The organism is Hymenobacter puniceus, assembly GCF_014333525.1.
GTDB lineage: Bacteria > Bacteroidota > Bacteroidia > Cytophagales > Hymenobacteraceae > Hymenobacter.
In genome coordinates this window covers 1-57,459 of record NZ_JACSCX010000008.1, presented here as the reverse complement: position 1 = coordinate 57,459, position 57,459 = coordinate 1, and the positions used below count along the sequence as shown (strand labels likewise).

The following is a 57,459-nucleotide window of genomic DNA, read 5'->3' as shown; positions in this document are numbered from 1 at the left end:
GGAATACGATAGGTGAAGCCTATCCAGCAAAATCTCCTTATGTAATCAATTCAGAGCAGTTTGGGTGGGGATACATCATTGGGACCAGCGGTCCAGCCAGTGATGTTAAAACCTCGCCAACTGCTGGTAAGATAAAACAGTATGAATACGATTCGTCCCCTGAAGATTTTAAGGAAGGCATAGGGAAAGGAGAATATTTGCTACCAAAATCCCTTTATTTAGACCAACTAGAAAGAAGACTAAAGTCACGTAAATGAAGTAGTTAGGATTTCGATAGAGGTGTCGATGATTTTTACCTTTCACCGACGTTGTCAGTTACGCCATCACCGGCCGCTCCACGGCCAACTTCACCTGCCTGTTTTGGTGCAACGTCACTGGCACGCTTATCGACCGGCTGACTTACACCCAAAGCAAATCCGAGCCACACTTCCGCACTACCCAGGCCAGCAGTTCCGGCACGCCAAGCCCTAGTGAAAGCAAGAGTGAGCTTCCCAATCTCAGGCCGGTGTTCTGAACCACGGTCTTGATGCCAGAGCAATCGACGCAGCCTTGACCAGCAGAAACAACCTGCTCTGCCTGCGGCGAGCCCTAAACCGCAGCGGCCAACTGGGACTGCCAGGACTGACCAAACGCATCCGTACCCCCACCGCAACCACGCCCACTGGGCAGGTGCGCCGGAAGGGTGTCAGGGAGTAGACTAATGTTATTTCAAGTACCTGAAAGACCCCGAAGCAGTGTTGCTTCGGGCCTTTCTGTGTGGTGCATTTCTGCCGATTTCGGGGTATCTCGTTGCAGCGTCGCGCCGCTTTCTGCTAACTCCACTTTACACCTGGATAGTGAATACGCTTTGCGACGGGTAAGCGTAACCACTAGAAGTATTGCGACAGATGCGTGCTAAAAATGAAAATCAGCCTCTCAAGATTACAAATTATCAATAATCATAACATTGTTATTCAGTGAATTAACAAATAATATCAATGTGAACAATCCCTGTCAAAAATGAGAAAGAGAATGGCCGTTTCGACATAGACCTTTGGCACGCTAACTCCTTATCAGGCACGCTATGAAAACGGCAAAGGCAAGCTTCTGCAAGAGCTGCTTTTGCCGTTTGAAGCAGTCTGGGGAACCTTGGTTTTTGTGATCGAGCTAGTGGCGCTTCCTGTAGTCTTTTTTTGCAATCCCACCCATTCTCATTTCTCTATGATTCATTTTTTACCGTCTGCTCGCTTGCACGGGGCGGCTGCTGCGCTGTTGCTGGTGCCCGTGTCGGGCGTAGCGTTGGCAGCTAGTCCGGCCCCGGCCGCCAGCCTAACCTCGGCCACCGTGCAGGCCGACATCACCGTGAAAGGCCGCGTCGTGGATGACAAAGGCAGTGCCCTTCCCGGCGTGACCGTAGTAGTGAAGGGCACCACCATCGGGACCTCCACCAGCCCCGACGGTACGTTTGCGCTGAGTATCCCGGCCACGGTGGCCAACCCGATGTTGAGCATTAGTTACATCGGTTTTGCGGCGCAGGAAGTGGCTGTGGATGGCCGCACCGACATCAGCGTGACGCTGCGTGAGGATGCGCAGAGGCTCAACGAAGTGGTGGTGATTGCCTACGGCGAACAGTCGCAGAAAACGTTGACTTCGGCCGTGACGCAGATTGACGGCGAGGCCATTGGCCGGCAAACCGTGGCTACCCCGGGCGAAGCCTTGGCGGCGCTGGCGCCGGGCGTGGCCGTGCAGTCGGACCAGGGCGGGGCGCCGGGCGCGCCGCCAACCATTGTTATCCGGGGCGGCACCTCGCTGGGCACTTCCTCCGACCCGCTGTACGTGGTGGACGGCTACCCATTACAGGATGCGGCGCAGTTCAACCTCATCAATCCCAACGACATCGAGGCCATTTCGGTGCTGAAGGATGCGGCTTCTACGGCCATCTACGGCTCGCGGGCGGCCAACGGCGTAGTGATTGTGACCACCAAGCGCGGCAAATCGGGCCAGACGCGGTTCACCCTGTCGAGCTACACGGGCATTCAGCGCATCGCCAAAAAGCTGGACGTGCTGGGCCGCGACGAATACATCGACTGGCAAAAAGACCGGGTGCGGCAGCAAAACTTCAACCCCGTCACGGGCGGGTTTGGCACGGGGGCGAACCCGCTGCCGCCCGTGTTCCTGAACGACCCCGGCAGTCTGCCCGATACCGACTGGCAGGACGAGATTTACCGCGATGCCGTGATTCGCAGCGTGCAGCTGTCGGCCTCGGGCGGCACGGAAAAAGCTCGATTCAATGTTTCCGGGGCGTATTTTAAGCAGGATGGTGTCCTGCTGGGCTCGTCCTTCGACCGATTTAACCTGCGCTTCAACCTGGACGCCAACCTCACCTCTAAGCTGAAAATCGGGGTGTCGGTGGCGCCGTCGTTGGGCATTCAGGACCGGCAGGCGGCCAACGGGGCCTACAACCAATCGGGCGGGCCGGCCAACAATGGCACCCGGGCCGTGCCCAATGCCACGTCGCTGGCCCTGCTGCAGTCGCCCGCGCTGCCCGTGTTCATCGCCAACGGCGACTATGGCACGCCGGTCAACCAGGTCATCGGCGCTAACAACACCGCGTTCTACACGGCCAACGTCTTCAACCCCCGCCAAACGGTGGACCTGAACCAGAACACTTTCACCAGCTACCGGGTGTTTGCCAACACATTCCTGGAATATTCGCCGCTGCCAGGGCTGCGGCTGAAAACGGCTGGCGGCGGCACGCTCACCACCGACAACCAATCGGCCTACATTCCGGCCACCCTGGCCTCGGAAGCGGCCCGCGGCGCCAACCTTTCCACTCCGGTGCTGGCCTCGGTGTTTGCCCGCGAAAGCTCGAACCAGGCGGTTGACTTTCTGTGGGAAAACACGGCCACCTACACCAAGCAGGTGGGCGACCACAATTTTGGGCTGCTGGGGCTGTTTTCGTTGCAGAAATTTCAGGCCCGCAACACGGCCACCACGGCCCGGCCGGGCACTATTTCCACCGACCTGCTCGAAAACCCGCTGGCCTCGCCTGACCGCATTGGCGAACTGAGCTACGACCAAAACGCCTTTCTGAGCTACGGCGGACGCTTGACCTACGATTTCCGCAAGAAGTATCTGCTGTCGGCGGCGCTGCGCACCGATGCCTCGTCGCGCTTTGGGCCGAACAACCGCTACGCCGTGTTCCCGTCGGCTTCGCTAGGCTGGCGGGTGAGTGAGGAAGACTTCTGGCAGGGCATCAAGCCGGTAATGAACGAGCTGAAGTTCCGCGCCAGCATCGGCCAGACCGGCAATGCCAACATCGGCTCCTTTAATTACTTAAACAGCGAGGGCAACAGCAACTACAGCTTCGGCGGGGCGCGGGTGTACGGCTACAGCCAGCGCGGCCTGGGCAACCCCGACCTGACCTGGGAGAAAAACCAGCAGACCGATTTGGGCATCGACGCCGGATTTTTTGGCGACAAAATCACCCTGGTGCTGGACTATTACAACCGCGAAACCACCGGCATGCTGCTGAACCAGAGCCTGCCCGGCGCGTTCGGCTTTGCCACTTCCTACCGCACCAACATCGGCGGGCTGCGCAACCGCGGCCTGGAGCTGGCCCTGGGCACCACGGTCAACCTGGGGCCGGTGCGCTGGAACGTGAACGGCAACATCTCGGGCAACCGCACCAAGGTGCTCGATTTGGGTGGGGTGACCTCGCTGCCGGCCCAGGCGTCGGTGTTTGGCTGGAACAACTCGTACCAGCTGATAGTGGGTGAGCCGCTGGGCGACATGTACGGCTTCGAAGTGCAAGGCGTGTTTAAGAACCAGGCCGACCTCGACACCAACGCCCAGACGGGCAACAAGAGCGACCGCATCGGCAACTGGATTATCAAGGACCAGAACGGCGACGGCAAGATTGACGAGGGCGACCGGACCAAAATCGGCCAGGGCGTGCCCGATTTCCTGTACGGTTTGAATCAAACCTTCACCTACAAGGCGTTTGATTTGAGCCTGAGCCTGCAGGGCGTGCAGGGCCGCGACGTGATTATGGGCAACATCCGCCAGTTTTATACGCTGGCCGCCAACGGCACCAACATTACCCGCGACTTCTACAAAAACACCTGGAGCCCCGACGCTCCCGACGTGGAAACGACCTGGCCCCGCATCTCGGCCGGCGGCTTCAACCCCGGCAACCAGCTGACGGACCGGCAGGTGTACGACGGCTCGTTTCTACGGGTGCGCAACCTGACCTTCGGCTACACCCTGCCGGCCCCGCTGCTCAAACGCGTGAAGCTGCAGACCCTGCGCCTGTACCTGACCGGCCAGAACCTGTTCACCTTCACCCGCTACCCCGGCTACGACCCCGAAACAAGCATCAACGGCGGCTCGCTCATCACGCCCGGCCTCGACCAAAGCAGCTACCCCGGTATCCGGGTGTTCACGGGTGGCCTCACGGTTGGTTTTTAATCTGTTGACTTTTGAATATCATGAAACCAACTACGCTCATCCTCCGTGCTTTGCTGTTGTCCGGCCTCACGGTGAGCAGCTACGGCTGCAAAGATTTTGTGGAGCTCACGCCCCAGGATATTATTCCCGTGAGCGGCTTTTATAAGACCGAGGCCGACATTCAGGGCGCGCTCACGGGTACTTACGGCTCGATGCGGGCCGTGTACAACGGCTACTTCCAGTTCACCGAGCTGCCCTCCGACAACACCCGCACCATCAACTCCAGCGAGGTGGGCTTTGGGCAGTTCGACAAGCTGAACTGGCTGGTGAACAACGGCAACATCGCCGGGGCCTGGAACCAGCACTACACCGTCATCGCCGGGGCCAACGTGACGCTGTTCCATGCCGACAAGGTGCCGTATGCCAACCCCGCCACCCGCCCCCAAATTGAGGGCCAGGCCAAGTTTCTGCGCGCTTTGATGTACTTCAATATGGTGCGCTTCTTCGGCGACGTACCGCTGGTGCTCACCGAAATCAAGAGCCAGGCCGAAGCGTTGGCCCTGGTGCGCACGCCCGCCGCCGAGGTGTACGCCCAAATTGAAAAGGATTTGACTGAGGCGGAAGCCGCCCTCCCCGCTTCCTACCCCCCCGCCAACGTGGGCCGCGCCACCAGCGGCGCCGCTAAGGCCCTGCTGGGCAAGGTGTATTTGCAGCAGAAAAAATGGGCTTTAGCCGAAGCTAAGCTCGCCGAAGTGGTGGCCCTCACGCAGTACCAGCTGCTGCCCGACGTGAACAACGTGTTTGGCGTGGGCAAGGATAATAATGCCGAAATCGTCTTCGCCTGCCAGTACTTCAGCTCCGGCAACGGCGAGGGCAACAACTTTGCCTACAACTTCGCCCCAGTGAATGCCAACGTGACCACCGTGGCCGGTGCCAGCACCAACCTCGGTACCAAGGACCTCAACGACGCCTTCGAGGCCGGCGACCAGCGCAAAGCCGCTTTCCTCATCGCCTTCGGCACCGGCAACGCCACCGACTACTACGCCAAGAAGTTCGTGTACAACGTGCTGGCCCCGAACGAGGGCGACAACGACTGGCCCATCATCCGCTTCGCCGACGTGCTGCTGATGTACGCCGAGGCGCTGAACAACAACGGCAAAACCGCCCTAGCCATCCCGCAAATCAACCGCGTGCGCACCCGCGCCGGCCTGGCCGCCAAGCCCCTGACGCTCAACACTGCCGACACGCAACTGGCCATCGAGCAGGAGCGCCGGGTGGAACTGTGTTTCGAAGGCCACCGCTGGCACGACCTTATCCGTTGGAACAAAGCCATCAGCACCATGCAGGCCTTCAAAGCCAAGTACACTACCCTCGACGCCGCCAATGCCAACCTGGCGCCGGATGCCAATAAGGTGCTGTTTCCCATTCCGCAGGTCGAAATCCTGCTCAATAGCAAGCTGGTTCAGAATCCGGGGTATTAGGACGGGACTGAATTGCAAACGAGCTAGGGAGGTTACCGTAACGGATTCGGTGGCCTCCCCAGCTCGTTTCGCAAGTGTAGGTATCCTGAAATCGACGCTTCAACCGCATGCCGAGCGCCGCCCACGTTCAGCAAGAGGCGTGGGTAAAGCCGAACTGTCGACACGCCAACCATTGCCCACTGTAGCCTCTCGCGTAGCCGAAAACGTTCACCCACCGTCAAGCGCGTCCTTCCTGCTTCCCGTTACCCGGTTTTATTGGTCGTCTTGGCAATTCGGGCGAGCCGCCGTTTGCAGTTCCCATCGGGAGAGCAGCACAATCACGGTTAGCTCCAGCCCGAAATACAGCCAGCCCAAGGCCTTTACCTTCTGGTAATGGAACAGGAGCAAAGCCACAGTCATGACACCGTACAGCAGGTTCGCCAGCGCAATGGCTTGCAAAAAAGGTCGCCAGTTGGCGGGCTTACTCCAGAAGCACCCCAGCGAATAGGACGCAAACACGGCCGCCAGCAAAGCGAGTAAATGAAGTGTCTGCACCGGCAAGCCCACGCTGCGCTCGAATACCGGCAAGATAAAGCCCAACGCGATGGCCGAGAGCAAGGCTCCCAGGCTGTCCAAGAGAAAGACTCGCCGGGGGCGCATCTGCCCCCAAACGGCGTGTGTTGCCCTCATCCGTATCGTTTAGCTGAAGGCTATGGCTGCATCCCTCGCGTGAAGGGTCACCTTTTCGATGGCCGGGCTTTTGCCTGCCCTCCACAAGAACTAACATTTTTTGCGTAATCCCGGCCTTGGTTAAAAGTTTGGTACAAAGGTTAAACAGGCAGCCGCTCTCCTGCTTAGGCCACCGGTTTACTGGACGACTTGCGGGCCAGCACTAGCTTCGTTTACAATGCCCTAGGGGCGCGGGGAAGAGCGTCCTAACTGTGACTGCTGCTTCTGCAGGGAATACTGATAGGCCACCCCGCTGAGAACGGCCCCGAGCAAGTAGACCCAGATAGTTCGGTCGTCAAACCGGGTCCCTGTCAACCCGATGCCAAAACCGCGGGAGTATGCTGCTGGCAGCGCGCCTAGGACCGCGACCGTCGTTAGGACGGCTACCAGGGCACGCGCGGCGTAGGTAGTCGCGTGTTGGGGCTTAACAAGCTTCTCACTGGTGATAATCAAGAGCGTGAAAAGCAGAATAAGCGAAATCTTCACCACGGGTCCGACCTCGTCGGCCACTTCCCAGGTGGTGCGGAAAAAGTTGACCAGCACCTGCGGGCTGTACGGTTTAAAGTGCAGGGGGCTGGCCAGGACGAGGAGCGCACTCGTCCCAAACACCAGCACTACCCAAGCGACCAACAGCGCTTTCAATTTAATCCCAATTGGTTCTGTGGGCTGTTCTTCCATGCCAGTCAAAAAAGCTTGAAACTGCGATTGATAACCATTGCGGGCTGACGTAAGAGCCATATTACGAAGTAAATATACGGATGCTGAAATACCCCGCCTCCGCGCCGAAATTCGACCAACTGGCCACAGTGTTGTTTGTCGTTTTTATCACCAGTGCTCCCCGTCTACTCTGCAGTAAGTTTCCGTGCTGAAGGCGAAATTGCTGAACGTGCCGAATAGGGCAACAAGGTGGGGCCATCCCCCTTACTAAGTGGTCCCACTTTTTGGCCTCGTTTTCACCTCCCCAACTGTCACTGATTGGTGGGGGCCAGCAAGGTGCACCTTATTGACCCCATCGCCGCGCAGTAGTGAGCGTGAAGGCCTTTTCGTAGCAGCGGGGGGATAAAATTACTCTAAGCCCCCGGCCCCGGTGGTTGGGGTACGTAGAGGGCGGTAGCCGTTGGGTTGTACTTCGACACTGCGCGGGAAGGTGTATTTACCTAATCGGTTGAGGTGTTCGAAGCGGGCCGGCGAGAGGTGGACCAGGTCTTCGTCGCGCACCTCCACACCTTCGGCGCGCAACGTTTCGATGACTTGTTGCAGGTAGACCGTGTTCCAGAGCACGACCAGGTTGGTCACTAAGTTTAATGCCCCGACTACTTCTTGCTGGGCTTCTTCCTGCTTGCGCCGAATCATTCCGTCGCCGCCGAACCAGAGAAATACGCGCAAAGCGTGCAGACGCTCACCCTTGTTGAGCTGGACGTGAATCTTACGGCGTAGCGGCCGGCTAAGTAGGTAGCGCAGGATGAAGTTCGTTTTGATGAGCCGCCCGTACTGCTGCAACACGTAGGTCAGCCCGTGCTGGCGCGGGTAGGCCTGGAGTTTGCTGATGAAGAGCGACGCCGTGACGTAGCCCAGCTTGAAGGAGCCGGCTACCCGCAGCAGGTCGTCCAGCCGCGCTTCGATGTAGCCGGGTTGGATGTGGCCGGTGAAGTGCAGGCCCGGATAGGTCAATTCCCGGCCCCGGATGCGGCATAATTTCTGGTCCCCAATGTCGCGCAGCCGGGGCGAATACTGCAAACCGAGTAAATCGAACAGGCCAAAGATGAGGTCGGTGTAGCCGTGCGTGTCGGTGGCGTGCTCGACGATGACCAACTCCGTTTCGTTGCCCAGAATCTCATCCAGAAGGGCTTGACGCGGAGAACCTGGCCAAAGTGAGAAAGGCGCTGGAAAAAGGCCTGTCCGTGGCCGAAACCGTGGAACTAACCGGCATCAGCCTCTCCAGCGTCAAACGCTACCGCAAGCACTTGCAGGCCGCGCTCCCCGAACGGAGAACCGGATAGACAGCTGGCGCGAGCGGTTCCTTCAAGACGCTTTCCACTCGTTCACTTGGGGTAGTGGGGCCCAATGCGTCGGTACTTCCAGGGTGGAAAGCACAGGAAATCGGGAGGTCGCTCCCCCCAGCAACAGGACCGATTGGCCATATACTACGTGCGCAATGCGGTGATATCGAATGGCATAGGCGCACATCACGCACGGCTCGTGCGTGGTATAGAGCCGACAATCCGAAAGGTCCGCGCGGCCCAGATGCTGCCGGGCATCCTGGAGCGCCAGCAACTCGGCGTGCGCCGTCACGCGCCGCTCGGAATGGGTGGCTTCCTGACCCTGTCCGACAATCTGCCCCTGGCACACCACCACCGCTCCCACGGCCGGATTGCCAGCGGCGGCAGCAAGCTCCGCTAACCGGTAGCAAGCTGCCATGTACTTGCCGTCTGGAATACGCATCATAAGGCGTGATGAAAACGATGAGCAAACTGACTTTTCAATAGCTCTGGCACCAGCGGCATCGACAGTAGCAACCGGATAGCTGCCAGGTCCTGTGTCACGCCATAGTAGAGGTCGGCGACCTCCTGGATGCTGAGCGCATACGCGGAACGCTGCACCAAGTGAATAGGGTCGCCGGCCTGGAGTGTTCCCTCGCGCAGCACCTGAAAGTAGATGCCACTGCGGCCGGCCGCGGCGAAGCGCGCGACCATACCCGCGTCGTTGAACCGTATTCCGAGCTTGAAGCAGGGCATTCGGGGCTGCACGGCCCGGAGTACGGCGCTGCCGATGGCGAATTCGTCGCCCAGGCAAACGTCGCGTTCCAGTAAGCCGGTCGTCGTCAGGTTTTCGCCAAACACGCCGGCCCCCGACGGCATCGCCCCGACCAGTTGCTCGGCCCAATACGAATAGTGTTCGGCGGCATAGGCGTACACGGCTTTGTCGGGGCCGCCGTGCACGCGCAGGTCGGCCTGCCCGTCGCCGGCCAGCCCTACGGGCCCCACCGCCACGGGCTCGGCAACCGGCGCTTTAAAAACGCCCGTACTTACCCAGCGCCCCTGCCAGGCTACGGTACGCGGCTGGCCCACTTGGACGGAAAGAAGCTGCTTCATCGGGAGAGGTTCGCTAACGAGAGTTCCATGTAGGTGTCGGCGCGCGCATAGGGGTACAGCGGCAACTCGATTTCCTCGAAGCCCAGCTTGCGGTACAGGGCGTAGGCGGCCGGCAGCGCCTTTTGCGTGAAGAGCTTGACCCGTTCGGCGCGGTGGGCACGCGCCATGCGCAACGCGTGCCGGGCCAGCAACTCCCCGATTCCCTGTCCGCGCACAGCCGCCGCTACGGCCATCTTGGTGAGTTCAAACGTAGTGGCATTCACCCGCCGCAGGCCGCAGGTTCCTACCGGCTCCTCGTGTAGCAGGGCCATGAAAATCAGGCCGCCCGTGTCCAGCAGCAGGCGCTGCGGGTCCGTCAGCACGGCCACGTCCTGGGGCTCCAGGGCGTAATGCTCGGTAATCCAGGCTTCGTTCAGGGCCTGAAACGCAGGTTGAAAGCGGGGCTCGTAGGCCACGATACGCACAGTATCTTCCATTGCTATTTTCGGTTAAGCAAGTACACGCCCAGCAACAGCAGCAGCAGCCCCAGACCCCGACCAGGTGTCAGGGCGCGCCCCGGCACCCCCAGCCAGTGGAAGTGGTCGACCAAGAGCGCCAGTAGCAACTGCCCCGCGACGACCCCACTGAACACGCTGGCCGCCCCTAAGCGCGGCACGGCCACGGCCGTGGCGGTCACGAAAAAAGCCCCCAGCAGTCCGCCCGCGTACAGGTGCGGCGGCACCGCCCGCAGCTGCGCCCACGGCGGCAGCGCCTGCCCCGAAGCCAGCAGCACCCCGCCCGCTGTCAGCGTGCCCACCAGAAACGAGATAAACACGGCCCCGAACGGGCTATGCACCGCCGCCCGAAGCTGGCCATTAATAGCGGCCTGGGTGGCCATGGCGGCGCCGGCCAGCAACGGCAGTAGCGGCAAGAGTGCCCGCATCATGGCTGGGGCAGGTAGCGGGCCAGAAAATTGTCGATGCGACGGTGATGTCCTCGTGGAATTCTTCCAGCACGAAGTGCCCACCGGGGTAGAAATGATACTCAATGATGGGCAGGTCCTGCGCGTAGGCCAAAGCCCCTTCCTTGGTGAAAAACTGGTCGTTTTCACCCCATACCACGAGCGTCGGCGGCTGCACCTGCCGGAACATCTGATGCCAGGCCGGGTACTGGGGTGGGTTGTTGCGGTAGTCGTACTGGAGCTGAAACTGCGCTTCCTTGTTGCCCGGCCGGTCCAGCAGCACTTGGTCCAGCGTGTAGGTATCGGGGCTGATGCGCGTGGGGTCGGAGGTGCCGTCTTCGTACTGAAACCGGGTAACAGGCAACTCAAACAGCTCCATCACCTTTTGCTTCTTCGCCGGGCTGCGGTCGGTCCAGATAGCAATAATGGGGTCGAAGATAGGCCCGATGCCCACCGGATAGGCATTGGCGTTCTGCACGATAAGACACTGCAACAGCGCCGGCCGGCGCGTGACCAGGCGCAAGCCCACCGGCGCACCGTAATCCTGCACGTAGAGCGAAAACCGGGTCAGGCCCAGCGCGTCCACGAAGCCTTCCAGCACGTCGGAGAGTCGGTCGAAGGTATAGGCAAAATCTGCCGGGGCCGGGAAGCTGCTGTGGCCAAAGCCCGGGTAGTCGGGCGCGACGACGCGGTAGCGGTCCGCGAGGCCGGCCAGCAGGTGCCGGTACATAAACGAGGAGGTCGGGAAGCCATGCAGCAACAGTACTACCGGTGCATCGGCCGGCCCGGCTTCGCGGTAAAAGATGTCGAGGCCCTCGACTTGGACGGTGCGGTAATAAACCGGATGGAGTGTGCTCATGGGAAAAAGGAATTGGAAATGAAAAGTAGACAAGTCTGTCTATTGACAGGCAAAAAAATTAGCTAAGCAGCTTGGCTACTGTCTGCTTAGCTAGTTGAATGGGCCACACGTGCTGCTGCACCTGGCTTTCGGTAATGGCTCCCTCAAACAAGAGGTACACCGTATCGCCCAAGGCCTCGGGGTCTGGGGCTGGCTGAGCCACCTCCGCCACCAAGCTCCGCAGCAGGGTGCGCAGCGCCTGTTTATGGCGCCGGGCTTCGGCCGTGATGGTGGTCTGACTGGCGGGCACTTCGGCCAGGATATTTAAAAAGCTGCACCCGCGAAAATGGTCACGAACTGAATGCTCGACCAGGAAGTCAAAGCAGGCCAGCACTCGTGGCGTCTGCGTGGCGTTTAAGTACGCGGTGAGGGCCGCGAACCACTGCTGATTTTTGGTTCGCAGGTACTCCACGCACAACTCGTCCTTCGAAGCGAAGTGCTGGTAGAGGCTACCCTTGGCAATGCGCGCTTCGGCAATAATCTGGTTGATGCCCGTCAGGCCGTAGCCCTGCTCGTAGAATAAGCGGGAGGCCGTGGCAACTAGCCGTTGGCGCACATCGAGTTGGTCAGGCATGGGCCAAAGGTACAAAGCGGAATACAATTAGACAAGTCTGTCTAATTGTGCCGTGCCATGTCTCGACAGCTTCTCGTTCTTTACCAAGTTCTGAACCGGTCGATGCCAAGCGCACACTAATCCCCTGCTAGCATTGGATAGGTATTAACGATGCTTCATTCCAGGCTTAGAGTAATTTTATCCCCCCGCTGCTACGAAAAGGCCGTGAACCAAGCAGCGCCTGATGGTCGGCTCGTTTAACCTTTGTACCAAACTTTTAACCAAGGCCAATCCCGACCCACCGGGCGCGCCCACCATCCTCAAAGCCGAGCTCAAAGCAACCGCGAGGTGGACTAACCCCACTTCTGGCGCGCGTCTCTGACGCGGCCGTTGCCCGCTGTCCGAACGGCGCGCACCGGGCGTCCGGAGACTCCCCGCCAGTGGGCAGCGCGCCGCAGACGCGCGCCAGCACCGGGCAACAGCTGCTGCGGAACAGCAATTACTTCACTTGCTACAGCAGCGCCACGAACTGGTCGTAATTCTGGTAGCGCCAGAGGGCTTCGAGCAGGTAATAGTCGGCGTACACCAGCGGCACGTCCACTTCCGAGTTGGCGGGCTTGTAGCCAGTGGCGTGCTTGAGCAGGAAGAAGTTGTTGGTGCCGGCCGTGGCCAGGTACTGCGGCGTGCAGAGGCTGCTGAGCAGGCCGGTGGCGCCCTGGTAATACTTTTTGGGGCTCTTGGCGTATTTGCTGAGCTCCAGCAGGCCTGAGGCCGCGATGGCCGCCGCCGACGCGTCGCGCGGGGCGTTGGGAATGTCGGGCGCGTTGAAATCCCAGTAGGGAATGTGGTCCGGAATGCGGTTGGTTTGCTTGAGAAAGTAGTCGGCCGCGTGCTGGGCGGCCGCCAGGTAGCGCGGGTCGCGGGTGTGGCGGTAGAGCATGGCGTAGCCATAGATGGCCCAAGCCTGCCCGCGGGCCCAGCAAGACTGGTCGGCAAAGCCCTGGTGGGTCATCGCCTGGCGCAGCTGGCCGGTAGCGGGATTGAAATCGAGGACGTGAAACGTGCTGTAGTCTTTGCGGAAACGGTTTTTCAGGTCGGTATCGGCGTGGGTTTTGGCGATGTGGGCGAAGGTGGTGTCGCCGCTGAGCTTGCTGGCCGAAAACAGCAGGTCCAGGTTCATCAGATTATCCACGATGACCGGATAGGTGAACGGCGCAAAGTCCCACGACCGGATGGCCCCCACTTTTGGGCTGAAGCGGCGCGAGAGCGTAGTCGCGCCCTGCAGCACTACTTCGCGGTACTTCGGCGTCTGCGTCTGGGCGTAGCCCTGGCCGAACGAGTTGTTCAGGATAAAGCCGAGGTCGTGGTTGTCGGTGGTGTATTTCTCGGCTTCCAGGGTTTCGGTGCGGGCGGCGGCGCGGCGGCGCCAGCTGTCCTTGCCCGTGAAGCGGGATAGCTGCCAAAGGTTGCCGGCAAAGAAGCCGCTGGTCCAGTTGCGGGAGTTGGTGAGCTGCAGCGAGCCGTCGGGCTGGGTGCTGCGCGGCTGCCGGGTGCTGTCGGGGTACTGCCGCAGCAAGGCGGCGTACTGCGCTTCGGCCAGCGCCACCACTTGGCCCACGGGGATGGTGGGGGACTTTTGGGCCGCCGCGGGGCCCGCCAGCGCGAGCAGCAGCAGCAGCGTCGGACGCGTTGCGTTCATGGCAAAGGGATTTCAGGAAAGGTTAGCAAGGGATAGCAGCACAGTGGGCCATGTGGGCTTTCGGTGCATGTTTTAGCTCGGCGGCCCCGGGGCACCATCGTCCCACCGCGATACTCCCAGGGCCGCTTCGCTACAAGGTCCAGGGGCGCCGAACGTTGTCCGGGTAGAGGGCAAAGACCTTGTCGGCGGCCAAATCGGGGTAGTGCTGGCCAGCCTTGTCGTAGAGCAGCAACGCGGTGTGGTTGCTGATGGGCACCACGTCGGTGCGCTCCATCTGCTTCTCTTTCAGTAAGTAGGGTTTCAACCAGGCCACGCCGGCGTGCAGGCTGCGGCCGTCGGGCAGGGCGTAGTTCCAGAGGTCGACGTTGACCTTCTCGGCCAGGCGGGCCAGGCGCACCCAACCCAGCATGTTCATGGTCACGTAGTTCCAGGGGCGGGTGCGGGCCAGCTCGAGGGGCTGCGCGCCGTCGGGTTGCAGCTGGGTGGCAAGGCGGGCTTTGGTTTGGGTTTCTAGCACCTTGCGGGCCAGGGCTTCGTCGCCGGTGAAGAGGGCAAAATCCACCACCTGCGCGTCGTAAAAAGTGCCGTGGTTGTTGTCGACTTTTCCTTCGGCCACGCCCAGCGGGCTCGTCAGGGCCCAGTTGGTGAACTGCCGGAACCAGTCCTGCAGCCCGCTCACCAGCTTCGTATCAATGCTTTTGCTGCTGCCCATCAGTGCTAGCGCGTCGGGGATTTCCACCAGGTTGCGGGTTTCAATCATGCCGTAGCAGCGGCCCGTATTGAGGCCCGGAATAGCCTGCGCGAAGTTCAGATTAGGGTTCATCTGCGTGGCCGGGTCCAGGAAAAACCCGCGCAGCTGCTGGGCGGCTTTGGAGGCATATTCCTCCTTGCCGGTGAAGTAGTAGGCCACGCCCAGCTTTTTCACGTCGCTGATGAGGTCCACTAGGTTGTCCTCGTCGGTGAAGGCGGCGGCCTCGGGGTTGCGCAGCCCGTCGCGGTTTATGTATGGCTTGCCGTCGGGCTTGGCCGGGTCGGGCCAGCTGTAGGGCGCTTGCGACATATAGTCGTGCTTGTCGCCGGTGGGCGGCGTCTGGCTTTTGCGCACGATGGTGTACGGGCCGTGCGCCAGCGCTTTCTGGGCGTCGGCCACGGCGGCCTGCACCTGCCTGGTTTCAGCCGGGCTGCCTTTTTGGTAGGCCGCTTTGTAAGCCGCCAACTGGGTGCCATCGAGGAGAATAAACGCTGGGCGGCCGCCTTTCTGCGCCTGGGCCGTACCCTCAACCACACCAATTAGCAGGATAATTACCCAGCACCGAACCAGAAACTTGCACATCATAATAACAGACGGTTGAAACATCATATGGAACCGAAGCCATGCAAAGTTCTGCATCGGCAGCACCGCACCCTTTCTGATTTTCAACAGCAAGTGTTCACACCGATTATTTCCTGCTATCCACTGAAAATGAATGAAATAAAAACAGAAAAGCCGAGCCTGAACAGGGCCCGGTTTCAATTTTAGCGCACGCCTGTCACAATCCTTTTAGTGCGGTACGTGGCGGGCGCGGTACTCCGAGGGCGAGAGCTGGTAGCGCGCCCGGAAGCTGCTGGAGAAATACGACGGTGTGGAAAAGCCCAACTCGTATGCCACGTCCGTGATGGAGCGCGACTCGTCGAGCAGCAGCTCGCCGGCCTTCTCCAGGCGCTGGCTTTGGATAAATTCCGTGACACCGGTGCCCAGCACGGCTTTCACTTTGCGGTATAGCTGCATGCGTGTGAGGCCCAAGTAGCGGGCCACGTCCTCCACGCCCAGGTTGGTGTCGCTCAGGTGGGTTTGCACGGTGGCGGTGAGGTCGGCCAGGAACTTCTGGTCGGGGGTGGGCGCGGCTTCGTCGAGGCGGAACTCGCGGCGGAACTGCGCCCGCTGGCGGGCGCGGTTGGCCAGCAAGGTGCGCACGCTTTCGAGCAGGAAAGTAGGGTTGAAGGGCTTGGTGAGGTAAAGGTCGGCCCCGGCCTGCACGCCTTCCACCTGCTGCTCGGCGGCCCCGCGGGCCGTGAGCAGGATGACCGGGATGTGCGAGGTGCGCCAGTCGGCCCGCAGCTGGGCCACCACTTCCAGGCCGCTCAGGCCGGGCATCATCACGTCGCACACTATCAGGTCGGGCAGGAGTTCGGTGGCGAGGCGGAAGCCGGTGTGGCCGTCGGTGGCGCTCTGCACCCGGAAATCGCCGCCCAGCTTGCGCGTCAGGAAGTCATTCACTTCCTCGTTGTCTTCAATGACGAGCACCAGCGTATCGGTTTCTGCCCGGGCAACTGCCGCGGCTTCCAAGCTTAAATCGGCCAAAATACGCTCGGGCACTTCGAGCAGCATTTCCGACGAATCGGCGGGGCTGTCGGCGCGCAGCTCCGCCGGCAGTTCCCGCGGTAGCGTCACGGTAAAGGTGCTGCCCCGGCCCGGCAAGCTGCTGAACGTGAGCTGACCCTGATGCAGGCGCACCAGCCCGTGCGCCAGCGCCAAGCCAATGCCCGAGCCTTTGGCCACCGGCCCCTGATTGCCTTGGTAAAACCACTCGAAAATGTGCGCCCGGTCCTGCTCGCTAATGCCGCGGCCCGTGTCGGCAATGCTCACCTGAATGGCCTGCCCGTTGTCGGCCAGCTGTAGGCTGATGGTTACCGTTCCCTGGTCGGGCGTAAACTTTACCGCATTGGACAGCAGATTGAAGAAGACTTTATCCAACAAATTCCCGTCGAACCACGCCGTGAGCTCCGGCGCGGCACTTAGTAAGCGCAGCTGCACGCCGCGCAGGCGGGCCGGCTTCTCAAACACTTCCACAATCTCGCGCACGAAGGCCACCAAGTCGCCCGATGTGGCCCGTACCGCCATTTTGCCCACTTCAATTTTGCGAAAATCCAGCAACTGATTCACCAGCTGCAGCAGGCGCTGGGTATTGCGGCGCACTAAGGTCAAGTCCTGGCGCTGGCCTTCGGTCAGGGTCGGGCCACTGGTGAGCAGCTCCTCCACCGGCCCCATGATGAGGGTGAGGGGCGTACGCAGCTCGTGCGAGAAATTGGTGAAGAAGCGCAACTTGGCTTCCGTGTCGGCGCGCGACTGCTCGGCCAATACCTCCAGCTGGTTGCGCTGGCCCCTGATTTCCTCGTTCTGGTGCAGCAGCTGCCGGTTGATGCGGTCATTTTCCTCATTCTGGGTGGTCAGCTCGTGGTTGATGCGGTCGTACTCCTCATTGCGGCTGCCCAGCTCGCGGTTGATTTTGTCGTTTTCGGCGTTTTGCAGGGCCAGCTCGCGGTTGATTTGCCGGTTTTTGCGGGCCGAGCGCCACGCCACCGCGCCCAGCGCCAGCGCCCCGAGCAGCGAGGCCAGCAGCCCATACAGCGCCGTATGCTGGGTGGCGTAAGTGGCGAGTAGGTGCTGTAACAGGCCCTGCTGCCGGGCAATGTCGCGCTGCTGGCTCACCATCTTGTCAGTCTGCTGGCGCATGGTCACCGCATTGGTCGAGTCGATGACCATTGTACCCAAGATATTTTCCCGCTTGAAGGGCTGATGGGTGAGGATATTTACCGCCGTCCGAATAGCATCCTCGCCGGCGGGCGGGTACAGGAGCGAGGCCGTGAGCACGCGCTGCTCCACCAAGGCCGGCTCCAGCCCATCCACCCCAATGATTCGCACCTTTCTGGTGAGGCTAAGCTTCCGTAACACCTCGGCAGCGCCACGGCCCATCTCGTCGTTGTGGGCAAAGATGAGCGACACCTCCGGATGCGCTTTCAGCGCGGCCGTAAGCAACGGCTGCAAAGCGATGCTGTTCCAGTTGCCGTTGACCTGCGCCACCAGATGCAGGCTGGGAAATGCAGCCAGTCCCTGGACAAAGCCCAAATGCCGGTTCACCGTGGTGGAGGCATTGACGCCCCCCAGAATCTCCAGCACGTTTCCTCGCTCCTTCAGCAAGCGCGCGGCGTAGCGGGCGGCAGTTTGGCCCACTTCCAGGTTGTTGCCCCCCACAAAGGCGGTGTATTGCTCCGAGGTAATGCGCCGGTCGAGCAACACCACGGGAATGCCGCGCTGGTAGGCTTCTTCCACCGCTGGGGTCACGGGGCCCGCCTCCTGGGGCGACACAATGAGCAAGTCGATGCCGCCGCGCACCAGCTCCCGGATTTGTTCCTGCTGCCGCTGACTGTTGTCGTGCGCATCCAGCATGCGCAGCTGCATTTCGGGGTGGAAGCTCAACTCCCGCTCCATGCCGGCTAGCACCGCCTGCCGCCAGGTGCCGGTGCTGCTGCACTGCGAAAAGCCGATGCGGTACGAAGGATGCGCCGCCGGCCCGCTACAGGCAGTCAACAGCAGGAAAGCAGGCGCCAGCCACGCTGAGGCGCGGAAAAACAGTTTTGTCGTCACAGGGAGATTAAAGGTTGGGCCCAGGGTGAGATGGCAGGCGCAACCTTTCAAATATACAAAGCAGAACAGCCGGCTGTACAAATCAGCCTTCCCTAATTTAGCTGCCCAGGCTTATCAACGAAGTTATTTAGAAAATTGGCACGTCATGCTCATCTGGCGTCCGCTTGTCGAAGCATCTTTATCGCAGCAGAAATCCCTGTCGATTGGATTAGTATTGCGGTAGAAATGCTTCGATAAGCGGACGCCAGATGAGCATGACTGTACTTTTTCCGTACCTATCCACGAATAGGGTACTTACCGCAACTATTCCATATACCTCCAAATTTTCAGCCTTATGCTGCCCCTGCTTGGCCTGCACCACGTCGCCATCATCTGCTCCGATTACGCCGTTTCGAAACACTTCTACACCGACATCCTGGGCCTGCAGGTGCTGGCCGAAACCCATCGGGCCGAGCGGAATTCCTACAAGCTGGACCTGGCCGTGGGGGGGCAATACCTCATTGAGTTGTTCTCTTTTCCTAGCCCGCCTCCGCGCCCCAGCTACCCGGAAGCGGCCGGTCTGCGCCACCTCGCCTTCGCCGTAACCGACTTGCCGGCCGCCATTCAGTGGCTGGCGCAAAACGCGGTGCACTGCGAGCCTATTCGAGTTGATGAATTGACGGGCCGCCGCTTTACTTTCTTTGCTGACCCCGACGGCTTACCGATGGAATTCTACGAGGTGTAGTTGCAGCATCACACCCAGCAGCGCCAGCCTGAATTTCTTCAGCAGCACGGGTAGAGCTAGAGCCCCAAAAATCGTGTTTTTTGATGCGGCGTCGCCACCGGTTGCAGCAAAGCCATCGAAGAACTGGTCGTATTCCGGATTGATGGCCATGAACTGCCCCTGCAAATGCGTGGACAGCTCGGTGATTTCCAGCCCGGCCGCGAGAGCATCAAAAAGGGTGGGGCAGTGGGGCTAAGCATCAAAAAATAGGGGTTCCGCTGGTACTGACCGAAAGCCGGGGTACTGCTGACGGAAGCCATCCCGATGGCTGCTTAACTCCATTGCCCCACCCTTTTTGATGCTCTCCTAGAAGGCTGCATGGGAAGCATTTATCGCAGGCCGCAGATTTTCAGGAACAGCCCCCCAGGATTCTTCGTGGCCTTCACCTTATCAGTCTTCAGCTGGTAGGTAAACTTGAAGAGCTGGTCCAGGTGCTTGGGGTCGCCGAGAATGGTGGCCACGAGTTGGGGCTGGGTAATACCCAGCGCATCCAGATGCTGTTTGGCTGAAAAGGCCCGGGCGTCTTCGGCCGGTTGCTCGAAGGGTATCGGCAGCTGCTGGGGTTGCTGGCGGGCGATGGTGAAGCGCACCGCGTCGTAGGCCCGCCCCTTTTTTAGCAGCTGGTAGTCAATCTTGAGGTCGGTGTGCTCGCTTACCTGGCGCACGGCGATGTCGAGCACCCGGGCCTTGAGCTGGCTGATGTTCTGAAACAGCTCCGGCTCCTTGCCCTTAGGGTCTTTCAAGTGCAGCATCTGCTTGAACTCGTCCAACGGGTAGGTGCGCGTAGTGGCCTTGTCCTTCCACTGGCTTACGAGCTGGTAGATGCGCTTGGCGTACTTGCTGCTCAGCTTCAGGGCCGAGTGCAGCTGGTAGGAGGTAAAGTTCTCCTTGAGGTTGAATAGAAAGGGTCGGATGGGATTGGCTAACTGAATCTGCAGGCAGCCCTTGCCCTTGATGTACTCCACCCGCTGAAACATCCAGAGCTGCTGGTAGGTCTGGTCGTTTTCCACCTCAAACATGCGCGAGCCCATGTCGGCCGTGGCCTCGCGCAGCTGCTGGTAGTTCCACTGCCGCCCCGTGAGGGCCTCCACGTCCTTGACGTAAATCGTGTACTCCCGGTCCGGAGCGTCATCCCGCCGTAAGCGAGAAAGCAAAAAGAAGAAGATGTCGAGTTGGCAGGCCGTATAATCGTAGCGGGCCTGGGTGATGGCGTTGTGCTGGCGCACAACGGGCGTAGGCTCCACTACAGTGACAGTAGTTACGACGGGCTCCATAGACACGGGATAAGTAGCGTGGAATGAAGCAAATGTAAGAACCCAGGCGATATTAAAACCACAGTGGTAATTGAACGTGGTTTTTCACTTATAAAACGTGATGCAGCAGCTTATAAAACGTGGTAGTTGGCTTATAAAACGTGGTAATTAAAGGTATAAAACGTGGTTTTTCGCTTATAAAAAGTGGTTTTATACCTTTATATACTATTGATTATCAGTGTGTTATGAGCTCTACAAATAGACAAGTAATTACAAATACTCACAAACTTGTTGATACCCACTCCAAAAAAAGCTTTTAGAGTGGTGGTTCGAACCCGGGCGGTGGGACAAACAAAAAACAACAAACGGGAAAGCCAAAATGAGCACGACCACAGAGATTGCACTTTATAAAGTTCTAATTACGCTTTACCCATTTAAGACCACTTTTTATAAGTATCACTAGTGCCACCAGCTTCTTAGAATAGATTGCAGCCACAGGACACTTTTTATACTCCTGCCGCCCTTTTTTTCGGCATTTAAACAGTGTTACTAACTTTATACTAACATTTGACTAACAACGAATTACCACGTTTTATAAGCCCCTGCTAGTGCTTCCGTGCCCAACTAGCACGTTTTATAAGCAAAACTCCGGCGAGCCAAATCCAGTAAAAAGCCCTTTTTGCCTATTCAGAGTCACTAAGCGGCTTCCAGGATGAAGTCGGCGGGAATGCCCAGGCGCTTGTAGAGGCGCTTGGCCAGGTCCAAGTTGATACGCCGGCCCTGCAGCACGTCACTCAGGCGCGAGGCGGGGATTTCAAGTAGCGCAGCCAAGTTTTTCTTGTTGAGCTTGCGCCGGTACATCTCCAGCTCCAGCCGACCCACCAGGGTCTGGGGCTCGGGCAATTCGTAGCCCTGAGCCTTTTCGTAGGCGCTGATGGCGTCGCGCAGCGCCAGCATGGGCGCCAGGTCGGCGGGTTCGTTATCCATCCAGGCCGTGAACTGGTCCAGGGCCTGCTGGTAATCGGCGGGGGTGCGAATATCCATGGGAATCAGCTTATAAAACGTGAGAGAAACAACGGGTACTCAAATGGTGTCGGCGTCAATTTTATCGTACTGCTGGTGGGTGCCGACAAAGCGGATGAACACGGTGCGGGTGGCGAAGTGCAGCCGCGCCACCAAGCGGTAGTTGTTGCCCCGGATGTTGAACACGTAGCGCCCGTCCCGGGTGTACTCGGCCGTGTTGTAGTCCCGCACCACGTCCGCGTGCCGCGCCCAGTCGCTTTCCTGCACGAAGGCGTACCAGGCACTCAGCGCTTCTCTCGCATCGGGGTGCTTTTCCCAAAATTCCCGCAGCGGCTTCTGGGAAATGATGACCATTCCCCAAAGGTACTGCTCAGAATCCTGAAATTGATAATTTCCTCCTAAAATATGTAATTACTAATTTTAGAAATCTGCTCATCAAGCATGAGTGTCCTCCCCCACTGCCCAAGCCAAGTGGTGTCTGATGGGGCAGGCTGTGAGCAGGATACCCATCGTAACTATTGGTTGTTGTAAGTTTTCCCTGAAGCCAGGAACCCGCGGCTTTAGCTTATTGGTGCTGCAGAAGCGCCGCGCTTAGTCGGTCTCTCATGACACTCACCGACGCTGGCTGTGTTCTGGCGAATTAAGCACGGCAGCCGGCTCGTTCACTTCTAAGTTTGGGCGCTCATTCAACCCACCGCTTGCCCATGACCCCACGCCCTGTTTTCTGCCTCTTTTGCCAGGTTGCCCCGCTGCTATTGTGGGTGATGCTGGCGGTAAGCACCGCTGATGGGCAGCCATTGCCCCGAGGCAAGGCGCTGGCCCGTCGCCCCCCAACAGGAGTGACTTACACGCTGCAGGGGCAACTCGCGCACCCGGTTCCCAACTACCGCGTGTACCTGACCGACGCCCGTGGCGGGCAGCTGCGGCGGCTTGACTCGGTGGCGGTGGCCGCCGACGGCTCCTTTGCCCTGCGCGGCCGCGTGCCCGAGCCGGCCGTGTACTTCCTCACGGCGCCCGGGCAAACCGAATCGTTGCCGGTGCCGCTCACCCCCGGGGCCCGCTTGCGCGTGCTGGCCGACGCGGCCCAACTCGGAGCCACGGGCCAGGTGAGCGGCACTCCGGACGCGGCCGTGCTGCAGCAGTTGCTGGAGGCGCAGCGCCAGCGCCAGCGCCAGCGCCAGCGCCAGCGTACCACCGCCGAGTTGATTCGCGTGCAGGACTGGGCCCCGGCCAAGTGGGAAGGCGCCGGGGCCACCCTGGCCCCGGCCACCCTGGCCCCGGCCACCCTGGCCCCGGCCACCCTGGCCCCGGCCACCCGGCAGCTGGTGCGGCAGCACCCGGCGTCGGCCGTGGCGCCGTACGCCCTGCAGAGCCTGGCGGGTCCGCCCGAGAACGAATCCTTCGTGGATTCGATGACCACCGCCCTGGCCCGGCGCCAGCCGGATTCCCGCTACGTGCGCGCCCTGCTGGCCCGCCGCACGGCGCTGGGGGCCACCGCCGCCGGCCAACTGGCCCCCGAAATCCGCTTAACCGACGCGACCGGGAGGCCGGTGGCCTTGTCCTCGCTGCGGGGGCGCTACGTACTGGTCGATTTCTGGGCTTCCTGGTGCCGGCCCTGTCGCGCCGAAAACCCGGACCTGGTCAAGCTCTACGAGCAATACCACCCCGCCGGCCTGGAAGTGTACGGCGTGTCCGTGGACGAGCAGCCCACTGCCTGGACCCGGGCCGTGGCCGCCGACCGTCTGCCGTGGGTTAACGTGCGCGCCCCGGGCGGGATGAACGACGCTGTGGCGCAGGCCTACGCCGCGCAGGCCATCCCGCTCACGTTGCTGCTCGACCCCGAAGGCCGCATCCTGGCACGCAACCTGCGTGGCGAGGCCCTGGCCGCGAAAGTAGCTACCTTGTTGCGTGCTGCCCGCCCCTGACCCTTTGCTGCGCCCGCTCGGGCCCCTGCCGCCCGCTGCCGCGGAGCTGGCGCCGGCTTTCCGCCTTTCGGGCCGGGGCCTGGCCGGCATGGCGGCGTTCTACGCGGTGTTCGGCGCCTTCTACGCCGCCACCATTGCCTACGCCGTGCGCGACTTCCAGCCCGGGGCCCTGCCCGGCTACCTGGGCCGGGTGCTGCTGCTCGACTACCCGCTCAAGGCCCTGTGGACCCTGCCCGTGTGGTGGCTCCTGTTTCGGGGCCCGCTGCGGCAAGTGCGGCGCCCGTGGCGGCTGCTTTCGCACGCCATGCTCGCCCCGGCCTGGGTGAGCGCCTGGGTGCTGAGCTACTACGCCGCGCTGCACGCCCTGGGCCTGGGGTCTATTGGCGGCAACGGCCGCGTCTGGGACCTGTACATCCCCGTGCTGTTCTACGGCGTCCAGTTTGGGGTGCTGCACGCGCTGGAGTTCACTGACCAGCTGCGCTGGCAAAGCGGCCGCGAGCGGACGCTGCGCGAGCAGGTGCACGCCAGCACGGTGGCGGCGCTCAAGGCTCAAATTAACCCGCACTTTCTATTTAATACGCTCAACTCCATCAGCGCCTCCGTGCCGCCGGAGCTGGAAGCCACCCGCGAGTTGGTGGCGCGGCTGGCCCACACCTTCCGCTACGTGCTGCAGGCCTCCCGCCACGAAGAGTTGCCGCTGGGCGAAGAAATCAGCTTTTTGCGCGCCTACCTGGACCTGGAGCACGCCCGTTTCGGCGAGCGGCTGCGGGTGTCGCTGGACGTGGCCCCGGAGCTGCTGGGGGTGCGCGTGCCGCCCATGCTGCTGCAGCCGCTGGTCGAAAACGCCGTCCGGCACGGGCTCAGTCCGGCCGTGGCCGGCGGCCGGGTGGCGGTGGACGTGCGCCCGGCGGGGCCGGCGGCGCTGCGCGTGAGCGTCACCGACACCGGCCTGGGCCTGCGGGGCCGCGCGCCAGCCGAGCTGCTGGCCACCGCTCCCGGCGTGGGCCTGCGCAACACCCACGCCCGCCTGCTGGCCGCGGGCAGCCGCGGGTTGGAAATCAGCGAGCACGCGCCCCACGGCGTGCGCGTATCGTTTGTGCTGCCCGTCGCGGCAGGGCTGCCCGCGCCCACTGATGCCACCCTAGCCGCCTTTCCCGCATGAGGGCCCTGCTCATCGACGACGAGGCCCCGGCCCGCACCATCGTGCGCCAGTACCTGGCCGACTTTCCGCAGGTCGCGCTCGTGGGCGAGTGCGCCGACGGGCCGGCCGCGGTCGAGGCCATCGGGCGGCTGCAGCCCGACCTGCTGTTTTTAGACATCCAGCTGCCGGGCCTGACGGGCTTTGAGGTGCTGGCCCAACTGGAACAGGTGCCCCGGGTGGTGTTCTCCACGGCCTACGACCAGTACGCCCTGGCCGCGTTCGAAGCCGGAGCCGTCGACTACCTGCTCAAACCCTACGACCGCGCCCGCTTCCGCCAGGTCATGGCCCGGGCCCTGGCCCCGCCCGCGCAGCTGCAGCACCTGCTGGAGCAGCTCACGGCCCGGCCCGCTGAATCCGTGTACCCCACGCGCCTGTTCGTGCCGCAGGGCCCGCGCCTGGTGGCCGTGGCCGTGGCCGACATCCAGTTCGTGGAGGCCGCCGGCGACTACGCCACCCTGCACACCGCCGGCGGGCAGTACCTGAGCAACCTGGGCATCTCCCAGCTGGCCCAGCGACTCGACCCGCGCCAGTTCCTGCGCATCCACCGCTCCTGCCTGGTAGCGCTGGACGCGGTACGCGAGCTGGAGCGCGACGGCTCCGGCGGGTACTACGCCACGCTGGTCGGTGGGCGCACGGTGCGCGTGAGCCGGACTTATGCCGAAGCCTTGCGCCCGTTGCTCGGTTAGCGTCACCCCGGTGCCCCTTATCGCTAAGAATAGCAGGTGCGTTTTTGAAGGTCTGCCCCAGTAACGACGATGTTACGACAGGCAATGACCTGTAGCACAGATACGTCTGCCACCCCGATTGTGGCTGGCGAGAGTCCTTGCTTACAGGCGCCAGAGATTGAAGGTGGCCAAATCCCCTTTGACTGTTTCCTGCCGGGCTACCGTGGGCCGTGCGGGGTCCACGACCCGCTGGCCGTCCACGTAAAAGCAGTATTTCAGCTCCTTGCGGTCCGTCTTCAACGACATCCGCCAACCGGTCGGGGTTTTCTGCAGGAAGCGAAGGAAGTTGTAGTTGCCCTTGATTTCCACGGCCACGGCCCGGGCGTTGACGTGCCCGGGCAACTCAATCACGGCGGTGGCTTGCTCGTTGCCCAGCAGGTTGGCCAGCAGGGCGTCGGTTTTCCAGCTGGGTTTGCCCACCGCCCGCAGCACCCGGATGGCTTCCGCGGAGTTACCCTGGCTGGCCAGCACCTCGGCTTTGGTGAACTGTACCTCCGTGACGTCGAGTTTGGGGTTGACAGCCAGCACCCGTTCCCAGAGGGGAAACACCACGCCGGCGGTGGCAAAGTCCTTTTCCACGTAAAACGCGTCGAGGAAGGCCAGGCGCAGCAAGGACTCCTGTTGGGCGGGCGAATAGGCCCCGCCTTGCAGAAAGCGTTCCACGGGGCCGGCACGGCGGTGCTTTTTCAGCACGCTCGCCAGGCGCACGCTGGCGTTGCCGGGAAACTGCGACGTCAGCAGCATACTGCGCCGGCCTTGTTGGAGCAGGGTGTGAATGTTGGTCTTCCACGGCGTAGCATACTCTTCGGCCAGGTAAAACCACATGTCCCCCGTGGCCAGGTTGTGGAGGTTGGTGTAGACGGTGGTCGTGAACTCGCGCCAGGAAGTGGCGGCGGCAATCTTGACCAGGTTGGACTGGCTGATGCCGCCATCGGCCAGGGCCTGCTGCGCCAGCGGGTAGCGCCAGCAGCCCTGTTTGCCGGGGCCGGCGTCGCACACGTTGAAGTTGGTGGTGGTCAGCGGCCGGGTGCTGCGCACGATGGTGTCCGGGGCGACGACGGCCAGGTTGCCCTGCTTGTCGGCCAGGTGAATCTGCACGTCGCCCATGTCGGGCAGGTAGTACGTGTCCCACAGGGCCAGAAACTCGGGCACGGACTTGCACCGCTCCAGCAGGTAGACCAGCATGGAACCGTGGGGAAAGGGCTTTTTGCCGCGGCTCAGCTTGTACGTCTGCGGGGGCAGGGCGTTGATGTCAAAGAATACCCCGGCTTCGTTGACGCCGCCCTGGACCCCGCTGTCGGGCGAGCCGTAGGTAAGCGTCAGATAGCCGAGCTTCCCGGAGTCCGTTGCCGGCAGGACGTTGACGTAGGTCGAGTAGGTATGAAAGAAGTCCTCGTTGTTCATCGCCCACGTCTGCCCCTGGCGGTCCGTGCCGGACACGATGGTGCAGGCGGTGCCCGAAACGTGGGAGAAAAGCAAAAGCAAACAAATCAGGGCGTTTTTCATGGCAAGCTGGCGAGCAGGTTATACTTTGGGGATAGCGAGCACCGGCTCCGTTGAGCTGCCAGCACGCCACGCGGGACAGAAGTGCGCTCGGGTTGATTTGGGCGCACCGGTTCCAGGAGTACCGGCCACCCCAGCCATTCGTTACAGGAGAGAGAAGGTATTTCAAGCAGGCCAGGAAGACCTGCGTGTTCAGTAACCGACTTTCATTGTGCTACATTCCATTCGGGTAGTCCAAGTAAACAATCAACCATTATCCCCTCCCCCACCGCCCAAAACAAAAAGCAGCCTCCGAAGAGGCTGCTTTGGCGACCGAAAGTCCCTCCCCTACTTGGTCGGCAGCTTGCCCGTTTTGCGCAAGTAGGCATCGTAATGCCGGTGGGCCGCTTCCAGGTAATTTTTAATCGTGGTGGGCGTGTCGGGTCCGGGAACTGCTAAGAGCAAGCTCATCTTAATCTCCTGTACCATAGATTTGGCAATCTGAACCGTGTGCAGCGGCACTTCGGCTTCCGGAGCGAGCGCTGCCGCCGTGGCGGGCTTGCGGCCCCGGGAAGAGGCCTTAACGGGGGCCGCAGCCGGCGCGGCAACTGGGGCAGCAGCCGGCTCAGAGGCAGCGGCGACCGGAGCGGGCGCGGGCGCTGGGGCTGGTGCCAGGGACGCGATGGGCTCCACGGCCGCCGGGGGCGAGGTGGCCGTGCGGGTGGCCTCCCCTCCCATGCCGGCGCGGGCCTGCTGGCGGGCCTCTTCGGGCACTTCGATGCGGCGGCGCGGGGTGATTTGTGGTTTCTCGAAGCCCATTACTTAGCGGAGGTTGAAGCGGTGGATACAGGTGTAGCAGCTGAGCTGCGGCGGTCAGGCAGTCCCAGGCGCTCGATGAGCTCCTCGCAGATGCGGCGGATTTCGTCGGAGGTGTCCTTGGTGCCGCCGGCGTAGCGGGCCCAGGCCGGGTTGAGCAGGCTGTAGAGCGTGGAGGCCCGGGTGTAGGCCTTGCGGTGGCCCAGGGAGGAGTTGAAGCGCGAGAGGCCCAGTCCGTCGATGTAGTCGTCCATCTCCTTTTCCTCCCGCTGCCCCGCCACGCGCTTGGTGGGCAGGCCGTAGTACTGGAAGTCAATCTGGGCATCGTCGGCGGCTTTCTTGATGGCCTCCAGAATGGTCATAAACTCGGCCGTGGAGGCGCGGTCCAGGTAATCCGATACCAGGGGCACAATCACCGCGTCGCAGGCCGTCAGGGCATTGAAAACGTCGTCGCCATCGGCCCGGCCCGGCACGTCGATGATAATCAGGTCGTAGTTGTGCTCGGGGTTGTCGATGAAGTCGAAAATCCGGTTGAGCTGCCAGGGGTAGACGTCGTAGGGGTACTGAGCGTCGGGGTTGGCCTCGCGCAGCTTGGCGAAGTTGGCGGCGTCCACCTGCTCGCGGGTCTTGACGATGCTCTGCTGGTAGTCGCAGTCCAGGACGGCGATGCGCAGGCCGTACTCGGTCGCCAGCGGGGCGGCGAGCACGAGGGCCAGAGTGGATTTGCCGGAGCCCCCCTTCTGGGTGGCAAAGCTGATAACCTTGGACATGGTCGGGGCAGGGTTGAGGTCGTGGGCGAAAGGTGCCGTTCACGCGGCCCGCGCAACGACAAGCCAAAAGTAATAGAAAAGCAGAAACGCAAAACAGCAGAACCGCTTTTTTGCTGAAAAGCAGAAATGTTGTTTAACACAAAGGCAGAATAACAAATCAGTCAATCTGTAATAAAATAGATTTACAGAACAACAGAAGAATAAGATTGCAGAATTGCAGAAGTACGGTTCTGTTGATTTTCATTTCTACGGATGTTGACGGCTAAACTTTAGTTACCGTGCCGAAGCTGCAGAACAACAGAAATGCAGAACTGCAGAATGGGGGCAGGAATTGCGGCTAGTCGGAAGCGTAACAACAGAACTGTAGAATAACAGAACACTGGGGTATGAACCCACTGGTGCAACTCCGCGACCCTAATGAAACAACAGAAAAGCAGAATTGCAGAACTGTTGATGCGAAGTGCATTTACTGCTCTATTGATAATCCTGATGGGTTTTACAGGCGAAAGGCAGCTGAGCCAGGGCAAACCGACTTGGCAGGAGTGGGGGTACAGACCAGTAGGAGGGTTTATTGAACGTCCCTGACACTAGCGTGAGTAAATCAATTAAGCCAAGCCAATAGAACGGCCAAACACTATCGGCACAGACTCCGTACTAGCTTTTAACTAACTTTTTGCTAATCGTAGAATAGTCTTAGCAAGAAGAACAACCCAATCATAGCGCTAACGCGCTAGTCTTGAGTGTTTTATAAATCAGCAGAGCTGATTTGTGGGCCATGCGGGGCTAAGTAGCTGATTTGAAGTGCTAAAACTGGCCCACCAGCCGCTGAATGGAACGAACTAACATGAGCACGGAGCTACGCAAACGGGTGACCCTGGACAACAACGCCCACCGGAAAGGGGAGGCGGCCGCGGCCGAAGTGGGGACCAGTCTGGGGGTGTACGCCAGCGCGGCCGTGGGATACTTCGCCGCCCGGGGCCTGGACCCGCGCGAAACCGAGGCCCGCGAGGGGCAGCTCATCATGCAGCAGATAAAGAAGCTCGGCGACCGGGTCTTTGGGTTTCTGCAGGAGCAGGAGCGCACCCTGCTCACGGCCATGCTGGAGGAAATGCTGCGCTCCCGCATCACGCTGGAGCGGGTGCTGCGCCTAAATGAAATCCTGGTGGGCAACCTGAATGCGCAGCTCGAAACGCTCAGCGAAGCCCAGCTGCAACTGCAGCAGCAGGCGCTCAAAGTGCTGCGCCAGCGCAACGAGGAAGCGGTGGAAAAGCAGGTAAAGGAGGCCCTGGAATCAGCCCAGAAGAACGGGCCGGGCAAGCGCAGTAAGCCGGTGGAAGCGGCGGCAGGGCAGGGGCAGTAGGGAGAAAAAGCAACCTAACCAACGCTTAAACTACTACTTGACCACCCATGTACGTCAAACTTATTAATCCCAAAACGCATGGCAAGGCCGCCTATACCAACAACGGCAGCTGCGCGCAGACCCTGCAATATCTGCAGCACGAGGCGGTGGGGGAGGGGCAGGAAGCCGCCTTTTTCAGCGCCGAATCCGACCAGGTGAACGCCGCGCAATTGCGGCAGGCCATTGACACCAACGTCAAGGGACTGCGGGCCACGGAGGCCAAGTTCTACTCCCTGGTGCTCAGTCCGAGCGAGCAGGAGCTGGCCCACATCGGCAGCGACCCGGACAAGCTCAAGGCCTACACCCGGCAGGTGATGGACCAGTACGCCCAAAACTTTCAGCTGACGGGCGGCCGCGAACTCAGCAGCCGGGACCTGGTCTGGGGCGCCATCCTGCACGAGGACCGCACCCACCGGGGCACCGACCCGGAGGTGGTAGCCGGCAGGGCCAAAGCAGGGGAGAAGCGGGCCGGCGCCCAGGCGCACGTGCACGTCATTGTCAGCGCCCGCGACGCGCAGCAGCAACTGACCCTGAACCCCGGCGGGCGCCGGCAGCGATTTGACTTGATGCGCTGGCAGACGGCCGCCGGCCGGCAGTTTGAGCGGCAGTTCGGCTACGTGGCCCAGGCCCACGAGAAGCTGCGCCCGCGCGCCAGCCGCGAGCGGGATGCGAGCTACGACGCCGGCCGGCTGACCAAGATTGCGGAGCGGGTCGAACGCATCAACCTGCTGGTGCCCCGGGAGCAGCACCTGAATACAGAGAAGGTGCAGGGCATCGCCCGGACCCGGCAGTTTGACAAGACGTTTTACCGGATGCTGAACCGGGTGGAGGAGCGGGCCCGCGACGGCTGCCCCATCGACAACGCGCTGCAGCTGCTGGCCACCGGCCGGGAGCAGGCGCCCACCCCGCAGCGCCAGGCGGCCACGGCCCTGCAAGCGGTGCAGCACCTTGTACGCCGTGCCCAGGCAAGCCAGGATGAGCACACCGAGCAGGTGGCGGAAAAGCCGGGGCGCCGCCGCGCCGAACTGGACATGGAAATGTAGGCCACCCACCCTTATCAATCTTATAGACTACCTAATGAATAGTCAAGCACCCCGGCCCGCGGCCAACACTCAAAATATCGCGCTGCTCCTGGGACTGCTCTTGCTGGGCTTACTGGCCGGGGAGTGGTACGTGTTTCAGCACCCGGCCGAGCTGGCTGCGGCCCGCGCCGCCCAAAGCCAGAAACGCAGGGAGCCGGTATTAACGCCCAAACAGCGCCTGGCCGCGCGCCTGGTAGTCATCAACCAGCAGCGGGCCGAAGCCCGGCGCCGGCGGTTGCAGCGGCAGGCCGCGCCGGTACTTGGAGAGTCGGCCGCCGGGGTAGCCACTAGCACCAGCCGCGCTGGCGACCAGGTTGTGAGTAGGGGAGGGGCCGCTGCCCTGAGCGTGGCCAACGCCGGGCAGGGGTTTAAAGGCAAGCTGCTGGTGAAAGCCGGCCGATTCTATGAAGCTGCCGGCCTGGGGCTGCGGGGGCTGCTGCTGCTGCTGGCCTTCGGACTGGTATTCGTGCAGGCGGCACCCGAGCGCAAACCCGGGCAGGCCCGGCGCAAGCCCCTGCCGCCCCAGGCTGTGCGCGTCGTGATGGCCAGCTGCGGCGGGCTGTTTCTGCTCAGCGCCTACGTGCTGCTGACCATGCCTTCCTACGCGCCCGGCTGTATCCGGGCCGGCTATCCGGTGGCGGCCACGCTGGCGCTGGCCAGCGGCTTTGTGGTGGGCATGCTGCGGGCCCTGACCAAAAGCCCGGACTTCGGGCTGAGCGTGGAGCGTAGGAAAATGGAAACCCCGGACGGGTTTAACCTGCCCACGGAAGGGGGCGGTTGGGTGAACGTACCCAACCCTTACCGGGGCGTGCTGGTGCTCGGCGGGGCCGGGGCCGGCAAGACCTACTCCATCGGGGAGCCGGTCATTGAGCAGCTGGCGGCCAAGAATTTTGCCGGGCTCATCTACGACTTCAAATTTCCGGTGCTGGCCGAAACGGCCCAGAAGGCCCTGGAGCTGGCCGGCCGCCGGCAGACCCCGCCGCGTCTATTGCCCAACGGGGAGCCCGAGCCCGCGGTGGTCTTTCACGTCATCAACTTCCGCGACCTGGAGCGCAGCGAGCGGGTCAACCCGCTACGGGCGGCGGACATGCCGGTAGTGGCGTTTGCCGAGGAGTACTCCCGGGCCATCATCAACAACTTAAACCCGGCCAGCATCCGCAAGATGGAGTTCTTCGACATCAGCGCGGTGGCTTACCTGACGGGCATCATCTGGTTTTACAAAAAGCACTTCCCGGCCTACTGCACCATTCCCCACGTGGTGGCCACGGCCGTGCACAAAGACTTCAAGCACGTGCTCTCGATGCTGGAAACCGACCCGGAGTGCGCCGGCATGGTGCGTAGCATCATCACGGCCGTTGAGCAGCGGGCCGAGAAGCAGGTGGCCGCCGTCGTGGGCACGCTGCAGGTGATTCTGAACCGGATTAACTCCCCGGAAATCGTCTGGGTGCTCACGCCGGACGAGGAAGCAGGGGAGGGGTTCTCGCTTAACCTGAACGACCCGAAAGCGCCGGCCCTGCTGTGCATTGGCAACGACCCTACGCTGAAGGAAACCTTCTCGCCGGTGGTCAGCTGCATCATTACGGTGGCCATCAAGCTCATGAACCAACAGCACAAGCACCGCAGCTACGTGTTCCTCGACGAGGCCGCCACGGTGTACGTGCCGGGGCTGGAGCTGCTGCCGGCCACGGCCCGCAGCAACAAGGTCGCCACCATTTACATGACCCAGGACCTGGCGCAGATGACCGACGCCTATGGCCCTGAAAAGATGAAGGTTATGGTCAGCAACCTCAACAACCAGTTTTTCGGCAAGGTCAACTCGCTCGACACGGCCAAGTTCATCTCCGAGCTCGTGGGCCGCGAGGACAAGCAGATGCACAGCACCAGCACCGGCAAAAGCCAGGGCGGGGGGCACGGCAGCCACAGCTCGAACCTGAGCACCAGCTATCAGGAGCGCAACCTGGTGCGGGTGCAGGACGCCATCGGCCTGCAGCAGGGCGAGTTTATCGCGCAGACCGTGGAAACACAGCAAACCTTCTTTCAGGGCGTCATCTCCCGCACCGATGCCACGCCGGAGCGGTTCCCGCTGCACCCGGTGGCCTCCTTCGGCACCGAGGAGGAAGATAGCGCCGCCACGCTGTCCGAGGTCGTGCAGGAGAACTACCGGCGGGTCAGCCAGCAGGTAAAAGAAACCCTGGCCTTGCATGTAAACACCTTAGCCGGAGGCACAAAGAATGAGGTGCATTAGCCTCAAAAACCCCTTTCAAAGACACGTTCAGGCCGTTTTTACTGTTGAGTAAGTACCCAGCACCTACACCCCAAGCCCTATGATGAAGTCTTTTTTCACGCCCGCCCCGGCCGGCCTGAACCCCGAGCAGCTCACTGCCCGCCAGGAGCGCGAGCGCCACGCCAACAACTCCATCGCCATCCTGATGAGCAACGGCCCCGCGCCCAGCCCGGAGGCCCTGGCCATCATGCAGCGGCACGTGGACGGCGAGATAAGCATCGAGGAGGCCATCGAGCTGACCGATGCCATGCTGCTGGCCCGCTACCGGCCGGGAGGCGACTCCGCTGCTTCTGAGCCTAACCCCGCGCGCTGATGGTAAGGGGCGACCGATTCAGCGACGAGAACGGGGTACGGCTCAACCGGCTGGGCATTACCGACCCCCAGCAGCTGGCCCAGGCCGAAACTGACTCCTCGCTGCTGCGCCTGCAGCGGCTCAATGTGCAGGGCGGCATCCCCGGCGGGCGCTACGACCACGCCCATCTCAAGCTGGTCCACCAGAAGCTCTTTGAAGGCGTCTACCAGTGGGCCGGTGAAACCCGGGCTGACCGGGAGTTTCAGGGGCACAAACCCACGTACGTCACCGGCTTCAAGGAAACGATGACCTACGCGCCCTACAAAGAGATTGAGGTGCGACTGAACGCCATTGGTGAGCAGCTGGGCAAGGAGAATTACCTGAAGGGGCTATCGGAAGAGAAGTTTGCTGAGCGGGCGGCCTACTATCTTGACCAGTACAACCACACCCACGCTTTTCGGGACGGCAATGGGCGCACGCTGCAGGCCACGTTTGTGCAGCTGGGTAAGGAAGCCGGCTATCAGGTCGACTTCGGCCGCATTGACCCGGCCACGCTCAACCGGGCCCGCGACCTGGCGATGGTGCGCCCGCACGCGCCCCAAGAAGCGGAGAAGAACTTGCAGGCGCTGAAAGCCATGTTTGAGCAGGTAATCAGCCCGGCGCCGGGCCTTGAAGCGGAGAAGCTCCGCGACCCGACCCAGGCTCGGCCCCTGGCGGCCTTATCCCCGCAGATGCAAGCCATGGATGCCCGGCGCGAGCTGGAGGTAACGGGCTACCGGGTGATGGACATTGTGGCCAATATGCCCGGGGTCGGTAATTATGAGAAGGGAGTAGCAGTGGGGAAGGGGGTGGAAGCAACGAATCTGAACCCAGTGGCTATTCAGACCCACCTGGGACAGTTTCAGCAGGCAGCGGAGACGATTATCAAGCATCCGGCATTGCAGGGACCCGATGCCCGGCAGGACCAGACGGATGCTAAGCGCTTTCGGGCAGCGACGGAGCAGGTCCAGGCGTTGGCGGTAAAGGAAGCAGGAGTGAAGTTGCCGACTCAACTTAAAACCCATGAGGTGGCACAAGCCATTTTTCAACAGGCAGCTAGCCATGTAGCCCAAAGCCTTCGTGAGCACGGGAAGGTGCTGGACGCGGCACGGCTGCAGGAAGTTGCCCAGCACGTTGAACGCACGCCCTTCATTGGCGGATTGAACCGGAAGAACGTCGGCAAGTCAATTGAAGCAGCAGATGAGATTCCGGCACTAAATGGCAGCCAATACTTGGACGAATTGAAAAGCGAGACGGGAGTTTTGGTGAAAGCGCCCGAGATTCAGAATTCCATTGGTGCCGCTGTACGTCGCGATGCCGGGCACGGAGTTGAACGATAACCAAGGCTCATGGGCATTCATTCTCTGCTGTGTCTTCTCCCGGGATAAAAATCAGTAGGTAAATTAGTACCGACAATCCTGAATTATCGGTACTAATCTATTTTATGCTAATTTGGGGTGAAATCTGGTCGTCACTCCTTATTTATATAGGTGCATGGAAAATTCGTTGTCGCTTCCCGTCCTCGTGCCCACCCGCAACCACTCGCTGGTTGAGCTGCCGTCTTCGGTAGCCAAGTATGTCGAGGCCGGATTGCACGGCGCCGAGAATACCAAGCGCGGCTACGCGGCGGACTTGCGCAGCTTCCAGGATTACTGCGCGCATCATCAGGTGACGCACTTGCCGGCTGAAGTCACGACGGTCGCCGGCTACGTATCGCAGATGGCGGACCGGAGCATGAAGCTGGCGACCATTCGGCGACACGTGGCGGCCATTGCTAAGCTGCACCAATTGGCGGGACAGCCGTCGCCGACCGGTCACGAGGCCCTACAGGTTGTGCTCGATGGTATTGCCCGGGTCGTGGGCAAGCGGCAGCGCCAGGCGCCCGCTTTTAGCGTGGCGGAGTTGAAGCAAGCTATTCGGGCAATGGATGTGAGCACCCCGACGGGATTACGGGACCGGGCGTTGTTGTTGTTGGGCTTTGCTGGGGCCTTTCGTCGCTCGGAGCTGGTGGCCCTGAACGTGGAGGACGTGGAGCTTACTCGGCAAGCATTGGTGATTCATTTGCGCCAGAGCAAAACTAACCAGTATGGACTCGAGGAAGACAAAGCAGTATTTTACTCGCCCAGTGCGGATTTCTGTCCGGTGCGGGCCATCCAGGAATGGATTGAGTGTCTCGAGCGAACCAGCGGTCCTTTATTTACCCGCATGAGCCGCGGGACTAAGGAACGACCGGCTCAACCCAGCCAACATCGGTTAACGGATCAGAGTGTAAATGATTTAGTGCAACGGCATTTAGGCGCAATGTATTCTGCGCATTCTTTGCGCGCCTCATTTGTAACCATTGCGGTAGAAGCTGGGCAATCCAATAAGGCAATAAAAAACCAGACCAAGCAAAAAACAGATGCTATGATTGAACGGTATGCTCGTCTAGATGATGTAAAAAGATTTAACGCAGCTCAATATTTAGGGTTGTAAGATTGCATACATCTTATCATATTTACGAAATATTGTATTAGCCAATATTTTCCAGTATTGAGCATCATACTACACACCAAACTCAAAACAGAAAAATGAAATCTCAGCTTAATATTGATAACTATAACTCCATTAAGGGGTATTTGCTTAATTCTAAAGCTTTGCAAAAAGATATAAGCGCGATAAAAAGGAGAATAAGATTAGATCAAGTGCCTGAAATTGTTAAATTTATATATTCAGTAAAGAAAATTAATGCGAATATATATGACCCATTTCCCTCTAACGTTTCTTTGCTAACGGTAAGTGCTCCATTAGCCACAGTTGATCTAGAGAAAGAGTTGCTATGGACAGCTTCATATCTCAAATGTCATTATCAAAAGCTAAATATATTTATAAACTTATCCGAGAGTTTTAATAAACATATATTGCATGGAAATTATGATGAGTGCGAACATATTTTAAATGAAATTGAACAACATTTTGGGTATTCATATTGGTACATTAAAAATAAAATTGCTTTTCTACAGGCTTCAAAAGGGTTAGAGCCACAAAAGAGCTTTTCGGCTTATGTTAGACTTAAATCAAATCGCAATAGTGCAACGTACTTGTTTGCACACTATATCAGCTATAGAAATGAGCCAAGCACTTCGTATTTTGCTCATAGAAAATATGTGGAGGATATATTACAAAAGAATATTAGGGACAGTCTATTGCACCCTTTCTTCAAATACCACTTTGCTGCGAACCACATTCTAGGAGCAGCTGATCTAAGTATATTGCTTAATGTTTCTAATTCTGTTTCAGTAATTGATAGCTATGAAGCTTTAATGTACGCTGTTAAATCAATAATAGCTTCATTTAACTCTAATTTATCTTTAGATATTCCCTATGAATTAAAGTCAAAAACGCTTCCAAATTTATTATCTGATTTGGCCAGCGTTGTTAAATCATCAGCATTAGATATATTAAATAATAAATTATTTGAGGATAAACAACAATTATTGCCAAGCCAAATTGCTTATATACATAATCAATTTGACTTGGCGATAAATTTCGCTAAGTCAGAGTTTTATGAAAATGCAAATAACATAGGGTCTCTGGTTACAGTGTCCAGAATATTAGAGCGTCCTAATGCCCCAGTGGACTTAATCAACTCTATATTTCCAAAAAAAGGTATTGCTTTAGAGATTATAAAAAGGTTATCGTCATTACTAAAAGTTGATGATGATTTTGAAAACTCTTTAATTTATCTTCTTAACTTGACTGTAAATTATTATACATATGCATGGGCAGATGGATTGTTAGGATATATAGTAAATATAATTTCTAATGAAACAACAGATGAAGATATTTATCTTGCGCATTATGGCGCTACTGCTTTGCAGACTGAAGACCTCTATAGATTTTGGTTTTTTTTGAAGCCAAAATCAAAAAAAGACTTTTACAATAATATTGCTAATAATAAATTTATTAATATTCAAAATTCTTTAGATACTTTGTTGCGACAGAAAAATGACCAAACTTCCCAAGTTGATATAAATGAATTAACTTTTGCAAATACTTTAAAGTCATTTGTTAGCAACAAAAATTCTATAGGACTTACGCTTTGCCATAGATTACTAGAATCTGAGGATGGATTCATAAAATACTCGGCAATGCGAATGTATTGCCAGTTATTGCTTCGTAGTAAAAAATTCGATGAGTGCATAGATTTCGTTGTAACTAAATACATTGATAATAACAGAGTATTAGCATTTCTACCGATAGAGAAGATAGTAAAGGAATTAGAGGCAATTAAGTTCACTACTTCTGATCCATTGTCTCAATCGATTTTATTGGATATTTATAAACTAATTAGCGATAACAGGCTTGAAAGACGAAAAAAGTATGCTTACGAAGACTTTCTTAAATCAAATGGGGTTAAAAGAGCATCTGAACTCAACGATTCTCTCGATGAATATCCAATTAATAAAATAATATATTTTTTAAAAGAAATATGCAACGAAAACATGTTCAGTAAATCAATCGCATTTAGAAGCTCACAAGAAGTGGTTCGCGAACGCCTACTTGTTTGCAAATTATTAATTCAGTGTGATCCAAGCAACACAGAAGTGTATCAAAATGAAATAAAAGATATTCAAAGAAAAATAATGATACGTAAACGTGTTAAAGAAATTGAAAAAAGCAAAATATACGTAAATTCCAATCAGCTAAAATTAGTTGTTAGCAAACAAATAAAGGACAAATTTGCTAGATATATATCATTAATAAAGGAAGGTATAGATTCTGAATATTTTGCCAATATAGAAACGAAGATGCGAGATACATATAGTAAGCTGCCTAAGGACTTAGATGGCGCAAGCTTCAGTGAATCAATATTATCTCTTGATCTTCCAGAAAACGAAACTTATGCCTTGTTTGAATCAATGATCGTTGATTTGCGAGATTTATTTGTTTCTAATACAGAATACGGCCTTGATGGATATTTAAGCACAAGAATTAGACATGGAACTTTATCAAGCCAAACAAGGAGCGTTCTTGAATTAAATAATCTTATAACACAACGAGTTAAATCTACTAATGGATTCGTGTACCAGAATAATGATTATTGGCCCAACGAACTTAGTATTAATGATTCTGTTGTTATTTTACAAATGGAAAAAACCCTTTCTGAATTTTCACAAACATTTGATTCTTTATTAGAAAAGATATTAGGCGAGTGGGTTCAAATTAAGAAGGGGCCAGATGACAAGGGCATGTTTAATTTTTCTTTAGGTAAACAAGGTATGATTATTCTGTCAAGTGAAGTGACAGCAAATACTAGCTTTGATGATTTCCTCGAAGCAATATTTAAACAGTTTTACTTGGTGCTTGAAGATGCCTTAGATAAGTTCAGAGAAAGAATTTCATCTGAAATAAAGCCATCAATTAATGACATGTTTGATCATTTATTAAAACAAGTAAATTCAATTTCAAATATCCCCAACATAGCTGTATTGAATACCGCTATTAGTCGCACACGTTCAGAAGTGCAAGTCGCAATCGATAGGGTTACTGAGTGGTTCAGGCTTTCTAAAGAATTTGCAAATGAGCCTTTTACTGTGGACGATTCTATAAATATAAGCATTGATAGTATTACAACTTTATACCCAGATTTTAAAGCAAACCTTGATGTTGCTGAAGAAGTAACTTGCTTGTTCGTAAATGGCCAGTATTTGGCTAATTATGTTGATATATTCTTCATTATATTTGAGAATATAATAAAGCATTCAGGCTATTATGGACAATCAAAGGCTGATATATTTATATTTATCAAAAACAATAATATTGTTGTTAACATCGAAAATGCAATTGCCAGTCTCGAGCTTTCCATAAAATCAAAACGCAAGCTTAACCAAATAAAGGATTATATTGATAAGAATATATCACAAGAGTATGTTAATCTTGAAGGCGGATCCGGGTTTTTTAAAATACAAAAGATATTACAGTACGATATTGCTGATGATATCAATAATGGTATACCATATTTTTCATTTGGCGCTGATTCACAAAAGTTTTTTGTGCAAATAAACTTTCCATTCGACAGCAAGCAGTTTGTAAAGCATGAAGATATTGATCGTTGAAGATGACGAACTAAAGAGAGAACAAATTGCTCTTTTTCTTAATAACAGTATTAGTAATCCTATTGTAGATTTTGCTAAGTCTATGAATAGTGGTATACGCGCTATTATGGACAAAAAATTTGATCTCGTAATTCTCGATATGTCAATGCCAACATTTGATGTTGACATTGATGAAAATGGTGGCAATCCACAGTATTATGGGGGTAGTGAAATATTGTATGAAATGGAAAGAATATCCATCGATACGCCAGTAATTATTGTGACGCAATTCGATAAATTTGGCGAAAAAAATAATGAATTAACACTTTCTGAACTTGATCACCAACTTAAAGAAGATGGACTTTCGAATTACAAAGGCGCTGTTTATTATAACAACGCTTTAGATGATTGGAAAGACAATTTGACAAAAATGCTAAATGAAATATCAAATGCTTAAAATTCTTCTAGTTGAAGACAACCCTGCTAAAATGCAGAAAATAACTAATGCCCTTGTAACATGCGGCGTTGATATAGCAAATATAATTCATGCTTCTAGCACTTTAGCGGCATTAGCTGAGATGCAAAAACAAGCATACGACGTCTTATTATTGGATATGATGATTCCAACCCGTATAGATGAGGAATCAAATCCAGATGGGGGTATTGATTTGTTAGCAGAAATTACAGATAGAGATAATTATCTTGCACCTAGATACGTAATAGGTATAACTCAGCACTCGGAGTTATTTGAAAAAAATAGTGAAAAGTTTTTCAATAAGAACTTTTCATCTATTTACTATGATGAATTCGGCTACCAGTGGAAGGACCAATTAATTGAGCGAATAAATCAAATTCTCGCTGCTTCAAGCGCAACAGGTCAACAATCGGAGCATAAAACGCTTGCATGCATAATATGTGCTTTGGATACAATTGAGTTGCAAAGCGTGCTGAATAATGGTTGGCTGTGGGAAGGAATTAATTTACCTCATGATGATACCCAATACTATAAAACAGTATTAACTGATCGCTCTGGAAATAGGAAAGAAATTCATTTAGCTGCATGTGCTAGAATGGGAATGCCTGCCGCGGCTGCTTTATCTATGAAAATGATTCAGCATTTTCGTCCCATCTACATAATTATGTGCGGCATCATGGCTGCTATACGTGGAAAAGCTAATTATGGAGATGTTATAGTTCCGGAAATGCTTTGGGATTATGGTAGTGGTAAAATCACTTTGTCCGAAGATACTAGGGCGCCTGTTTTTTTGCAGGAGCCTTATCAAATATATTTAGATCCGACGTTGAAATCTTACGTAAATAGAATAAAATTAGACGAACAATTATTATTTGAAATTAAACGGGATTTCAAGTTTACTAAACCTTCTGATTCTCTTTCTATGCATATTGGACCAGTAGCATCTGGTGCTGCTGTTTTGGCAGATGGAGACAGCATTAAGCGTGTTCAAGAGCAGCATAGAAAACTAATTGGGATTGAGATGGAAGCATATGCTGTTTTCTTAGCAGCTCAAGAGAGCATACATCCAAAACCTAAATCGATCTGCATTAAATCAGTTGTTGACTTTGCCGATGAAAATAAAGATGATAGATATCATAATTATGCGGCTTACACTAGCTCAGCAATTGCGCGAGAACTTATAGAAAAGCATCTTATGTAACCCTGCAGTTTACTCCCGGAATGACCATTGCCGATGCCACAGCCGTGGAATAATCCGCACCAACTGCTGTATTAAAACCGCTGAGCAAAACGAGCTGTAGCGATTTCGTCGATGAAGCGAACTGCGCGCCTAGCTAATTGCGCTTCGAAGTCTATCATCTCTAAGCCAAAAAAGCGTAGCATTGCATCCTCCTGCACCGCACTTTTAAGCGTTGCAAGCTTGCGGTAGTTAGCATAAGCTTTCGTTAACCACGGCTCTGCCGCAGCTAGTTTAGACGCATCGGGTATGCGGTCGCGCTTAGTATGCTGATTGTATTGACGATCGACGGGCAATAAATTCCAGAGCTCGTTGATGGGGTAAATCGTAAGCGGCAATAAGTGATCGAGATCATAATGCTGAGGGTGCGAGATGACCTTTTGCGTCCAAGGGCACGTGAACTGAATGTTTTCGTGTAGCAAAATGTCAATTTGGTTACGCTCCCAGGATAAAGGGCGACGGTTGTCGGGACGAGCGGTAAGCAACGTGTAAACTTCGCCCCGGGTGACGTTGCGTGCTGGGTCTTGTGTTACCCCTTCAGTAAACAGGCACCATTCGTGGATGCACAGTGCCTCTACGTAAAGAGAAAGTCGATGAAACGCGGCCCACAATTCGCCTGAGACAACCAGACAAAGTTCATTCAGTTGGGTGCCTGGTAACGCGCGCGTGGAGTCCACGAGTTGATCGCAGCGGGTAGGTTGAGCGAAGATGGACCAGTGCCCCGGCCCGGCAAACTTGATGGGCATGAGCAAGGCTTTGCCCGCTGCTGCCACTGCTTTATCGTAAGCGGATTGAAGCGCATGGCCGTAGGACTTTCTCCGACGCGGAGTACGCATCTCGGCATGCAAGAAGAAGCCATCACCTGCTTGAACACCTAACTGTACCGTGCGTTTCCACTCAAGCTTCAATGCAGTAACAGCTGGACGGAACGCGATATCATTGCGCAAACAGCCGGAAACAATGGCGCGTGCTCCTTGGTAAATCGGAGTGAGTTCGTCCGCAAAAGGCCAATAATAGGCCACCCACAATTCCGCTAACCGACGTAACGGGATGGCCACGGACAAGTCGTCACGCGCCATATCGGGGTACATCAGCACCACATCGTTGATGGAACGGAGGAGCGCTATTTTGTAGCTGGTGGTCTTGGTATCGTGCTTGAGAATGGCGGCGATGACCTGCTCTCCATGTAATGCGTTCATGCTAACGGCGCGCATTTATGATCAATCTGCGTCAAGCTCGTCGTGCTTTCTGGCTGTGCCCCGGGCTTTTGCAACCGGGTATTTCTCTGCGTTTCGGTTCATTTTCTCCTGCATGAGCTGAAGCACGTCCCAGTTGTATTTATCCGCTATTTGGAAAGCATAAAGCAGCACGTCCGCCAGCTCCTCCCGGACCTTGTCCTGATTAGCCTCGTCTGGCTTTTTCCACAGGAATTGCTCGTTTAACTCGGCGGCCTCGATGCTCAAAGCGAGCGCGAGATCCTTGGGGTTGTGAAATTGTGCCCAATCACGTTCGTCCCGAAACCGGCGCAGCTGCTGAAGCAGCTCCAGAATAGAGTGGTTCATCGGTTTATGCTTAAAGAGTCCAATATGGGTGAGAGATCCGATGGCGCAGGTAGGCGGCGGTTTCGTTATCTGTGCAATACACGTAGCATCCCTTCATTGCCCGGGTCATTAGCGTACGGTAGGTATTTTTAATTACCTGATCAAGCAAGGCTCGTCCTTCCGCGGTTTTCATCAATTGCTTGCGCCCGTGCACAGTTTTATCCGCCGACGCTCGGGCGCTTGCATTGGTGATCACATTCCCATTGCGAACCACTAAGTCTGGGCCGATGATCACGCCTATATAATCCACCTCCAGCCCCTGACAGGTATGAATACAACCAATTTCCTGCACGGAATCCTCCTTCATAATCCAGAGAAAACCATCGTCTGTCAGGTTCCATTGGTGGCGAAAGCCTGCACTTAAATTAATGTCAAAGGCCTTTAGGTCCCGCTTGCTTTCCCAGTCCCAGCAGTAACCCGCCACCATGCGCGCGCGATTGCGCTCTTGGTTCTTTTCTAAAATGAGCTGCTGCAATTCATCGGGTGTCTCAACGACATGGAAATCGTAGTCCGTGCCATCCAGCGTGGGGTTGGAAGTCTCGCGTACTTCTAGAACGTGATCCAGCCAGGCCATATAGGCATCGGACCCATTGCAGCGGAACTGAGAGACCAACTCCAGTTTGTGAACTTGAGCACCTAGCTCGTGGGCCCACTTTTGAATCTCTTGCTCGCTGCCAATGTCCTTAACTGTTACCCGCTGGTCTTCGTCGAGGAAAAATATGGTAAACCGAGCCGATTGGATGATTTCCTTGACTTGGTTTTCGCCCTTGCTGAACAAGCCGGACTTTTCGTTCAGTCTATGGGCTTCGTCCACAATCAGGGTGTCAAACGTGTTGACAGCGGTGGCAGTAAATGTACCGGAACCTACAAATAGCGAATCAAAGCGTGACTTTCTCATGGAGCCGATTAACTTGCTTTTGTAAACGTCACGGGGGGCTGCAGCTCTGGTCACGTATTTAGCAATGAGGCCCTGTTTGGTAAGGTTCACCAATAGGTTGATAGCTACCACCGTTTTCCCGGTTCCAGGCCCACCCCGTACTATAAGCACATGCTTGCGCTCATCCGCTGATTTCGCAGCCAGCTTCCGGTCCGTCTCGAACACCACTTTTTGCTCATCAAGTAAGATAAACTCTTGGTTCCCCTGCATGATCGAGGCCAGTGAGTCCGCGAGCTGCTTGCTAGGACGTATCCTGCCACCCTCGATCCGGTACATGATGCGACTGCGGTCCCCCTGTTTTACATGCAGCCTTATGAAGTCCTGCAATTTTGCCGCGTCACTCTTTAGAAACAAAGGGGCCTTAGCTACATAATCAACGTAATGGCCGGTAGTCAGGACACCGTCATCGGGGTGATTATGAAGATACGCGCAGGGCAACAACTGAATCGCGTCGTTGTAAACAGTTTCATTGAATCCTTCGAGGTAAGCGGCGTACGACCAGGCTTGGTAAGAAGGGTGATTGACTTCCCGAGTGCCTTTGCCTAAAAAGGTTGAAACGATACCGTCCTTGTCGGTGGCCTCCGCCTCTGACCATTGCTTTAATTCGATAATGATGGCTTTATCGGTGCCGGCTTCGTCTTGGCCCGTAACCACGAAATCTATGCGCATGCCGGAATACGGCAGTTGGTATTCGATGCTGACACCACTGTCGTCGGGGATCTGCACATCGCTAAGCACGCGATCCATGTATTGCATGGAATTGCGCCAGGAATTGATCTCCGACTGCCCCGTCTTGTGTCCTAGCTTTTTGAGAACGGCCTGTTGGATCACCGTTTCTATATCGTTGCTAAATACGTCGCTGCGGAATTCCGCTTTAGATTTTTGGTAGACAATCATTAATGCCAGGATGTGATGATGCTGAGCTGATTCCTAGTGCAGGCATCGGAGAATATCTTGACAAGATAGATGAGTATCGTTCGAGCAACGACGTAAGCTAACCTGTTTTTACAAGCAATAGCTCAGTGTATGCCTACCTATCCAATTCCATTGGCTGTGTTCTTGAACAAGAAAAAGCTCAATCGATAAAGTTCTGCCAGTAACTTGTCCAAAAAAGTGCATGCTGCCAGACTTTGTAACTTCCGTAAATACGTGGGTTGAAATAACCAGTTCAAACCATGGTCACGGTGGCCCGGGGTGGGAATTTGGAACTTGTTTGTGGAGCCCCCGTGTGGACGAAAGCGGCGCAAAGCGGTATCAGGTAATGCTTCAACCTCAGGTGGGTGATTTGGTATTGCACTTCTACAAACACAACTGGGACGGGGGCGCTGCACATACCCAACTCTGTGGTTTTTCGAGTGTTAAAGCCACATGCCGCGTTATCTCTACCCCACCCCCTAGCCCCGGCAGATGGGTTGCTCCCGAGTACTACCGCATAGATTTAACGGATTACCAAGCATTTGAAAAGCGGTTAACCCCCGAAAACCTAAACAAGCATCCAGAGTACTTGGCGCGCATTCTTAGCGAGATGACACCCATCCGCCCTGATCGTTATCCTTTTGCCTCTTATAGGACTGGTATTAGAATTACCCAAGGACAATACCTGACTCGCTGTACAGCATTGCTGTACGATGTATTTCTGGATGCCTTAGGACTTGAAGCCAAGGCTAAAACCGCCATCGATTCTGAGCGCAATAATCAGGAATTTCAAGAAGGAAAAAGACGGTTGCGAGAATCCTATTTCTTCACAAGAAACCCGCGGCTTGCGTCGGAGGCTAAGAGGCTGCGTAACTACATCTGTGAAGTGTGCAGCTTTGATTTTCGGCGCCATTACGGGGAGTTAGGTAGCGGCTATGCCGAGTGCCATCACAAGAACCCCTTATCGGAACGGCCCGAAGAATTGTGGACAGAGGGAGTAATGACATCAGTGGAAGACGTGGCCGTTCTGTGTGCAAATTGCCATAGGATGATCCATAGCAAGCGGCCCGCACTGAGCATTGAAAAGCTTAAACAAATTTGGCAGGCTGCTCCGGAGCATCTAAGAAGAGTTAACGCTGAGTTTTAAGAAATAAACCCTTAACGAACACAAATCATACTGCTGCTTACTATCTCTTATTCCCCGATGGGGTTGACTCGGGTCCGAGTGCTAACCTATAAGGTCCGATAAGTAAGAGTTATCGGACCTTACTTATCATTGTTGAGCTTCATACTTTAGACGTCATAAGTAACAATTATGATGTCTAAACTCAGCCCCGCGCCACACAGCCTTTTTGGAGCCACCCGTACAAGGCCTACTTTTAAGGCATGGAATTATCGCTGCTCGATAAAATTAAGCGTTTAGTCATCATTGCCCTGGTGGCCGACGATGAGCTCATGGAAAAGCTCGTGCTCAAAGGCGGCAACGCCATCAGCATTGCCTACGAGGTGGGTAACCGTGGCTCGGCCGACCTCGACTTTTCCATGGCCGACGATTTCGAGGATCTGGAGGCCACGTTTGCCACTATTGAAAGGTCCCTGGTAACAGTGTTTGCCGAGGAGGGCCTGCACGCTTTCGACGTGCGCTGGCAGCAGCGGCCCAGCAAGCTTGCCGAGCACCTTAAATCATTCTGGGGCGGTTACCTGCTGGAGTTCAAGCTGACCCCGGCCGCACAGGTTCGCCAGCACGCCGACGACCTGGCCGGGCTGCGACGCAACTCGCTCACGTTCGACAAGCAACAGAACCGAAAGTTCACGGTCGACATCAGCCCCTATGAATACTGCGAGCTGAAGGTAGAGAAAACCCTTAACGGGTACACCTACTACGTGTACCCGCCCCAGCTCGTCGTCTTTGAGAAGTTGCGCGCCGTCTGCCAGCAGATACCGGCTTACGGCGAGATTGTGGGCGGGCATAAGTCGGTCGGTCGGGCGCGGGATTTCTACGACATCTATACGCTCGCCCACGAGTTTACCATTGACTCAACCAGTGAAGCCGCCCTGGAGGCACTGCGGCAGGTATTCGGAGCCAAACGAGTACCGGAGGCCTACCTGGCTACCATTGTCGATTACCGCGAGTTGCACCGCGCGGACTACAAGTCTGTGGAAGCAAACGTGACGGTCGGCACTCAGCTGCTGGGCTTTGATGCGTACTTCGACTACGTAGTGACGCACTTCAGCCGACTACTGGAGCCGTCGGCGGCCGGCCCGGCCGCGACTGCTTAGAAATGCGCCGGATAATACACCTGCCACTGGGCATCGTAAGCCGGATTAACCAGTTCGTGTGCCAGATAGAAGTCCAGGGTTGGCGGCTGAAACTTACGTACAAGCTGCACTTGCGAAGCTTTGTAGTTTCCTGCCCGTTCTAGGTAGAGGCCCACCGCCTGGTGATATGGGTAGCGGTAACTAAGCTTGGTAAGCAGTCCCAGCAGCCGGTTAATGGAAACGCGGCCCGCGGCCAGTCGGTAGGCTTCCTGCACTTGGTAGATGCCCCCGGCATATTCGGGCCGCACCGTCACGTCCAGCAGCGTCCGCTCCAACCCGGTCAAGGCGACCCGGCCGGCCGCGAAGTGGTCCTGCCTCACCACCCCAAGTTGCCCCGTGTGTTTGCCATGCAGCTGCACAAAGGCATAGTCGCCGTGGTATGCGCTGGGAGCCGTAAGCTTCGCGGGGCGGGCGTAGGCCTCCGTCAACTCGGCTTGGGTTAGGTCGGGTAGCGAAACCGGCTGGCGGGCACTCTGCTCCTGGTTAACAAAAATCTGTTTGGGAATCTGTTCGGTCAGGCCGTGTAGATAGAGCGCGGTATAGTGCGAGAGGTACGCGCGGGGCACCAAGTGACTGCCCAGCTCAAAGGCAGTTACTTCGCCCCAGGTGTAATAGGTTTTGGGCTGACCATTTGCCTGGATAATTACTGGCCGCAATTGCGTGGAATCCAGCATCAGGTCGAGAAAATCCCGTGCCCTAGTGCCTACGGCTAGGCGCCAGCCCTCCCGTTGTTGGGCCAGTAGCTGCTCTAATTCCCGTTCCCGGTATACCCGCTGTTCCCGCTCGCTGAAGAAGGCGATGATATCCTTCTTCGCAATTTGAAAGCGCGTTTTATTGGCCATTTGGAAAATGTTCGGAGTGCCTAAGGTACTAGTACCTTAGGCACCAAGGCAAAGTTACAGCCTATTTCTTATAAAGTCAAGTCCAGGCGGAATGAAAAGGAAGTTTTTATGACAACGACTCCAGATTTATTCCGTACCTTAGCAGGTACTAGTACCTGCTAAGGCTAAGCATAAATCGATTTTAGGCTCTAGCAACCTTGGGTCAGTGCCGTTCGGTAAAGCGCTCCCGCATACCCAGCGCCAGCGCGGCGGTGTTAAGCAGGTCGCGAAATTCCTGCTCCTGGGTATCGGATGGTCATCGGATTTGCCACAGCGCGCGGTTCGGCAAAGTCTGCTCGGATAGACCAAGCTTATAAGTCGTTAAGAGATTCAAGCCGGATTTTAGCTTGGGTATCAGCGTAGTTTCCCCCAACCCTTCCAGTATCGCGCCCAGCAGGGCCCGCGTCGCCGGGTTATAGCCCTGCGCCAAGCGGACCAGGATGGTCTTCTCAGCCGGCGGCAGCTGGTTAATTTGCTCGCGCAGGAGCAGCAACGCCTTCCCCGGCGAAGTGTCGGGCAAGCGCTTAATCTGCCGCAAGGCGTCGAGCAGCTGGCACAGCTTTACTTCCTCCGGCTTCACCTTGCCCCGACTGCGCACGAAGCGCACGCACACGTTGCCGACTTTCTTCGGGCGCCCCGGCCTGGGCGTGGCAATTCGGATTTCCTGGGCTATCTACGTCGTCAGGCCCAGGCGATTGAAGGCCGCTACGCCGGTGGGATAGCCCCGTAGTTTCTTATCGGGAGTCTGCAGAAGTACCTCCAGTACCTGCTGCTCGGAAACCGGTACCGGGCCGAAGCGGCTTTGCAGGGGGAGGCGGTAGGTGCCCTTGGTCACCTGCTGCACCACACCTGCCTGACGTAGCCGGCTCAGGTTCACGGCGACCGTGCCCGCCGCGATGCCGAGGCTGTCAAAGTCCCCATAGCGCACGAGGGAGCCTGGCTCCAGCTTTTGCAAGCGGTTGAGCATTTTCTGGCGGGCAGTCGTCGGTTTAGCTATTTTTTCCATCTGTTGCGGCCTGCAAAGCTGGCTACAATGTAAAGTTTTTCTACTGCAAAACATTACAAGGTATTTTGCAGTCGGTCTAGGGCCTAGCGACAAGGGAGGTCTTTTAATGGCAAAACCAGAGTAAACATTAAAATATGTCCTGCTTTAATGTTTACTCTGGCTTTGCCATTGGCTCACAATGGGCTCATCACACCCAGTGCAGATTTGGCAAAAGCGGTTCTCTAGGACGCAGGGTCTGTTTTTAGCGCGAGGCCGCGCTATGGCAATGGGCTCAGCAAGGGCTCACATGGCACGGGAATGATTCGCTTGTGGAAGAAGCTAGCTATGCCCGCCAAGTAGGCAATAAACGGTCGGGCTGAAACCGGTTACTATCAATTTTGCAGGGTGAAAAGCGTAACAGCTGCCTGTTTTGCCCGTATTGGCTAGCTTTGCCTGTCAATCTCATTGCCGAGTATGCTAGCTCAGAAATCCTACGCTTTGCATAGTTGCCCCTCGTCAGCGGTTCTCTCTGCAGACTGGCTGAGCTGGGTTCACCGGCAGCCGCTGCCCATCCAGCAGCGGCCCGCCCTGTTTGTGGGCTCCCTGGCGTAACGCACCCTACTTCCTGTAATCAGTTAAATGCAGCCCCCTGGGGGTAGCTGTGCTGATAAGCTGTTTCCTGCCCGGCCCGAATGCGCGGATGCAGGCGGGGCGTTTCCCATCCTTTATGTTGACATTTTCTATGGCTGCGACTCCCTATCGCCGCTTTTCCAGCATTTGCCCTGCTATCCAGCTGCTGGTTATTCGGCTCATTCAAGAAGAATTCACCCCCTTGCTATCCCTTTCCGCTGACATACCCCAGGCTGACTGGGCCCGTGCTGTTGCCCTGGTGGACCCCACTTTCCTCTACTGCACTGCTGCGGAGCCCACTGTCCGCATTTGCCCGCAATCCTACGAGCAACTGCGCGAGCGTCTGCAGCAGGAACTGATTAAGGCGGCCTAGCAAAGCTTACTCAAGAGAAAGGCCGACCCGGAAACGGGGCGGCCTTTTTTTGGGCGGGGTGGTAAAGTCAGCTACTGACTGGCCAGTGCTACCAGTTGGTCGTAGGAGCGCAGCTCGTGGATGAACTGCGCGTGGGCCTCCCGTGATGCAAACCAGAAGAAGTGGCTTTTGACCTTATCCGGCGAAATGAGGCGAAGGACATCGACGCGGTGGCCAAAGGTGGCCAGCAGCCGCTGCACTAGGGGCACATACAGTTGCCGGTCATCCTTCTTGATTTCCACCAGCCGGGCATAGTTGAAGCGGTGCTCCACCGCCCAGGGCTTCATCTGCCCGTGCGCAAACCGGTTGAGTCGGTAGCGGATATAGCGCAGGGCCGTCGGGTAGTTGATGACGAGCGCCGGGTCGGGAAAGCCGACGGGAATGATAGACGAATCCATGCCGCGAAGTACGAGCTTGGCTTGCCTACTGCCCAATCACATACACCGGCACGGCCTGGGCATCGGCGCCGCGGCCAGTTTCCTTTTTCACTTCTTGTCCATCCAGTAGGATGGCCGCCGTGATTTCCGAGGCGGCCGTGCCCCCGTCGAGGCTGGCCAGCAGGCTAAGGTGGTCGCCGCGCTTCATGATGCGTTTGAAGCGGTAGGTAGCCGGCAGCGGGACGTTATCAAGCGTAGTTGTGCCACCGCTTTCGTTGTCGTAGCTGATGTAGTCCGACAGCGGGGCCGTGGTGGAAGAAATGCGGTACTCCACTTGGTATCCCTTGGGGCCGGCGGGCGTCGCGTCGTCTTTGGAGCAACCGGCCATAGTGGCCAGGGTGAGGCCGCTCAGCAGCAGATAAGTCAGTCGTTTCATAGGTCAGAAAAGCAGAGGTTAGCGAAAGTGATACCGCAGGCCGGCGCTGGCGTAACCCGGCCACTGGTCGAGGAGCGGGTTATTGAACAGGTAGCCTTTGGTGGCGGTAGCCACGAGCGAGAGGCGGTTGCCCAGATAGCAGTCGACTTCCGCCCCGGCGTGCGGGCCGTAGGTGAAGCGCTGCGGCTCCTTGACATCGGCGGCCAACTCGGCGGTGCCGTTCTCACCGGTGCGCTCGTAACCAGCCGCGGCGCCCAGCAGCAGGTGGACGTAGGCGACTTCCCCCACGCGGAACAGCTGCGGGGCCAGCAGCACTCGGCCCACGTAGCTGGAGTATTCGCCGCGGCCACTCAGATTGCCGGATTCGCGTAGCACGCTGGCGCGCAGAGCCAGGTGGTTGGTGAGCATGCTGGTGTAGCTCAGCTCGTAGTAGTCGCCCTTTTTGGAGCGGCCCAGGTGGGCACCCCAGCTGGAAATGTGTTGAACGTGGCGCTGGGCGGAAGCCGGCACGGCGCCGGCCCCTGCCAGCAGCAGGGCCGCTAGCAATAGGTTTTTCATAAGGGGTTAGTTGCGGGGGCGGGCCCGGTCCGCTTTGATAAGGGCGTTTTGCACCAGGATGTCGGAATAGACCATTTCGGCGGCCTGCCGTGAGGGGCCGGGCTGGGAGGCTTCGGCCAGCAGCCGGTCAGCTTCCTGCCGCAGCTGCATGGCCTTAATCATGTTGTCGTTGGAGGTATTCAGCGCTACCATCCGTTCGCCTTCGGTCATGGCGTAGCGGCCGGGGTTCTTCAGCGTGGCATTCATCTCGATGCTCTGCTGGGTCATCTCGTCGGCAATCTTGTAGTAGCCGAAGGCAGTGGCAATCTTCTTTTTCTGCATCATCTCCTCGTAGGCAAACGTGGAGACAGCCGCTTCCTCGCGCTTCTGCTGGTACTGCTGGGAGCTCATGCGGTTGTTGCCCGCCGTGGCGCCCGAGCCGAAGCGGGAAAAGACGTCGTACACCGTATTCAAATCCTGCTGGGGATTGCCCATCTGCAGGGCCTGGCGCAGGCGCTCGGCCCTCTGGAACACGGGCATAAACTGGTTGCTCTGCCCCCGGCCGGACATGGCGAGGGCGCGGGCAAACAGCTCCTGGGGGTTGGAGAGGCGCAGGTCCTGAATGCTCTGCACCTTGCGCAGGTCGGCCTGCACCTGGCGCTGCAGCTGCAGGGTCTCGTCGGTGATGTCCTTGACTTGTCCGGTGATGTCCTTGGTGACGCCGGCAATCTGCCGGGCGTCGCGCACCACCTGGTAGTTTTTGACCGTTTCGGTCCACTGGGCGAGGCGTTTGGCGAAGTCGCCGATGTGCACGCCTATATGCAGCGGGTCATTCACCACAGCCTGCGCCGCGGCATTGGTGCTGGGAGCCAGAATGAGCGCCAGGGCCACGAGGGCCGGCAAAAGCATCTTTTTCATCGTCGTGAGGGTTAGCGTGAGAGAAAAGGAATCAGCGGGCCGCGGCTTCCGGGCCCAGCTGGCCGGCGGCCGCGGTGGTAATCAGGATGGGGTAGCCATCGGGCAGCAGCACATCGCGCAGCTTGGTGCGGGTTTTGGGCCGGGCGAGCACTGAGGCGGCCACGCGGCCCCCCACGCCCACCACGGAGTTGGCGGCCGAAGCCGAGCGGTCAATGGCCGTGCTGATTTCCTGGGTGGTCTGCTGCTGCAGCTCGTTGCCCGCCATGCCGGCTTCTTTGGCCACGCGCTTCACCGGGTCAATCATGATGCCCGGCATGTAGTTGAAGTCGTAGATGTCGGCCTGCACCCGCGTCGGTCCCAGGCGGTTTACTTCCAGCGTCACGTTGTTGGTGCCCACGGTGGCCACGCCGGCAAAGACCATGTTCTTGGGAAACGTCACCCCGGAAACCACGGCATCCTCCAGCAGGCGCAGGATGACCACCGAACCGGTGCGCACTTTCTGCTCGCCGTTGATGACGCACTTAAAAAACACGTCCGGGGCCAGCTGCTGCTCGCGCTGGCTGCCCTGGGCCATCATCCGGGTGGCATTGCCCACCTTGACGGTATTGAAGCCATCCATGCCGGGGGCATTCATCCGGTTGGCCAGCAGCTGCGCGGTCTGGTTGGGGTCGCGGTAGCGCTTGCCGGTCATGCGCTCGTAGGCCGCGCGGGTTTCCGGTGGCGAGGAGCCCAGCATGGCCAGCACGTCCGGGTCGGTCTCAAACGGGGTGCCGTCCGCGTCCCGCGCCGGCATCAGGCTGCGCCCGGTTCGACCGGTAACAGCCCGGCGGCTACCTCCCCCGCCAGCAGTGAGGCGCCGGCGCGGCACGACTAGGGTCTGCGCGCGGTACGAGCCCGTGGCAGGGTCCTGAATGGTGGCTTCAATGGTGTCCACGTCGGCCGCGGCCAGGCGGGCGGCTTCGGCGCGGCGGGCCGTCGCTTGGGCGGCCGCCTGGGCCCTACGCCGCTTACGTAGGGCCAGACCGGTGGTATCGACCGCAAACACGTCCACGACATCCTGGTCCGTGGCCCGGGCCGGGGCGCTCTGGGCATCCTGCTCAGCCCGGCGCTGGGCTTCAATCTGGGCGGAGGGTGAACTAGTCGGCGCTGGGGGCGCCGTTTCCACCGAAGGAATTTCGGGCTCGATGTTAGCCGAGGCCGCGGCTACCGGCTCACGCTGCTGCTGGGCGGCTTCCTTGGCCGATTTCAGCCACAGAAACAGGCCGCCAAAGACGAGCACCAGCAGCAGGCCGGCGAAGGCCATCCAGTTCGCGCGCAGTATTTCCGTGGGGGTGCGCTTTACCGCCGCGACCGCCGGGGCCGGCTGCTCGCTTTCCGGGCGGGTAACCGGGGTGGTTGGTTGGGTAGGGGGAGTGATGGGTTCCATAGTAATAGCGGGCGGCGTTAGATGGTAGCGGCGCGGTTAATCACGCGGGACGGCACGGGCAGCACCAGCACCCGGGCGCCGTTGAGCTCCCGCAGGGTTACTTCCAGGTAGCCACGCTCCGTGGCCGCATACAGGGGAATGGCGTAGGTCAAATAGCCGGTGGTGCGCCCGGTAATCACCTGGTTGGGTCCCCCGCCGGAGGGCGCCAGCGGGCGCCGGGCCTCGTTCTTTTTGCGGGCCAGAAACTTCTTTTGCGCGTTTTCTACCAGCTGGAAGTCGGTGAAATCCACGTTGTAGTCGATGTTGGTCTTGTTGATGACCTTGAAGCGCAGGTAGGTGAAATCCTTGTCGTTGCGCACGTTGGCCAGCGAAAGCACCAAATCGTTGTCGACCACGGCCACCGTCTGGTGCTCCTCGCGGGCTTTGCGCAGCTTCTGGAGCTTGCCCTCGACGACGGCTTTCTTTTCCCGCTCCTTGTCCAGGGCCAGCTCGTTTTCCGGGGCCGCGCCCGTGGAGGAGGCGCTTTTGCCGTTGATGCTCAGCGCGCCGTCCTTTTGAAAGTCGTAGAGCTGCAGCACCGGGCGATTCACGTACACGAGCCGGCCCATCCAGTACTTCGAGCCGTAGCGGATGAGCAGGGGCGTGGGCGGGGCGTGCTTGCGCTTGGCGCGCACAAACACGGCGTTGGCCTCAATCTTGACCAGGTAGTTGTTGGCCATGCCCACGTCGACCAGCGACACCGGCCCGCCGAAGACCAGGTAGGTGGTGGAAGAGTCGGACACGGCCACGTCCAGCAGGTTATCAGTGGCCACGACGGCAGTGGCCGGAGAAGTGGCGGCGCCCTGAGCGTGAACAGGCGCAGTTGGGAAAACCAGTGTGAGCAGCCCCAAAAGGGCCGGAAAGGTGTGAAGACGCATGAGTAAGAAGGATAAAGGGTTACTTAGCCGGGGTAGTGGGGGCCGGACTCGCGGCGGGGGCCGTCGGGGCCGTGGGTGGTCCGGCCGGCGCCAAGCCGCGCTCAGCTTCCTGCAGGCGGCGCTGCCGGTCGGCTTCCTGGGCCTGCAGCAGCTCCTGCTCTTCCCGCGTCAGCTGCGGGGTGTAGGGGATGTAGTCGAAATTGGTGATGAGCAGCCCGTAGGGGTTGGCATCCGAGCGGTTGGTTTCCACCAGGTTGAACTTGGCGGCCAGCGGCAGGGGCTCCTTCTGCTGGCCCCCGATGAAAATGCGCTGCTTGATGTAAACCGCGCCGGACCAGGGCCGCTTGCTCATGTCCACCAGCACACTGTCCACGGTCACCACGTTGCGGGCGGCGTAGCGCTCGTAGTTCTGCAGCACCTGCCCGCGGGTGAAACCCTCGTAGATGCGCCGGCCGCCCCGGCCCTCAATCAGGGGCAGGGCCGCGTCCAGGTTGGCCTTGTAGGTGTATTGGTCGTGGCCGAACATGGTTTGCATGAACTGGCGTACCAGGTTGCGGGCCTCGTAGGGGGTGTGGGCATCGTTGCCGGCCGATAGGGCCGCCACCGAGCCGGTTTGCGAGACGACGTACACGCGCCGGCCGCTGTTTTCGTAGGCCCGGTACACGAGAAAGCCCGAAGCCAGGGCCACGAGCAGCAAGGCCAGCACGCTGCCCAGCGCCAGGTTGCGCATGGTGGAGAAGGAGGTACTTAGGTCTTTGGCGGAATCCATTGGGAGTGGTTAGGAGTTTTAAGAGCGGGAATGCTCAATTGCTACACAGTTCTACAGTTCTGTAATTATGTAGTTCTACAGCCCTGTTGATTTAAGCGTCAGAAAGGTCATCCTGTTGGGTTCCGGCAGGCTGGAAGGGTCGCGGTAGGGATACACCACCAGTGCCGGCTGCTTCTGGTTGTTTTGCCCGGTGTAGGCATACAAGGTGCCGCGCACGGTCACGGGTGTATTGGGCTGGATTTGCGACACGGTGAAGCTTTCCGGCTTGGTGATACCCTCCGCTCCTACCTGGAAGCTGGCCAGCGAATCAGTACCGTTGGGCGAATACAGCGGCAAGGAGGCCGGAATCTTTTCATTAGGTCCGAAGCCCGTCGGCTTCCAGCGGAGCACGGCTTCATAAGCAATGCGGTAGCCGGGCGCGGTGCCGACTTTGCGGCCACCGGAGCGGTCCGGGTCCGAGCCCCACATCCAGGGCAGCGTTACCGGCATGGGCTCCGCTTTCAGGGCCTTGGCAGCAATGACCTGCAGGTAGCCTTGCTTCGGCGTTTGCTGCTCCACGCCCGGACGCACATCGAACGCGGAAGGGGACAATGGAGCCGGAGAGCTGCCCACTGGAGTTGCTGCCGCTGGGGCGGAACGGTCAGAAACGGGCTCTGCAATGATTGTAGCCGGTTTAGTGTTGTTTGATTGGCAACTTGAAGCGAGGCAGTAAAGCAGGATAGCAGCGAGGGATAAAGGCAGACTTTTCATAGTGTGAAGGGTTAGGTGGAAGGAGCTATTTGGTCCAGATGCCGGAGGCGCGTTGCCGGTAGGATGGGTTCAGGGCATCTGACATCGTGATGACCGGCAGGCCAGAGGAGGCAGAACCGCTAGGGGCTTCACCACCGGCGGCCGCGTTACTGGTCGATGCGGCGCCACTACTGCCTCCTCCCCCACTCCCACCGCCGCCCCCATTCCCCAGGGCGCGGCCAACGGCACTCGACAAGCCACCCCCACCGGGAGCCACGACGCCGGCGGCAGCGGTGGCCGCGCCCACGGCCATGCCCGTCATGGAGCCGACGAAGCCTTGTGCGGCCGAGGAGCCGATAAACAGCGACGTGAGATAGGGAACCATCACGTAGAGCAGCACGAAGGCCACCGAAGTGAGCATAAACATCTGGTCATCGACCGACTGCTGAGGGCCGTTCACGATGTTGCTAAACAGCCCGCCGGGGGCGCGGGCCGATTCGGCGTAGAACTTATAGAGCGTGTCGAGCAGCACGAACGTCAGCCCCCACATCTGCACGGCCAAGAAGTTCTGCAGCCACTTCATGGCCAGCTGGCCGAAGGAGGGCACGACCGACAGGGTCATAGCAATCGGACCGCAGACGTACAGAAAACCCAGGATAAACTGCTGGATGAACGTCATGATTTTGCGGATGATGAGCACCGTGGTGGCCGTAAACAGCCGGGTCATCAGCCCCGAAAACGTGAACGTGGACAGCGTTTCCGATATACTGGTCATCAGGGCCGACGCTCCCGAGACGATGTCGCCGATGCCCATGGAATCATTTCGGGCCGCCGCGGCTACCGCAGGCGGCGTGGTCAGGTCGCGCAGGGCTTCGGCCGCGGACTGGTTCGTAGCAAACAGCGCCGTAAAGGCTGCGATACCCATGCCCAGCGTGTCCATCAGCGTCTGGTAGAAGAAGAGCAGGAAGAATATCCAGGTGGCCTTGATAATGGGGCCCCAGTCCATGGCCAGGCCGCTGCCGGAGATAAAGCCGCGCCCGATGGTGTAGAGCAGGGCAATGCCCATCAAACTGGGCGTGATGAAGCGGCAGGCGGTGAGCACGACCTGCAGGGTCTGGTCGCAGGCCCGCAGAAAGCCCGGGTCGATGCCGTAGGCAACCATCGCGAGCATGCTCATTTCGCCAAAGACCCTTTGCGGGCCTGCTTATCTTCCACAAACTGGTCGACGGCGTAGTCCAGGCGCTGCACGCGCACCGGTTCGTATTCCATCTGCCCCTCTGCATTAAGCAGCATGTGGCCGTTCTTGTCAGTCTTGGGCCGCTGCTGGGTCTGCTGGTAGAACTTCACCAGCTTGTTGAGGTGATTCCGCTCCACGGGCTTGGAGGTCAGGATGGCATCGAGCTGCGGGGAGGCCTCCAGGGCGAAGACCTTGCCCTTGGCGCCCTGCTTGATGAAGAACTCCCGCAGCGCGTCCGTGGAGCGCACCGACTTAATCAAATCCATCTCGTGGCCGGTGAGGCCCAGCGGTGCCTGTAGCTGGGCCAGGGAGTCGGGGTTGACGTGGCGCAGGATAATCTTGGTGGCCGAGTTGTTGATGATGGCCGGGCCAATCTTGCTGCTGGT

53 protein-coding genes and 1 pseudogene (1 of these 54 only partly in view) are annotated in these 57,459 nt (G+C 57.6%); 19 read left to right on the top strand and 35 right to left on the bottom strand.

Annotated elements, in window-relative coordinates:
* The 3 genes from H8B14_RS18555 to H8B14_RS18545 all read left to right on the top strand — a co-directional run.
* Positions 1–257: the 3' end of a glycosyl hydrolase family 28-related protein gene (locus H8B14_RS18555; RefSeq protein ID WP_187317172.1), read on the top strand. The gene continues 1,381 nt to the left of window position 1, outside the view; the window shows 257 of its 1,638 coding nt (coding positions 1,382–1,638); its start codon lies beyond the left edge, outside the window; the stop codon is at positions 255–257.
* Positions 258–1,200: 943 nt separating this feature from the next.
* A complete protein-coding gene (locus H8B14_RS18550; protein WP_187317171.1) occupies positions 1,201–4,449 on the top strand; it encodes a SusC/RagA family TonB-linked outer membrane protein in 3,249 nt (1,082 codons plus the stop codon).
* Positions 4,450–4,469: 20 nt separating this feature from the next.
* Entirely contained in the window at positions 4,470–5,909 is a 1,440-nt protein-coding gene (locus H8B14_RS18545; protein ID WP_187317170.1) for a RagB/SusD family nutrient uptake outer membrane protein, read from the top strand.
* A gap of 252 nt (positions 5,910–6,161) precedes the next feature.
* Here H8B14_RS18545 and H8B14_RS18540 read toward each other — a convergent pair whose 3' ends face one another.
* The 12 genes from H8B14_RS18540 to H8B14_RS18485 all read right to left on the bottom strand — a co-directional run bounded on the left by H8B14_RS18540 (position 6,162) and on the right by H8B14_RS18485 (position 18,204).
* Entirely contained in the window at positions 6,162–6,506 is a 345-nt protein-coding gene (locus H8B14_RS18540) for a hypothetical protein (RefSeq protein ID WP_187317169.1), read from the bottom strand.
* A 294-nt stretch (positions 6,507–6,800) separates the two neighbouring features.
* Positions 6,801–7,355 carry a hypothetical protein gene (locus H8B14_RS18535; protein WP_187317168.1) on the bottom strand — a complete coding sequence of 185 codons (555 nt, stop codon included), beginning with the start codon at positions 7,353–7,355 and terminating at the stop codon, positions 6,801–6,803.
* Between the two features lie 327 nt (positions 7,356–7,682).
* Complete coding sequence (locus H8B14_RS18530) at positions 7,683–8,429, bottom strand: Tn3 family transposase (RefSeq protein ID WP_187317167.1); 747 nt, start codon at positions 8,427–8,429, stop codon at positions 7,683–7,685.
* 210 nt (positions 8,430–8,639) lie between these two features.
* On the bottom strand, positions 8,640–9,062 hold the full coding sequence (locus tag H8B14_RS18525) for a nucleoside deaminase (protein ID WP_187317166.1): 423 nt from the start codon (positions 9,060–9,062) through the stop codon (positions 8,640–8,642).
* On the bottom strand, positions 9,059–9,709 hold the full coding sequence (locus tag H8B14_RS18520; RefSeq protein ID WP_187317165.1) for an MOSC domain-containing protein: 651 nt from the start codon (positions 9,707–9,709) through the stop codon (positions 9,059–9,061). The genes H8B14_RS18525 and H8B14_RS18520 overlap by 4 nt, the downstream gene beginning before the upstream one ends.
* On the bottom strand, positions 9,706–10,185 hold the full coding sequence (locus H8B14_RS18515; protein ID WP_187317164.1) for a GNAT family N-acetyltransferase: 480 nt from the start codon (positions 10,183–10,185) through the stop codon (positions 9,706–9,708). Before H8B14_RS18515 ends, H8B14_RS18520 begins: the two co-directional genes overlap by 4 nt.
* Positions 10,186–10,187: 2 nt before the next feature.
* Positions 10,188–10,634, bottom strand: a complete 447-nt coding sequence (locus H8B14_RS18510) for a DMT family transporter (protein ID WP_187317163.1) — start codon at positions 10,632–10,634, stop codon at positions 10,188–10,190.
* Positions 10,564–11,508 (bottom strand): alpha/beta fold hydrolase, encoded by a 945-nt coding sequence (locus H8B14_RS18505; RefSeq protein ID WP_187317162.1) that lies wholly within the window; start codon positions 11,506–11,508, stop codon positions 10,564–10,566. Before H8B14_RS18505 ends, H8B14_RS18510 begins: the two co-directional genes overlap by 71 nt.
* Positions 11,509–11,566: 58 nt before the next feature.
* Entirely contained in the window at positions 11,567–12,121 is a 555-nt protein-coding gene (locus H8B14_RS18500) for a TetR/AcrR family transcriptional regulator (protein ID WP_187317161.1), read from the bottom strand.
* A 490-nt stretch (positions 12,122–12,611) separates the two neighbouring features.
* Positions 12,612–13,799 (bottom strand): glycoside hydrolase family 88 protein, encoded by a 1,188-nt coding sequence (locus H8B14_RS18495; protein WP_187317160.1) that lies wholly within the window; start codon positions 13,797–13,799, stop codon positions 12,612–12,614.
* A gap of 130 nt (positions 13,800–13,929) precedes the next feature.
* On the bottom strand, positions 13,930–15,159 hold the full coding sequence (locus H8B14_RS18490) for an alginate lyase family protein (protein WP_187317159.1): 1,230 nt from the start codon (positions 15,157–15,159) through the stop codon (positions 13,930–13,932).
* Positions 15,160–15,339: 180 nt separating this feature from the next.
* Entirely contained in the window at positions 15,340–18,204 is a 2,865-nt protein-coding gene (locus H8B14_RS18485) for a substrate-binding domain-containing protein (protein ID WP_187317158.1), read from the bottom strand.
* A gap of 334 nt (positions 18,205–18,538) precedes the next feature.
* On the opposite strand from H8B14_RS18485, the gene gloA2 reads away from it, so the two are divergent.
* The gene (gene gloA2 / locus H8B14_RS18480; protein ID WP_187317157.1) at positions 18,539–18,928 is read left to right on the top strand and encodes an SMU1112c/YaeR family gloxylase I-like metalloprotein; all 390 of its coding nucleotides are present in this window, start codon (positions 18,539–18,541) and stop codon (positions 18,926–18,928) included.
* A 105-nt stretch (positions 18,929–19,033) separates the two neighbouring features.
* On the opposite strand, the pseudogene H8B14_RS20935 reads toward gloA2, so the two are convergent.
* From H8B14_RS20935 to H8B14_RS18460, 4 genes and pseudogenes are all read right to left on the bottom strand, one after another.
* Positions 19,034–19,126 (bottom strand): annotated as a pseudogene (locus H8B14_RS20935) (sugar phosphate isomerase/epimerase family protein); the annotation flags it as partial.
* A gap of 170 nt (positions 19,127–19,296) precedes the next feature.
* On the bottom strand, positions 19,297–20,241 hold the full coding sequence (locus H8B14_RS18470) for a replication initiation protein (RefSeq protein WP_222840648.1): 945 nt from the start codon (positions 20,239–20,241) through the stop codon (positions 19,297–19,299).
* 675 nt (positions 20,242–20,916) lie between these two features.
* Positions 20,917–21,264 (bottom strand): hypothetical protein, encoded by a 348-nt coding sequence (locus tag H8B14_RS18465; protein WP_187317155.1) that lies wholly within the window; start codon positions 21,262–21,264, stop codon positions 20,917–20,919.
* A gap of 39 nt (positions 21,265–21,303) precedes the next feature.
* A complete protein-coding gene (locus H8B14_RS18460) occupies positions 21,304–21,597 on the bottom strand; it encodes a type II toxin-antitoxin system HigB family toxin (RefSeq protein ID WP_187317154.1) in 294 nt (97 codons plus the stop codon).
* Positions 21,598–21,947: 350 nt separating this feature from the next.
* Between H8B14_RS18460 and H8B14_RS18455 the strand changes: the two genes are divergently transcribed.
* Genes H8B14_RS18455 through H8B14_RS18445 form a run of 3 tightly spaced genes read left to right on the top strand, consistent with a single transcriptional unit; the run spans position 21,948 to position 25,055 of the window.
* A complete protein-coding gene (locus H8B14_RS18455) occupies positions 21,948–23,168 on the top strand; it encodes a TlpA disulfide reductase family protein (RefSeq protein WP_187317153.1) in 1,221 nt (406 codons plus the stop codon).
* Positions 23,152–24,330 carry a sensor histidine kinase gene (locus H8B14_RS18450; protein ID WP_187317152.1) on the top strand — a complete coding sequence of 393 codons (1,179 nt, stop codon included), beginning with the start codon at positions 23,152–23,154 and terminating at the stop codon, positions 24,328–24,330. Before H8B14_RS18455 ends, H8B14_RS18450 begins: the two co-directional genes overlap by 17 nt.
* Positions 24,327–25,055, top strand: a complete 729-nt coding sequence (locus H8B14_RS18445) for a LytR/AlgR family response regulator transcription factor (RefSeq protein ID WP_187317151.1) — start codon at positions 24,327–24,329, stop codon at positions 25,053–25,055. The genes H8B14_RS18450 and H8B14_RS18445 overlap by 4 nt, the downstream gene beginning before the upstream one ends.
* A gap of 141 nt (positions 25,056–25,196) precedes the next feature.
* On the opposite strand, the gene H8B14_RS18440 is transcribed toward H8B14_RS18445, so the two are convergent.
* From H8B14_RS18440 to H8B14_RS18430, 3 genes are all read right to left on the bottom strand, one after another.
* The gene (locus H8B14_RS18440; RefSeq protein ID WP_187317150.1) at positions 25,197–26,600 is read right to left on the bottom strand and encodes a carcinine hydrolase/isopenicillin-N N-acyltransferase family protein; all 1,404 of its coding nucleotides are present in this window, start codon (positions 26,598–26,600) and stop codon (positions 25,197–25,199) included.
* A gap of 324 nt (positions 26,601–26,924) precedes the next feature.
* A complete protein-coding gene (locus H8B14_RS18435; RefSeq protein WP_187317149.1) occupies positions 26,925–27,395 on the bottom strand; it encodes a hypothetical protein in 471 nt (156 codons plus the stop codon).
* Entirely contained in the window at positions 27,395–28,162 is a 768-nt protein-coding gene (locus H8B14_RS18430) for a ParA family protein (RefSeq protein WP_187317148.1), read from the bottom strand. The genes H8B14_RS18435 and H8B14_RS18430 overlap by 1 nt, the downstream gene beginning before the upstream one ends.
* 829 nt (positions 28,163–28,991) lie before the next feature.
* On the opposite strand from H8B14_RS18430, the gene H8B14_RS18425 reads away from it, so the two are divergent.
* The 9 genes from H8B14_RS18425 to H8B14_RS18385 all read left to right on the top strand — a co-directional run bounded on the left by H8B14_RS18425 (position 28,992) and on the right by H8B14_RS18385 (position 41,011).
* Complete coding sequence (locus H8B14_RS18425; protein ID WP_187317147.1) at positions 28,992–29,522, top strand: BfmA/BtgA family mobilization protein; 531 nt, start codon at positions 28,992–28,994, stop codon at positions 29,520–29,522.
* Between the two features lie 47 nt (positions 29,523–29,569).
* Positions 29,570–30,604 (top strand): DUF5712 family protein, encoded by a 1,035-nt coding sequence (locus H8B14_RS18420; protein ID WP_187317146.1) that lies wholly within the window; start codon positions 29,570–29,572, stop codon positions 30,602–30,604.
* Positions 30,605–30,638: 34 nt separating this feature from the next.
* Positions 30,639–32,888: a type IV secretory system conjugative DNA transfer family protein gene (locus H8B14_RS18415; RefSeq protein ID WP_187317145.1), complete on the top strand. Its 2,250-nt coding sequence runs from the start codon at positions 30,639–30,641 to the stop codon at positions 32,886–32,888.
* Positions 32,889–32,967: 79 nt separating this feature from the next.
* Complete coding sequence (locus tag H8B14_RS18410) at positions 32,968–33,240, top strand: antitoxin VbhA family protein (RefSeq protein ID WP_187317144.1); 273 nt, start codon at positions 32,968–32,970, stop codon at positions 33,238–33,240.
* Positions 33,240–34,598, top strand: coding sequence for a Fic/DOC family protein (locus H8B14_RS18405; RefSeq protein ID WP_187317143.1), 1,359 nt, complete (start codon positions 33,240–33,242; stop codon positions 34,596–34,598). Before H8B14_RS18410 ends, H8B14_RS18405 begins: the two co-directional genes overlap by 1 nt.
* Positions 34,599–34,752: 154 nt before the next feature.
* A complete protein-coding gene (locus H8B14_RS18400) occupies positions 34,753–35,733 on the top strand; it encodes a tyrosine-type recombinase/integrase (protein ID WP_187317142.1) in 981 nt (326 codons plus the stop codon).
* Positions 35,734–35,828: 95 nt separating this feature from the next.
* The gene (locus H8B14_RS18395) at positions 35,829–39,356 is read left to right on the top strand and encodes a hypothetical protein (protein WP_187317141.1); all 3,528 of its coding nucleotides are present in this window, start codon (positions 35,829–35,831) and stop codon (positions 39,354–39,356) included.
* On the top strand, positions 39,337–39,792 hold the full coding sequence (locus H8B14_RS18390; protein ID WP_187317140.1) for a response regulator: 456 nt from the start codon (positions 39,337–39,339) through the stop codon (positions 39,790–39,792). Before H8B14_RS18395 ends, H8B14_RS18390 begins: the two co-directional genes overlap by 20 nt.
* Positions 39,785–41,011 carry a phosphorylase family protein gene (locus H8B14_RS18385; RefSeq protein WP_187317139.1) on the top strand — a complete coding sequence of 409 codons (1,227 nt, stop codon included), beginning with the start codon at positions 39,785–39,787 and terminating at the stop codon, positions 41,009–41,011. Before H8B14_RS18390 ends, H8B14_RS18385 begins: the two co-directional genes overlap by 8 nt.
* A 71-nt stretch (positions 41,012–41,082) precedes the next feature.
* Here H8B14_RS18385 and H8B14_RS18380 read toward each other — a convergent pair whose 3' ends face one another.
* Genes H8B14_RS18380 through H8B14_RS18370 form a run of 3 tightly spaced genes read right to left on the bottom strand, consistent with a single transcriptional unit; the run spans position 41,083 to position 44,482 of the window.
* A complete protein-coding gene (locus H8B14_RS18380; protein WP_187317138.1) occupies positions 41,083–42,246 on the bottom strand; it encodes an HNH endonuclease domain-containing protein in 1,164 nt (387 codons plus the stop codon).
* Between the two features lie 21 nt (positions 42,247–42,267).
* Positions 42,268–42,609 carry a nucleotide pyrophosphohydrolase gene (locus tag H8B14_RS18375; RefSeq protein WP_187317137.1) on the bottom strand — a complete coding sequence of 114 codons (342 nt, stop codon included), beginning with the start codon at positions 42,607–42,609 and terminating at the stop codon, positions 42,268–42,270.
* A 10-nt stretch (positions 42,610–42,619) separates the two neighbouring features.
* Positions 42,620–44,482 carry a DUF2075 domain-containing protein gene (locus tag H8B14_RS18370; protein WP_187317136.1) on the bottom strand — a complete coding sequence of 621 codons (1,863 nt, stop codon included), beginning with the start codon at positions 44,480–44,482 and terminating at the stop codon, positions 42,620–42,622.
* A 220-nt stretch (positions 44,483–44,702) separates the two neighbouring features.
* Here H8B14_RS18370 and H8B14_RS18365 point away from each other — a divergent pair, with 220 nt between their 5' ends.
* Complete coding sequence (locus tag H8B14_RS18365) at positions 44,703–45,647, top strand: HNH endonuclease (protein WP_187317135.1); 945 nt, start codon at positions 44,703–44,705, stop codon at positions 45,645–45,647.
* Positions 45,648–45,886: 239 nt separating this feature from the next.
* Positions 45,887–46,780, top strand: a complete 894-nt coding sequence (locus tag H8B14_RS18360; protein ID WP_187317134.1) for a nucleotidyl transferase AbiEii/AbiGii toxin family protein — start codon at positions 45,887–45,889, stop codon at positions 46,778–46,780.
* Here the strand turns inward: H8B14_RS18360 and H8B14_RS18355 are convergent.
* From H8B14_RS18355 to H8B14_RS18345, 3 genes are all read right to left on the bottom strand, one after another.
* On the bottom strand, positions 46,777–47,661 hold the full coding sequence (locus H8B14_RS18355) for a type IV toxin-antitoxin system AbiEi family antitoxin domain-containing protein (RefSeq protein ID WP_187317133.1): 885 nt from the start codon (positions 47,659–47,661) through the stop codon (positions 46,777–46,779). The two genes, H8B14_RS18360 and H8B14_RS18355, sit on opposite strands and share 4 nt — an antisense overlap.
* A gap of 295 nt (positions 47,662–47,956) precedes the next feature.
* Positions 47,957–48,280, bottom strand: coding sequence for a hypothetical protein (locus H8B14_RS18350; protein WP_187317132.1), 324 nt, complete (start codon positions 48,278–48,280; stop codon positions 47,957–47,959).
* 93 nt (positions 48,281–48,373) lie between these two features.
* The gene (locus H8B14_RS18345) at positions 48,374–48,667 is read right to left on the bottom strand and encodes a DUF6088 family protein (RefSeq protein ID WP_187317131.1); all 294 of its coding nucleotides are present in this window, start codon (positions 48,665–48,667) and stop codon (positions 48,374–48,376) included.
* Between the two features lie 760 nt (positions 48,668–49,427).
* On the opposite strand from H8B14_RS18345, the gene H8B14_RS18340 reads away from it, so the two are divergent.
* Positions 49,428–49,688, top strand: coding sequence for a hypothetical protein (locus H8B14_RS18340; protein ID WP_187317130.1), 261 nt, complete (start codon positions 49,428–49,430; stop codon positions 49,686–49,688).
* A 71-nt stretch (positions 49,689–49,759) separates the two neighbouring features.
* On the opposite strand, the gene H8B14_RS18335 is transcribed toward H8B14_RS18340, so the two are convergent.
* From H8B14_RS18335 to H8B14_RS18290, 10 genes are all read right to left on the bottom strand, one after another.
* On the bottom strand, positions 49,760–50,125 hold the full coding sequence (locus H8B14_RS18335) for a hypothetical protein (protein WP_187317129.1): 366 nt from the start codon (positions 50,123–50,125) through the stop codon (positions 49,760–49,762).
* A 25-nt stretch (positions 50,126–50,150) separates the two neighbouring features.
* On the bottom strand, positions 50,151–50,540 hold the full coding sequence (locus tag H8B14_RS18330) for a hypothetical protein (RefSeq protein ID WP_187317128.1): 390 nt from the start codon (positions 50,538–50,540) through the stop codon (positions 50,151–50,153).
* A gap of 18 nt (positions 50,541–50,558) precedes the next feature.
* Entirely contained in the window at positions 50,559–51,098 is a 540-nt protein-coding gene (locus tag H8B14_RS18325) for a conjugal transfer protein TraO (protein ID WP_187317127.1), read from the bottom strand.
* A gap of 6 nt (positions 51,099–51,104) precedes the next feature.
* The gene (locus H8B14_RS18320; RefSeq protein ID WP_187317126.1) at positions 51,105–51,995 is read right to left on the bottom strand and encodes a hypothetical protein; all 891 of its coding nucleotides are present in this window, start codon (positions 51,993–51,995) and stop codon (positions 51,105–51,107) included.
* 31 nt (positions 51,996–52,026) lie between these two features.
* Complete coding sequence (gene traM, locus H8B14_RS18315; RefSeq protein ID WP_187317125.1) at positions 52,027–53,421, bottom strand: conjugative transposon protein TraM; 1,395 nt, start codon at positions 53,419–53,421, stop codon at positions 52,027–52,029.
* Positions 53,422–53,438: 17 nt separating this feature from the next.
* A complete protein-coding gene (locus H8B14_RS18310; protein WP_187317124.1) occupies positions 53,439–54,338 on the bottom strand; it encodes a DUF4138 domain-containing protein in 900 nt (299 codons plus the stop codon).
* A 19-nt stretch (positions 54,339–54,357) separates the two neighbouring features.
* A complete protein-coding gene (locus H8B14_RS18305) occupies positions 54,358–55,107 on the bottom strand; it encodes a conjugal transfer protein TraK (RefSeq protein ID WP_187317123.1) in 750 nt (249 codons plus the stop codon).
* A gap of 75 nt (positions 55,108–55,182) precedes the next feature.
* Positions 55,183–55,698, bottom strand: a complete 516-nt coding sequence (locus H8B14_RS18300; RefSeq protein ID WP_187317122.1) for a hypothetical protein — start codon at positions 55,696–55,698, stop codon at positions 55,183–55,185.
* Positions 55,699–55,882: 184 nt separating this feature from the next.
* Entirely contained in the window at positions 55,883–57,007 is a 1,125-nt protein-coding gene (locus tag H8B14_RS18295; RefSeq protein ID WP_187317121.1) for a hypothetical protein, read from the bottom strand.
* Between the two features lie 2 nt (positions 57,008–57,009).
* Positions 57,010–57,459: TraG/VirB4 family ATPase (locus H8B14_RS18290; protein WP_458363600.1), on the bottom strand; the 450-nt coding region annotated here is incomplete at its 5' end.

Coding starts and splice junctions, on each gene's coding strand:
- H8B14_RS18395 (WP_187317141.1), top strand. CDS start 35,829: ATGAAATCTCAGCTTAATATTGATAACTATAACTCCATTAAGGGGTAT.
- H8B14_RS18445 (WP_187317151.1), top strand. CDS start 24,327: ATGAGGGCCCTGCTCATCGACGACGAGGCCCCGGCCCGCACCATCGTG.
- H8B14_RS18415 (WP_187317145.1), top strand. CDS start 30,639: ATGAATAGTCAAGCACCCCGGCCCGCGGCCAACACTCAAAATATCGCG.
- H8B14_RS18440 (WP_187317150.1), bottom strand. CDS start 26,600: ATGAAAAACGCCCTGATTTGTTTGCTTTTGCTTTTCTCCCACGTTTCG.
- H8B14_RS18410 (WP_187317144.1), top strand. CDS start 32,968: ATGATGAAGTCTTTTTTCACGCCCGCCCCGGCCGGCCTGAACCCCGAG.
- H8B14_RS18500 (WP_187317161.1), bottom strand. CDS start 12,121: ATGCCTGACCAACTCGATGTGCGCCAACGGCTAGTTGCCACGGCCTCC.
- H8B14_RS18545 (WP_187317170.1), top strand. CDS start 4,470: ATGAAACCAACTACGCTCATCCTCCGTGCTTTGCTGTTGTCCGGCCTC.
- H8B14_RS18505 (WP_187317162.1), bottom strand. CDS start 11,508: ATGAGCACACTCCATCCGGTTTATTACCGCACCGTCCAAGTCGAGGGC.
- traM (WP_187317125.1), bottom strand. CDS start 53,421: ATGGAACCCATCACTCCCCCTACCCAACCAACCACCCCGGTTACCCGC.
- H8B14_RS18310 (WP_187317124.1), bottom strand. CDS start 54,338: ATGCGTCTTCACACCTTTCCGGCCCTTTTGGGGCTGCTCACACTGGTT.
- H8B14_RS18375 (WP_187317137.1), bottom strand. CDS start 42,609: ATGAACCACTCTATTCTGGAGCTGCTTCAGCAGCTGCGCCGGTTTCGG.
- H8B14_RS18355 (WP_187317133.1), bottom strand. CDS start 47,661: ATGGCCAATAAAACGCGCTTTCAAATTGCGAAGAAGGATATCATCGCC.
- H8B14_RS18295 (WP_187317121.1), bottom strand. CDS start 57,007: ATGCTCGCGATGGTTGCCTACGGCATCGACCCGGGCTTTCTGCGGGCC.
- gloA2 (WP_187317157.1), top strand. CDS start 18,539: ATGCTGCCCCTGCTTGGCCTGCACCACGTCGCCATCATCTGCTCCGAT.
- H8B14_RS18360 (WP_187317134.1), top strand. CDS start 45,887: ATGGAATTATCGCTGCTCGATAAAATTAAGCGTTTAGTCATCATTGCC.
- H8B14_RS18305 (WP_187317123.1), bottom strand. CDS start 55,107: ATGGATTCCGCCAAAGACCTAAGTACCTCCTTCTCCACCATGCGCAAC.
- H8B14_RS18420 (WP_187317146.1), top strand. CDS start 29,570: ATGTACGTCAAACTTATTAATCCCAAAACGCATGGCAAGGCCGCCTAT.
- H8B14_RS18515 (WP_187317164.1), bottom strand. CDS start 10,185: ATGGAAGATACTGTGCGTATCGTGGCCTACGAGCCCCGCTTTCAACCT.
- H8B14_RS18345 (WP_187317131.1), bottom strand. CDS start 48,667: ATGCTCAACCGCTTGCAAAAGCTGGAGCCAGGCTCCCTCGTGCGCTAT.
- H8B14_RS18400 (WP_187317142.1), top strand. CDS start 34,753: ATGGAAAATTCGTTGTCGCTTCCCGTCCTCGTGCCCACCCGCAACCAC.
- H8B14_RS18330 (WP_187317128.1), bottom strand. CDS start 50,540: ATGAAACGACTGACTTATCTGCTGCTGAGCGGCCTCACCCTGGCCACT.
- H8B14_RS18510 (WP_187317163.1), bottom strand. CDS start 10,634: ATGATGCGGGCACTCTTGCCGCTACTGCCGTTGCTGGCCGGCGCCGCC.
- H8B14_RS18550 (WP_187317171.1), top strand. CDS start 1,201: ATGATTCATTTTTTACCGTCTGCTCGCTTGCACGGGGCGGCTGCTGCG.
- H8B14_RS18490 (WP_187317159.1), bottom strand. CDS start 15,159: ATGATGTTTCAACCGTCTGTTATTATGATGTGCAAGTTTCTGGTTCGG.
- H8B14_RS18405 (WP_187317143.1), top strand. CDS start 33,240: ATGGTAAGGGGCGACCGATTCAGCGACGAGAACGGGGTACGGCTCAAC.
- H8B14_RS18365 (WP_187317135.1), top strand. CDS start 44,703: ATGCTGCCAGACTTTGTAACTTCCGTAAATACGTGGGTTGAAATAACC.
- H8B14_RS18435 (WP_187317149.1), bottom strand. CDS start 27,395: ATGGGCTTCGAGAAACCACAAATCACCCCGCGCCGCCGCATCGAAGTG.
- H8B14_RS18385 (WP_187317139.1), top strand. CDS start 39,785: ATGCTTAAAATTCTTCTAGTTGAAGACAACCCTGCTAAAATGCAGAAA.
- H8B14_RS18340 (WP_187317130.1), top strand. CDS start 49,428: ATGGCTGCGACTCCCTATCGCCGCTTTTCCAGCATTTGCCCTGCTATC.
- H8B14_RS18380 (WP_187317138.1), bottom strand. CDS start 42,246: ATGAACGCATTACATGGAGAGCAGGTCATCGCCGCCATTCTCAAGCAC.
- H8B14_RS18520 (WP_187317165.1), bottom strand. CDS start 9,709: ATGAAGCAGCTTCTTTCCGTCCAAGTGGGCCAGCCGCGTACCGTAGCC.
- H8B14_RS18460 (WP_187317154.1), bottom strand. CDS start 21,597: ATGGTCATCATTTCCCAGAAGCCGCTGCGGGAATTTTGGGAAAAGCAC.
- H8B14_RS18455 (WP_187317153.1), top strand. CDS start 21,948: ATGACCCCACGCCCTGTTTTCTGCCTCTTTTGCCAGGTTGCCCCGCTG.
- H8B14_RS18335 (WP_187317129.1), bottom strand. CDS start 50,125: ATGGATTCGTCTATCATTCCCGTCGGCTTTCCCGACCCGGCGCTCGTC.
- H8B14_RS18525 (WP_187317166.1), bottom strand. CDS start 9,062: ATGATGCGTATTCCAGACGGCAAGTACATGGCAGCTTGCTACCGGTTA.
- H8B14_RS18470 (WP_222840648.1), bottom strand. CDS start 20,241: ATGGAGCCCGTCGTAACTACTGTCACTGTAGTGGAGCCTACGCCCGTT.
- H8B14_RS18320 (WP_187317126.1), bottom strand. CDS start 51,995: ATGAAAAAGATGCTTTTGCCGGCCCTCGTGGCCCTGGCGCTCATTCTG.
- H8B14_RS18325 (WP_187317127.1), bottom strand. CDS start 51,098: ATGAAAAACCTATTGCTAGCGGCCCTGCTGCTGGCAGGGGCCGGCGCC.
- H8B14_RS18465 (WP_187317155.1), bottom strand. CDS start 21,264: ATGGATATTCGCACCCCCGCCGATTACCAGCAGGCCCTGGACCAGTTC.
- H8B14_RS18370 (WP_187317136.1), bottom strand. CDS start 44,482: ATGATTGTCTACCAAAAATCTAAAGCGGAATTCCGCAGCGACGTATTT.
- H8B14_RS18430 (WP_187317148.1), bottom strand. CDS start 28,162: ATGTCCAAGGTTATCAGCTTTGCCACCCAGAAGGGGGGCTCCGGCAAA.
- H8B14_RS18390 (WP_187317140.1), top strand. CDS start 39,337: ATGAAGATATTGATCGTTGAAGATGACGAACTAAAGAGAGAACAAATT.
- H8B14_RS18535 (WP_187317168.1), bottom strand. CDS start 7,355: ATGGCTCTTACGTCAGCCCGCAATGGTTATCAATCGCAGTTTCAAGCT.
- H8B14_RS18425 (WP_187317147.1), top strand. CDS start 28,992: ATGGAACGAACTAACATGAGCACGGAGCTACGCAAACGGGTGACCCTG.
- H8B14_RS18495 (WP_187317160.1), bottom strand. CDS start 13,799: ATGAACGCAACGCGTCCGACGCTGCTGCTGCTGCTCGCGCTGGCGGGC.